General features: G+C 50.3%; 56 protein-coding genes and 1 pseudogene (1 of these 57 running past the window's edge). 43 read left to right on the top strand and 14 right to left on the bottom strand.

Annotated features, from left to right (window positions below; genetic code table 11):
- The 4 genes and pseudogenes from M3194_RS31845 to M3194_RS24985 all read right to left on the bottom strand — a co-directional run.
- Positions 1–175: pseudogene (locus M3194_RS31845) on the bottom strand (IS1182 family transposase); the annotation flags it as partial.
- A 308-nt stretch (positions 176–483) separates the two neighbouring features.
- Complete coding sequence (locus M3194_RS24975) at positions 484–942, bottom strand: hypothetical protein (protein WP_251656814.1); 459 nt, start codon at positions 940–942, stop codon at positions 484–486.
- Positions 939–1,712 carry a hypothetical protein gene (locus M3194_RS24980; protein WP_251656815.1) on the bottom strand — a complete coding sequence of 258 codons (774 nt, stop codon included), beginning with the start codon at positions 1,710–1,712 and terminating at the stop codon, positions 939–941. The genes M3194_RS24975 and M3194_RS24980 overlap by 4 nt, the downstream gene beginning before the upstream one ends.
- A 7-nt stretch (positions 1,713–1,719) precedes the next feature.
- A complete protein-coding gene (locus M3194_RS24985; protein ID WP_251656816.1) occupies positions 1,720–2,589 on the bottom strand; it encodes a hypothetical protein in 870 nt (289 codons plus the stop codon).
- Positions 2,590–2,757: 168 nt separating this feature from the next.
- Here M3194_RS24985 and M3194_RS24990 point away from each other — a divergent pair, with 168 nt between their 5' ends.
- The 3 genes from M3194_RS24990 to M3194_RS25000 all read left to right on the top strand — a co-directional run bounded on the left by M3194_RS24990 (position 2,758) and on the right by M3194_RS25000 (position 5,545).
- On the top strand, positions 2,758–4,410 hold the full coding sequence (locus M3194_RS24990) for a fibronectin type III domain-containing protein (protein WP_251656817.1): 1,653 nt from the start codon (positions 2,758–2,760) through the stop codon (positions 4,408–4,410).
- Positions 4,411–4,536: 126 nt separating this feature from the next.
- Positions 4,537–5,010, top strand: coding sequence for a Cys-tRNA(Pro) deacylase (gene ybaK / locus M3194_RS24995; protein ID WP_251656818.1), 474 nt, complete (start codon positions 4,537–4,539; stop codon positions 5,008–5,010).
- 70 nt (positions 5,011–5,080) lie between these two features.
- Entirely contained in the window at positions 5,081–5,545 is a 465-nt protein-coding gene (locus tag M3194_RS25000; protein ID WP_251656819.1) for a hypothetical protein, read from the top strand.
- A 3-nt stretch (positions 5,546–5,548) separates the two neighbouring features.
- On the opposite strand, the gene M3194_RS25005 is transcribed toward M3194_RS25000, so the two are convergent.
- Positions 5,549–5,968, bottom strand: coding sequence for a GNAT family N-acetyltransferase (locus tag M3194_RS25005; protein WP_251656820.1), 420 nt, complete (start codon positions 5,966–5,968; stop codon positions 5,549–5,551).
- Positions 5,969–6,140: 172 nt separating this feature from the next.
- Here M3194_RS25005 and M3194_RS25010 point away from each other — a divergent pair, with 172 nt between their 5' ends.
- From M3194_RS25010 to M3194_RS25100, 19 genes are all read left to right on the top strand, one after another.
- The gene (locus M3194_RS25010; protein ID WP_251656821.1) at positions 6,141–6,947 is read left to right on the top strand and encodes an alpha/beta fold hydrolase; all 807 of its coding nucleotides are present in this window, start codon (positions 6,141–6,143) and stop codon (positions 6,945–6,947) included.
- 69 nt (positions 6,948–7,016) lie between these two features.
- Positions 7,017–7,451, top strand: a complete 435-nt coding sequence (locus tag M3194_RS25015) for a YciI family protein (RefSeq protein ID WP_251656822.1) — start codon at positions 7,017–7,019, stop codon at positions 7,449–7,451.
- On the top strand, positions 7,448–8,716 hold the full coding sequence (locus M3194_RS25020) for an RNA polymerase sigma factor (protein WP_251656823.1): 1,269 nt from the start codon (positions 7,448–7,450) through the stop codon (positions 8,714–8,716). The genes M3194_RS25015 and M3194_RS25020 overlap by 4 nt, the downstream gene beginning before the upstream one ends.
- Positions 8,716–9,138, top strand: coding sequence for a YciI family protein (locus M3194_RS25025; RefSeq protein ID WP_251656824.1), 423 nt, complete (start codon positions 8,716–8,718; stop codon positions 9,136–9,138). Before M3194_RS25020 ends, M3194_RS25025 begins: the two co-directional genes overlap by 1 nt.
- Positions 9,139–9,225: 87 nt before the next feature.
- A complete protein-coding gene (locus tag M3194_RS25030) occupies positions 9,226–9,600 on the top strand; it encodes a VOC family protein (RefSeq protein ID WP_251656825.1) in 375 nt (124 codons plus the stop codon).
- A 306-nt stretch (positions 9,601–9,906) separates the two neighbouring features.
- Entirely contained in the window at positions 9,907–11,445 is a 1,539-nt protein-coding gene (locus tag M3194_RS25035) for a spore germination protein (RefSeq protein WP_251656826.1), read from the top strand.
- Between the two features lie 12 nt (positions 11,446–11,457).
- Positions 11,458–12,639 (top strand): Ger(x)C family spore germination protein, encoded by a 1,182-nt coding sequence (locus M3194_RS25040; protein ID WP_251656827.1) that lies wholly within the window; start codon positions 11,458–11,460, stop codon positions 12,637–12,639.
- 20 nt (positions 12,640–12,659) lie between these two features.
- Positions 12,660–12,884: a hypothetical protein gene (locus M3194_RS25045; protein WP_251656828.1), complete on the top strand. Its 225-nt coding sequence runs from the start codon at positions 12,660–12,662 to the stop codon at positions 12,882–12,884.
- A 21-nt stretch (positions 12,885–12,905) separates the two neighbouring features.
- Positions 12,906–14,054, top strand: coding sequence for a GerAB/ArcD/ProY family transporter (locus tag M3194_RS25050; protein WP_251656829.1), 1,149 nt, complete (start codon positions 12,906–12,908; stop codon positions 14,052–14,054).
- Between the two features lie 103 nt (positions 14,055–14,157).
- The gene (locus M3194_RS25055; protein ID WP_251656830.1) at positions 14,158–14,949 is read left to right on the top strand and encodes an NUDIX hydrolase; all 792 of its coding nucleotides are present in this window, start codon (positions 14,158–14,160) and stop codon (positions 14,947–14,949) included.
- Between the two features lie 80 nt (positions 14,950–15,029).
- The gene (locus tag M3194_RS25060) at positions 15,030–15,959 is read left to right on the top strand and encodes a cysteine hydrolase family protein (protein WP_251656831.1); all 930 of its coding nucleotides are present in this window, start codon (positions 15,030–15,032) and stop codon (positions 15,957–15,959) included.
- Between the two features lie 38 nt (positions 15,960–15,997).
- The gene (locus M3194_RS25065) at positions 15,998–17,485 is read left to right on the top strand and encodes a nicotinate phosphoribosyltransferase (protein WP_251656994.1); all 1,488 of its coding nucleotides are present in this window, start codon (positions 15,998–16,000) and stop codon (positions 17,483–17,485) included.
- Complete coding sequence (gene nadD, locus M3194_RS25070; protein ID WP_251656832.1) at positions 17,482–18,108, top strand: nicotinate-nucleotide adenylyltransferase; 627 nt, start codon at positions 17,482–17,484, stop codon at positions 18,106–18,108. Before M3194_RS25065 ends, nadD begins: the two co-directional genes overlap by 4 nt.
- A gap of 28 nt (positions 18,109–18,136) precedes the next feature.
- Complete coding sequence (nadE, locus tag M3194_RS25075; protein WP_251656833.1) at positions 18,137–18,976, top strand: ammonia-dependent NAD(+) synthetase; 840 nt, start codon at positions 18,137–18,139, stop codon at positions 18,974–18,976.
- A 222-nt stretch (positions 18,977–19,198) separates the two neighbouring features.
- The gene (locus M3194_RS25080) at positions 19,199–20,269 is read left to right on the top strand and encodes a LacI family DNA-binding transcriptional regulator (protein WP_251656834.1); all 1,071 of its coding nucleotides are present in this window, start codon (positions 19,199–19,201) and stop codon (positions 20,267–20,269) included.
- Between the two features lie 273 nt (positions 20,270–20,542).
- On the top strand, positions 20,543–23,320 hold the full coding sequence (locus M3194_RS25085; RefSeq protein WP_251656835.1) for a beta-galactosidase: 2,778 nt from the start codon (positions 20,543–20,545) through the stop codon (positions 23,318–23,320).
- A 181-nt stretch (positions 23,321–23,501) separates the two neighbouring features.
- Complete coding sequence (locus tag M3194_RS25090) at positions 23,502–24,467, top strand: ABC transporter permease (RefSeq protein WP_251656836.1); 966 nt, start codon at positions 23,502–23,504, stop codon at positions 24,465–24,467.
- A gap of 11 nt (positions 24,468–24,478) precedes the next feature.
- Positions 24,479–25,393, top strand: a complete 915-nt coding sequence (locus M3194_RS25095) for a carbohydrate ABC transporter permease (protein WP_251656837.1) — start codon at positions 24,479–24,481, stop codon at positions 25,391–25,393.
- Between the two features lie 73 nt (positions 25,394–25,466).
- Positions 25,467–27,077, top strand: a complete 1,611-nt coding sequence (locus M3194_RS25100) for a DUF3502 domain-containing protein (RefSeq protein WP_251656838.1) — start codon at positions 25,467–25,469, stop codon at positions 27,075–27,077.
- A 50-nt stretch (positions 27,078–27,127) separates the two neighbouring features.
- On the opposite strand, the gene M3194_RS25105 is transcribed toward M3194_RS25100, so the two are convergent.
- The gene (locus M3194_RS25105; RefSeq protein WP_251656839.1) at positions 27,128–27,595 is read right to left on the bottom strand and encodes a GyrI-like domain-containing protein; all 468 of its coding nucleotides are present in this window, start codon (positions 27,593–27,595) and stop codon (positions 27,128–27,130) included.
- Positions 27,596–27,798: 203 nt separating this feature from the next.
- Between M3194_RS25105 and M3194_RS25110 the strand changes: the two genes are divergently transcribed.
- Positions 27,799–28,221, top strand: a complete 423-nt coding sequence (locus M3194_RS25110) for a universal stress protein (protein ID WP_251656840.1) — start codon at positions 27,799–27,801, stop codon at positions 28,219–28,221.
- Between the two features lie 56 nt (positions 28,222–28,277).
- On the opposite strand, the gene M3194_RS25115 is transcribed toward M3194_RS25110, so the two are convergent.
- Both M3194_RS25115 and M3194_RS25120 read right to left on the bottom strand, forming a co-directional pair.
- Positions 28,278–29,072: a Nif3-like dinuclear metal center hexameric protein gene (locus M3194_RS25115; protein ID WP_251656841.1), complete on the bottom strand. Its 795-nt coding sequence runs from the start codon at positions 29,070–29,072 to the stop codon at positions 28,278–28,280.
- 26 nt (positions 29,073–29,098) lie between these two features.
- Entirely contained in the window at positions 29,099–29,686 is a 588-nt protein-coding gene (locus tag M3194_RS25120) for a YdeI/OmpD-associated family protein (protein WP_251656842.1), read from the bottom strand.
- 148 nt (positions 29,687–29,834) lie between these two features.
- On the opposite strand from M3194_RS25120, the gene M3194_RS25125 reads away from it, so the two are divergent.
- Both M3194_RS25125 and M3194_RS25130 read left to right on the top strand, forming a co-directional pair.
- Positions 29,835–30,281: a GNAT family N-acetyltransferase gene (locus M3194_RS25125; RefSeq protein WP_251656843.1), complete on the top strand. Its 447-nt coding sequence runs from the start codon at positions 29,835–29,837 to the stop codon at positions 30,279–30,281.
- 16 nt (positions 30,282–30,297) lie between these two features.
- The gene (locus M3194_RS25130) at positions 30,298–30,816 is read left to right on the top strand and encodes a hypothetical protein (protein ID WP_251656844.1); all 519 of its coding nucleotides are present in this window, start codon (positions 30,298–30,300) and stop codon (positions 30,814–30,816) included.
- A 60-nt stretch (positions 30,817–30,876) separates the two neighbouring features.
- Here M3194_RS25130 and M3194_RS25135 read toward each other — a convergent pair whose 3' ends face one another.
- The 3 genes from M3194_RS25135 to M3194_RS25145 all read right to left on the bottom strand — a co-directional run bounded on the left by M3194_RS25135 (position 30,877) and on the right by M3194_RS25145 (position 37,422).
- The gene (locus M3194_RS25135) at positions 30,877–32,682 is read right to left on the bottom strand and encodes a vWA domain-containing protein (RefSeq protein WP_251656845.1); all 1,806 of its coding nucleotides are present in this window, start codon (positions 32,680–32,682) and stop codon (positions 30,877–30,879) included.
- 6 nt (positions 32,683–32,688) lie between these two features.
- Complete coding sequence (locus tag M3194_RS25140; RefSeq protein ID WP_251656846.1) at positions 32,689–33,747, bottom strand: AAA family ATPase; 1,059 nt, start codon at positions 33,745–33,747, stop codon at positions 32,689–32,691.
- A 189-nt stretch (positions 33,748–33,936) separates the two neighbouring features.
- Positions 33,937–37,422, bottom strand: coding sequence for a hypothetical protein (locus tag M3194_RS25145; RefSeq protein ID WP_251656847.1), 3,486 nt, complete (start codon positions 37,420–37,422; stop codon positions 33,937–33,939).
- Positions 37,423–37,848: 426 nt separating this feature from the next.
- Between M3194_RS25145 and hmpA the strand changes: the two genes are divergently transcribed.
- Positions 37,849–39,090 (top strand): NO-inducible flavohemoprotein, encoded by a 1,242-nt coding sequence (hmpA, locus tag M3194_RS25150; protein ID WP_251656848.1) that lies wholly within the window; start codon positions 37,849–37,851, stop codon positions 39,088–39,090.
- Positions 39,091–39,105: 15 nt separating this feature from the next.
- On the opposite strand, the gene M3194_RS25155 is transcribed toward hmpA, so the two are convergent.
- Entirely contained in the window at positions 39,106–39,609 is a 504-nt protein-coding gene (locus tag M3194_RS25155; protein ID WP_251656849.1) for a Crp/Fnr family transcriptional regulator, read from the bottom strand.
- A gap of 203 nt (positions 39,610–39,812) precedes the next feature.
- Here M3194_RS25155 and M3194_RS25160 point away from each other — a divergent pair, with 203 nt between their 5' ends.
- From M3194_RS25160 to M3194_RS25170, 3 genes are read left to right on the top strand one after another with little or no spacing between them, the layout of a single operon-like run.
- The gene (locus M3194_RS25160; protein WP_251656995.1) at positions 39,813–40,349 is read left to right on the top strand and encodes a nucleotidyltransferase family protein; all 537 of its coding nucleotides are present in this window, start codon (positions 39,813–39,815) and stop codon (positions 40,347–40,349) included.
- Positions 40,350–40,368: 19 nt separating this feature from the next.
- The gene (locus M3194_RS25165) at positions 40,369–40,929 is read left to right on the top strand and encodes a histidine phosphatase family protein (RefSeq protein ID WP_251656850.1); all 561 of its coding nucleotides are present in this window, start codon (positions 40,369–40,371) and stop codon (positions 40,927–40,929) included.
- Between the two features lie 15 nt (positions 40,930–40,944).
- Positions 40,945–41,088, top strand: a complete 144-nt coding sequence (locus M3194_RS25170; protein ID WP_251656851.1) for a hypothetical protein — start codon at positions 40,945–40,947, stop codon at positions 41,086–41,088.
- A 91-nt stretch (positions 41,089–41,179) separates the two neighbouring features.
- Here M3194_RS25170 and M3194_RS25175 read toward each other — a convergent pair whose 3' ends face one another.
- Positions 41,180–41,629 carry a MarR family winged helix-turn-helix transcriptional regulator gene (locus M3194_RS25175; protein ID WP_251656852.1) on the bottom strand — a complete coding sequence of 150 codons (450 nt, stop codon included), beginning with the start codon at positions 41,627–41,629 and terminating at the stop codon, positions 41,180–41,182.
- A gap of 122 nt (positions 41,630–41,751) precedes the next feature.
- On the opposite strand from M3194_RS25175, the gene M3194_RS25180 reads away from it, so the two are divergent.
- The 8 genes from M3194_RS25180 to M3194_RS25215 all read left to right on the top strand — a co-directional run bounded on the left by M3194_RS25180 (position 41,752) and on the right by M3194_RS25215 (position 50,007).
- Positions 41,752–41,952: a hypothetical protein gene (locus M3194_RS25180; protein WP_251656853.1), complete on the top strand. Its 201-nt coding sequence runs from the start codon at positions 41,752–41,754 to the stop codon at positions 41,950–41,952.
- The gene (locus M3194_RS25185) at positions 41,949–42,986 is read left to right on the top strand and encodes a GDP-mannose 4,6-dehydratase (protein WP_251656854.1); all 1,038 of its coding nucleotides are present in this window, start codon (positions 41,949–41,951) and stop codon (positions 42,984–42,986) included. Before M3194_RS25180 ends, M3194_RS25185 begins: the two co-directional genes overlap by 4 nt.
- Positions 42,979–43,686, top strand: a complete 708-nt coding sequence (locus M3194_RS25190; protein WP_251656855.1) for a glycosyltransferase family 2 protein — start codon at positions 42,979–42,981, stop codon at positions 43,684–43,686. The genes M3194_RS25185 and M3194_RS25190 overlap by 8 nt, the downstream gene beginning before the upstream one ends.
- 2 nt (positions 43,687–43,688) lie before the next feature.
- Positions 43,689–44,012, top strand: a complete 324-nt coding sequence (locus tag M3194_RS25195; protein ID WP_251656856.1) for a lipid-A-disaccharide synthase N-terminal domain-containing protein — start codon at positions 43,689–43,691, stop codon at positions 44,010–44,012.
- Between the two features lie 362 nt (positions 44,013–44,374).
- The gene (locus M3194_RS25200; protein ID WP_251656857.1) at positions 44,375–48,454 is read left to right on the top strand and encodes a discoidin domain-containing protein; all 4,080 of its coding nucleotides are present in this window, start codon (positions 44,375–44,377) and stop codon (positions 48,452–48,454) included.
- A 184-nt stretch (positions 48,455–48,638) separates the two neighbouring features.
- On the top strand, positions 48,639–48,884 hold the full coding sequence (locus M3194_RS25205; protein ID WP_251656858.1) for a hypothetical protein: 246 nt from the start codon (positions 48,639–48,641) through the stop codon (positions 48,882–48,884).
- 168 nt (positions 48,885–49,052) lie between these two features.
- Positions 49,053–49,319 (top strand): autorepressor SdpR family transcription factor, encoded by a 267-nt coding sequence (locus M3194_RS25210; protein ID WP_251656859.1) that lies wholly within the window; start codon positions 49,053–49,055, stop codon positions 49,317–49,319.
- Between the two features lie 7 nt (positions 49,320–49,326).
- Positions 49,327–50,007: an SdpI family protein gene (locus tag M3194_RS25215; protein ID WP_251656860.1), complete on the top strand. Its 681-nt coding sequence runs from the start codon at positions 49,327–49,329 to the stop codon at positions 50,005–50,007.
- Positions 50,008–50,573: 566 nt separating this feature from the next.
- Here the strand turns inward: M3194_RS25215 and M3194_RS25220 are convergent.
- A complete protein-coding gene (locus M3194_RS25220; protein ID WP_251656861.1) occupies positions 50,574–51,260 on the bottom strand; it encodes a TetR/AcrR family transcriptional regulator in 687 nt (228 codons plus the stop codon).
- Positions 51,261–51,432: 172 nt separating this feature from the next.
- On the opposite strand from M3194_RS25220, the gene M3194_RS25225 reads away from it, so the two are divergent.
- The 6 genes from M3194_RS25225 to M3194_RS25250 form a co-directional block, all read left to right on the top strand.
- Positions 51,433–52,884, top strand: coding sequence for an MDR family MFS transporter (locus tag M3194_RS25225; RefSeq protein ID WP_251656862.1), 1,452 nt, complete (start codon positions 51,433–51,435; stop codon positions 52,882–52,884).
- Positions 52,885–53,140: 256 nt separating this feature from the next.
- Complete coding sequence (locus tag M3194_RS25230; RefSeq protein WP_251656996.1) at positions 53,141–53,938, top strand: ABC transporter permease; 798 nt, start codon at positions 53,141–53,143, stop codon at positions 53,936–53,938.
- Between the two features lie 17 nt (positions 53,939–53,955).
- The gene (locus tag M3194_RS25235; RefSeq protein WP_251656863.1) at positions 53,956–54,822 is read left to right on the top strand and encodes an ABC transporter permease; all 867 of its coding nucleotides are present in this window, start codon (positions 53,956–53,958) and stop codon (positions 54,820–54,822) included.
- Positions 54,823–54,909: 87 nt separating this feature from the next.
- The gene (locus M3194_RS25240; RefSeq protein WP_251656864.1) at positions 54,910–56,526 is read left to right on the top strand and encodes an FAD-dependent oxidoreductase; all 1,617 of its coding nucleotides are present in this window, start codon (positions 54,910–54,912) and stop codon (positions 56,524–56,526) included.
- Positions 56,523–56,849, top strand: a complete 327-nt coding sequence (locus M3194_RS25245; protein ID WP_251656865.1) for a 4Fe-4S dicluster domain-containing protein — start codon at positions 56,523–56,525, stop codon at positions 56,847–56,849. The genes M3194_RS25240 and M3194_RS25245 overlap by 4 nt, the downstream gene beginning before the upstream one ends.
- 52 nt (positions 56,850–56,901) lie before the next feature.
- On the top strand, positions 56,902–57,671 hold the 5' portion of the coding sequence (locus tag M3194_RS25250; protein WP_251656866.1) for an ABC transporter substrate-binding protein. The gene runs 280 nt beyond the window's last position; 770 of the gene's 1,050 nt are visible here — the first part of the coding sequence; it begins with the start codon at positions 56,902–56,904; the stop codon falls past the right edge of the window.

The following is a 57,671-nucleotide window of genomic DNA, read 5'->3' on the forward strand; positions in this document are numbered from 1 at the left end:
TGAGCATTTTCGGATGGTAGCTGTCCCGGCCACCTCCGGGATAAGCTTTGGTGAAGAGCTTCATATCTAAGCGATTGACCGCATCGTTGATGACGCGTACGAGATGATTTTCGGGGATATCTTCTTGCAAGTCCATTGGCAAGGACAGTTGATCCATGGTATATTCTTTGTACATAAAGAAGCCTCTCTTTACTTAGAATGGTTGGTGGTACTTCTATTCTAACAAGGGTCGGCTTCTTTTTGTTTGAGCATTTCATGAACAGGTTAAGGGCAGACGGAGCATGAAATGATTCTGGAGAAGCGCCAGCGTTCGCTTTTGTAAAGGGATTCCCTACCTCTGAATATTAATTCAAGGAATCCCTGAGCAATGGCGATCGGAAGAACATTTCATGCGCAGGCTGCTGTTTAGCCCAAATACAAAAAAAGGGGGTGTCCCATCGTCATTTACATGACTTATGGGACACCCCCTTGTGATGCGGGCAGCTATTCATCGGATACGCGGGCGAGGCCAACCGTGAATGCGCTGTTCGCCCACATGACCCGTTGAACCTCGCCCGCTTGACCGGCATGGCATTGCACGATGACGCTGACATCCGCTTTAGGCTTCGGAAGCTGTCTGGTTTTTTTTGAAAAAGCAGCATGAATCCCGAATCCCAGACAGAAGCCGATAAAGGCTGCAATTATGCCGCAGATAATTGGACCCCAGGTCCATATAAACCCCAGGCTCGTGCCAATGACGGACAATGCTGTCGCGCAGGCCATGCCAATCTCGACTCCCTTGGAATGGGAGCTTTCTCTTTTTTGATGATCGGTTTGAAATTCCCGGGGTACATGTTCCATGCAAACGACCAACAGCCGCTCTCTGGAGATTCCTATACTCTCCAGCTTGGTCAACGCATACTCAAGCTCAATGGAATGCGGAAAGGTTCCAATGATAATCATGCCTTATCACCTGACCTGCCAAAGAGTTGAACGGAAGAGGAACGATACCGGTTATTTAGATATTGGCGCTGCTCCAGGTTGAACAGAAGATTATGCTCCTTGGCTTTGATATAAGCGTGATAGACTGCTCCTCCGATGACCGAAGGCATAAATAACAGCCAATGCGGATTCAATACCGTGACCGATTCGGCGATATGGCCCGTTAGAATATGGATTAGCGCTTCGTGAGCATGAGATAGCGATATATACAGCCACCACCAGAACATCGCATAGAAGGCCAGACCAATCCGGTGGTTGTACAGCTGACCTAAACCGGGGAAGAACAACGAGAACACAGCTGCGACTAACGGACTTTTGGGCTGGATGTATTGTACCTCGGATGCAAAAAGCTTCATGCTCGGTAGCGGCTCCCGTTCAAGCCGGGCAATATGATAAAGCTTATTCTGATAGACAGCGGAACGATAGCTGTCCCACATGACAATGAAATAGATAATGATATACCCAAGAACCCAACGCGGATCAAGGACCGCCTTGGCCTGCTCGAATTTACCGCATAGAGAATAAACGATGGCAATGTTGATATGGCCTAGCGTATTGAATATCACCTCGGACAAGGTAAGAATGGTCCCTCTCAAATATTGGTTCAGCAAAAAATGCCCAAAGCCGGGGAAGGCTGCCGACCACCAGAGAACCATGTAAGGGCTGCGGATATTTAGCGAGGTCACACCAAATACGCTCAATTTGGCCAAAGGCCGGCGTGAAGGATTCATGCAGGGTCTAACGCTCCCTTCGTACAATGCGGTAGATGCCGTTTAACAGCTGAAGGACTATAACCTGAAGCAAGATTAACAGGAGTATCAGTCCAATACCCGATGTATATAAAATATCCCGCCTCATAAGCCACCAATAGCCGCAGGCAAGCGAACCGATCACTATCGTTTTCCAGATCCAATTCCCCCGCATCGAAATTAACCATGCAAACAAAACGGAATCTATATGAACGATTAATGTGGCGAATGCAAGGTTGTCTCTTGCGGGATCCTCAAACCAGCCGGGCCGAAATCCGATCCGGTGAAACAGCAGCAGATACGAAGACATGATGGTCCCCTGCAGAGACACATTAATGATATAAAGCACTATCAAACGGAACAGATAAGGCTGATCCGACTGGCATAGCTTTCTCCAGAACCATTTTCCTGTGGCAAATAAGAAGGTTAGACCTATCCCCGTATAGATGATTTTCCACCAATGATGCTCGAAAATTCCCAAAGAGATAAAGGTTTGTTCAATCCCCATAAAGCCCGCCGCAATAAGCAGAATCCGCCGGAAGCGAACGCCGTATACCGCAATCAGCGTGCACGCAGACGGAACGATAAAGCCATTGGATACAATAGCCCCCATGGCGCTGTCATAGAAGGGATCCTTGAGTATGCCGGGCATGTAATCGTAGCTGTGCAAAATAATGAAAATGATCAATTCCAGCATATAAACAGCCCCGGCAACAGCTATGTAGAAGGGGATAAGCTTCAAGCTTCTCGCTTTAACGGAGGAGAGTGCGATAAACGCAAAGCTAACGATAGTAAGGACCAGATAAGGGACAAAAGCAGGAATAAGATCAACCCCGATAAGCCATATTGGACGCAGCATGTTTATTTTTCCAATAATCCCCTGATTTATTCCATTGATATCCTCTTGAGGAATTAAGATGGCATGATAGCTTTCACATCAAACCTTCAACTGCGCCGAACATTCGCTTAATCATTTGTCAATAAAATAGGGTATGTACCACATTTTACCTATTGGGAGAGTGAATTCATGTACGCGTCACCAATGAAACGCATGGTGAAAACAGCTTGGGTCGGGACAATGGCAGCAGCACTGTTGGCCACTCCGTTCCTCCATTCGCAGCCGGCCTTTGCGGCAGTAGGCACGCCTAACTATGAGGTTAAGCTGAACCTGGATCCGGCCTTGGTACTGGACTCGAGCCACAATCTGGTTAGTGCCGTCAGAAGCGAATTTGACACAGGCAGCTCCTACAAATCTTACAAAGTCCAGTACATGGATACGGCATCGCAAAGCATGCAGGGCCGAGGCTGGAGCGAGCGGATCCGCAAGCGCGACGATGAGAGCAAGCATGAGATTCAGTATAAGAAGCGCTATGACGTTGCAAACGGCGATATTAACGCGGCGTTGAATCAGGCGGCAGGCGAAGGATTGGATTCGTCCTCTGGCTTCGATTTCCAAGTCGATTGGGGCTATTCCAAGCAAACGCTCAGCATCGATTACGAGAAGGAAGTATCGATCTCCGGATCAAGCGGCAGCGGCCTCAAAATGCCAAATGAAGCGACATCCCGTACGGTGTCCGTTGCCAATGAGCCAAGCAAGTTTGCGAACTGGACAAGCTCCGGCTGGGGCACAGCTCAGCTGAACAACGCGGTTGTGTACGGTCCGGTTGATTTCAAGCGTTATGAAGGAACCTTCGATGATCTCGACCTGGACATTGAAGTATGGACGGTCATTAATGAAGCGAAGACGGGTTACGAGTATTGGGTGGAAGCCTCCTTCAAGACGGACAGCTACAGCGAAGCAAGCTCGACGCGGACGGCGCTTATTAACGAGCTTAACGGCAAAGGCTGGCTGATCCCGCAGGATCTGCTCCGGACAAGCCAAATTATCCAACGTTATGCCCCGGCCCCGGCCGTACCGGACACAACGGCTCCGTCGGTGCCAACCAATGCGGCGGCAACGGCCGTATCCAGCAGCCAGGTGAATGTAAGCTGGACGGCTTCCACGGATAATGCAGGTGTCACCGGCTATAATGTTTACCGTAACGGCGTATTGGCAGGCTCGCCGACGGGTACCTCTTACAGCGACACGGGACTTACGGCTTCAACAAGCTATTCTTACACGGTGAAGGCGAAGGACGCGGCGGGTAATGTTTCGGCAGCGAGCAGCGCGGTCAGCGTAACGACGTTAGCTGCGGGCAGCGGCGGAACCGTTGGCGGTACGTATAACGTAAACGGCAGCACGGGCGCTTATATGGAAGCGGAGAGTTATACGACGAAAAATGGTGCCTTCGTAAACGCAGCCTGCTCGGCATGCTCGAACGGTTATGAGATGGAGACGGCAAACGGCTCCGGCAACAGCGATACGAACTACGTCGCTTACACGATTAACGTAACCAACGGCGGCTCCTTCTACGTTCATTTGCTGAGCAGCGGTGTTGACAGCAGCTCGGACAGCTTTACAGTAGCAATTGACGGCGCATCCGGCTCACAGGTTACAACGACATCGAACAACACTTGGGCTTGGAAAAAAACAAGCGGCTCCATCTCGATCGCAAACGGTACGCATACGCTGTACATTAAAGTAAGAGAAGACGGCGCAAAGGTGGATAAAATCTACCTGTCGAAATCCAGCACGTCCCCAACGGGATTAGGCGGTACGGCGGCAACGCCGGTAAGCTAGCAAGACAGAGTAGAGCGGACACATCTTTTGAGGTGTCCGCTTTCTATTTGTGCCCGAGAAATGGTCTCCGCCTCAATTCCTTGGTATAGTCAATTTAGGACTACATTCAGGAATGAGGTTTTTTATATGTCTGGCAAAACAAACGCCTGCCGCAAGCTGGATTCTCTTCATATCCAATACACGCTTCACGAATACGAGTGGGACGAGGATCAGCTTGACGCGGATACCGTTGCTGCCAAGGTCGGATTACCGGCGGACCAGCTCTATAAGACGCTTGTGCTCAGGGGGGATAAGTCCGGGGTTATTGCAGCTTGCATCCCGGGGGATAAAGAGCTTAATCTGAAAAGCCTGGCGCAAGCAAGCGGCAATAAGAAAGTCGAGATGGTAGCGGTCAAGGAGATTCAAGGCCTGACCGGATATATTAGGGGAGGGGTCTCGCCGCTTGGGATGAAGAAGAATTACCCTTTTTATCTGCACGAAACCGTGATGTCAACGGAACTGGTCAGCATCAGTGCCGGCCGCCGCGGCTTGCAGATTTTCCTGAGCGGTCCCGACCTGGCTGCCGCTTCCCAAGGCAAGCTTGCGGATATCGCGCATTAAGCCAAGGTTGAACGATCTCTAATCCGGCAAGTCTAGGACTATATACTAGTCGGTAAAGGATCGGTGACTTATGGCGAAGATCATGGGCAGAATAGGCGCATGCATGGGACTGTTCATTGTGCTGGCCTGGGCAGCGCTTCTGCTCGGCTACTATGGGAAGGTTCAATGGCAGAAGCTCCAGGCGGAGAGGAATACCGCGCATTTTCTTAAAGCCGTTCAGCTAGAGCGGTATGATGACGCGGTTAGTCTGTTCGGGGAGCCGCTTAGGCGGGAAAGCCTGCAAGCTCTTCAGCCTTTGCGGTTAGTCGAGTACAGCCGGATAAAAGCCGTGTTTGACGATGGCTGCGTGTGCGGCGGCCATGCGAAGCTTACGTTTCAGGCGGATGGTCCGGCCGTTACGGTGGATGCCGTTTTCTCGCTTGGAGAAGGCCTTAAATCCGGTCAAATCTGCGCGGGGATCACCAATGAGCAGCGTTTAGCGATCCCGCAATTAGGCGATTGGAACAAGGCGATCTGCGGGAGCGATTCTTTCTAGGAGCTAACGCTCCAGTCTCATACAGATGCTTCTCTCCCGAAAACCAAGCGATTTCCAGAACGCATTAGCGGACTCATTCCAATGCATCACTTCGATATCAAGCTGGTCTGTACGCAGCAGGCTGGCCAGCCGTTCAAATGCCAATCTCCCATAGCCCTTTCTCCTCTGATCCCGGCAAATAAAGAACTGCCTTACATAAAGGGGCTGCCGGTTATGGTCAACCAGAGCATAACCGATTATCTCACCCCCCTGCTCAAACAAATAGGCTTTATAATCTGTCCGAATAAAATGCCACATTCTCTCCTTCAGCTCTATCGCGGTCATGGCATTATCGTGACGCTCATCCTCAATCAGCTGCTTGTTCAGCTTCGCGAGCAGCTCCACGTCTGCTTCGCCGCCTATTCGTATGGTCAGTCCATTCATCTAAGTTCACCTCGCTAAATTTAAATTCCTGGTAATAAGATTCATTCGTTTAATTGCTTTATTTACCCTGCCAAAAAAACTTTTCATTTTTTTTATTACGGATGTCGATTTCGATGCCGGGCGTTCGTCGTTATAGTAAGAAGCTCAAAAACCACGGTTAGGAGAGATGGCAATGAACATAGTTATTTCTAAGGACGGCACCAAGATTGCTTATGACAAAACAGGGCATGGTCCGGCGCTCGTATTGGTAGCGGGAGCATTCAGCTACCGGAAGTTCCCGGGTCAGTTGGAGCTTGCGGATATGCTGTCCACCAGGTACACCGTCTACAATTATGACCGCCGAGGCCGGGGAGAGAGCGGTGACGCCGCATCTTATGCAATCGAACGGGAGATCGAGGACTTGAACGCAATGATTGAAGCAGCCGGCGGTTCCGCTTATGTCTGGGGGTTGTCCTCCGGCGCGGTGCTGGCTCTGGAGGCTGCGGCGAGCGGCTCCAATATTACAAGATTGGCGCTGCATGAGCCGCCGTTTATCGTGAAGGCGGAGGATCCGAAGCCGCCAAGCGATTTTACCGAATATGTCGGCAAGCTGATTGCCGATGACCGGCGCGCGGATGCCATTAAATATTTTATGACCAAAGGCATGGGAGCGCCTTCCTTCATTATCCCGATGATGCGAATCATGCCCGGCGTATGGAGCAGGCTGATGGCCGTTGCGCACACGCTTCCTTATGATGCGGCTTTGCTCAAAGGTTATGTCGGCGGTCAAGCGTTGCCCCGGAACAAGTGGAACCATGTCACCGTTCCAACGCTGGTGCTCGAGGGGACGGAAAGCCCTGCATCTCTGCGCCATGCCGCTCAGCAGACAGCCGAGGTCCTGCCGAACGCGCAGCTGATCAGCAAGAAGGGACTTGGGCATACGAAAAAGCTTCATGCCACCATGGTCGCGCGGGAGCTTTCTTCTTTCTTCGCAAGTTAGTTTTTTGGCAGGTGACGGAAGATTGCTGGAGAAGAGTTAAAGACAAACACCTATTAGGAGGTTATTTCGATGAGATTCATGATGGTCGTGAAAGCAACAACGGATTCGGAGGCAGGAGTCCTGCCTAGTCAAGAGCTGATTGACGCCATGCAGAAATACAACGAGGAGCTTGCTAAAGCCGGGGTTCTGCTCGCGGCGGACGGTCTGCATTCCAGCGCGAACGCGGTTCGGATTTCGTATCCGGAGCCGGGCGGCAAGCCAAAGGTGGTTGACGGTCCTTTTACGGAAGCGAAGGAAATGATAGCGGGTTATACGCTGATCGAAGTGAAGTCGAGGGAAGAAGCTCTAGAATGGGCGCTTCGGATGCCGGATCCGCATGGCTTTGGGCAAGGCGAGATTGAGCTTCGCCAGGTGTTCGAGTTGGAAGAGCTGATGGAGAACCCGGAGTCGCGAGCCAAGGAGGAAGCGCTTCGCAAGCAGGCCCAGGAGTCCAAAAAGGCGTGAGCGTCTCCCAAACGCATCGTACCATCGATACGATATGGCGAATGGAGTCTCCGAAGCTGATTGCAGGGTTAATCCGGATCGTCCGGGATGTCGGGCTGGCTGAGGATATCGCGCAGGATGCGCTCGTCATCGCGCTTGACCGTTGGCCAAACGCGGGCATTCCGGACAAACCGGGTGCCTGGCTGATGACCACGGCGAAGCGCCGGGCTATCGATCTGCTAAGACGCAACAAGCTGCGGGATCAGAAATACGTCGAGATAGCCCGGGAAATAGATTTATATACCGAGGACGATGTTGATCGTGCATTAGACGGGGAGATTGAGGATGATCTGCTGCGCCTGATCTTTATGACGTGTCATCCGGTGTTGTCGCAGGATGCAAGAGTTGCGCTTACGCTGCGTTTGTTATGCGGCCTGACCACCGATGAGATAGCGCGTTCTTTTCTCCTTGCGGAGTCGACGATCGCCCAGCGGATTGTCCGGGCTAAGCGTACGTTAAATACGGAGAAGGTTCCCTTTGAAGTTCCGGCGGGAAAAGAGCTTGAGGAGCGGTTATCCGCTGTTCTGGAGGTCATTTATCTCATGTTTAACGAGGGGTATTCGGCCACCTCCGGACAGGATTGGACCCGGCCGCTGCTCTGCCAGGAGGCGCTCAGGCTGGGTCGCGTCCTTGCTGCCATTGCCCCTGGCGAGTCGGAGGTTCATGGTCTGACAGCTCTGATGGAGATTCAATCCTCAAGGCTTAAAACCCGCGTTAACGCACAAGGGGAGCCCGTTCTTCTGATGGAGCAAAACCGGGCGAAATGGGATCAGCTCCTGATTCGCCGCGGGCTTGCTGCCCTGGAGCAGGCGCAAAGGAAGGGAAGGACGCTTGGTCCGTATGCGCTGCAGGCTTCTATTGCCGCCTGTCATGCGGTGGCGCGTACTCCGGCAGATACGGACTGGATCCGCATTGCGGCCCTATATGAAGCGCTGTTGAGGAAAACCCCTTCTCCTATTGTGGAGCTGAACCGCGCGGTTGCCATCGGTATGGCTTTTGGCCCGGCATACGGGCTGCAATTGGTTGACGCCCTGCAAGCCGAGCCCTTGCTGCAGGGGTACCATCTGCTGCCTAGCGTTCGAGGCGATCTGCTGGAGAAGCTGGGGCGGCTCGAAGAAGCCTGCACGGAGTTTGAACGCGCGGCTGCCATGACCCGCAATGAGAAGGAGCAGCAGCTGCTGCTCAAGCGGGCCGCAGCATGCAAGGGGGAAGGAGGGCGGACATAATGCGTTATTTGTTAATGGTGAAGGCTACCGGCTTTACGGAGGCTGGCGTACAGACCGGCGAGGATTATAAGGAAGCTGTAACCGCCTACCGGAAGTCGCTGGCTAAGGCAGGCGCGCTGCTTGCCGCGGAGGAGCTGAGCCCAAGCTCGTCGGGAATGAGAGTAGCTTATTTATCCGGCGGCGCTGCACCGGAGGTTTGGCCGGGTCCTTTTCCAATTGAGCAGGGACTGATAGCGGGATTTACCTTAATTGACGTCAATACGGAAGAAGAGGCATTGCAATGGGCGCTTCGCATGCCGATTCCAACAGGCCAAGGTTCGTACGGCATAGAGCTGCGCCGGTTGGAGGATCCGGCGATTCATCCCCGTGATCCAAGGCAGTCAGCCATGGAGGCTGAACTGAAGAATGGTCTGCAATTGTAGGCAGCCAACATGTCAGCTTACGGTTGAATAGGTAGTTATGGTAATATATAGCTGGCAATTACTCTAATACAAGGAGTGTTGGAATTTATGATTAATCAACTTGGACAAGTTATGCTGTACGTGAATGATCAGGAGAAAGCCAAAGAGTTTTGGACCGAGAAAGCGGGATTTAAAGTGGTGGCTGAGGAAGAAGCCATGGGCGAGAAATGGATTGAGCTTGCTCCTGTTGGTGCTCAAACCTCGATTATTCTCCATAATAAAGAAGTAGTTGCCAAGATGTCTCCAATGGTCAATCTCGGAACTCCATCGCTCATGTTCTTCTCGGATAAGCTGGATGAGCTCTACAGCGAATTCAAGAATAAAGGCGTTACCGTGGGAGAGCTTGTTGAGCTGCCGTTCGGCCGGGTGTTTAACTTCGCCGATTATGAAGACAATTATTTCGCGATAATGGAGAGAAAATAATTTGCGACCAATAAGCCTTGATGATCTTCTGATCATCAGGGCTTTTTATTTTTCCTTAATATGACTAGCATGGCGACCTGGCCTTCGCCCGGTCGGCAGGGATGCAAAGATATACCCTGTTAAAGGCGCTCGAGCGTCAGCGGAAGAAAGAGATCCGCGCGAGTTATTTTTAAGCAGGCAGCCATTAGGCTGTCTTTTTTGTTAGCTCCGCACCTTCTAACGGATATCTAAGCCCGAAGTTTAACGACCCTCACCGGATGGTCATAATGGGAAGGATAGACATTTATCCGGGAGGAAGGCTCGCTTATGCATCGGCAAAAACGTTCTGGCACCAATGACAATCAAATGCTGCCCGAGTACGCCAACGTTCCTATAGATCCTTTGGTTGAAAATAATTTATTGCGCCTGAAGCGCGATATGGGCGGCAGCGATGACCTGATCATGAGGCAAATCCATAACACCGGGATTCGCGAGGCGGCAGCGGCGGTTGTCTATATCGATGGATTATGTAACGCGACGGCTATTAATCAATACATATTTGATGTGCTGGACTATTCCTTGCCTCAATTTAGGGAGGATACGTCTACGCTTGATGCAGGGGCGCTAGCCAAAAAGCTGTTAAACGGAATGGGGCCCGTCCGAACCGTGTCCGAGCTGGGCTCCCTCTATAAAAATCTGCTCTCGGGCGAAGCGATTATATTGATTCGCGGGCAAAAGCATGCTTACAGCGCGGATATCCGGGAATGGAAGGGCCGGGACGTTACGGAATCGACGAACCAGACATCCGTAAGGGGGCCGCGGGAAAGCTTTACCGAAACGCTTCGCACCAATACGTCGCTGATCCGGCGGAAAATCAAAGACCCCCGGCTCTGGCTTGAAACGGTCACCCTAGGCGATCTCACCAAAACGGACGTGACCATTATGTACATTAAGGGGCTGGCAAAGCCAGCTGTCCTGCAAATGGTACGAGACCGCCTGAGTAAAATCCAGATCGACGGTATCCTCGACAGCGGATATATTGAGGAATTGATTGAGGATGGCAAATGGTCGCTTTTCCCTACGGTATTTAATACCGAGCTGCCGGATAATGTGGCCGGACAGCTGCTGGAAGGGAGGGTGGCCATTCTGGTCGAAGGTACGCCTAACGTCCTTATTGCTCCAACCCAGCTCGTTACCTTTTTCCAGTCGCCGGAGGACTATTACCAGCGTTACTTCTATGCGAGTTTATTGCGCGCTCTGAGATTCGTAAGCGTCTTTATCTCGCTGTTTTTCCCGTCTCTTTATATTGCGATTACGACCTTTCACCGGGATATGCTGCCGGCATCCCTGCTGATCTCTTTGGCCGCGCAGCGGGAGGGAGTACCGTTTCCGGCTTTTTTCGAGGCGATGATTATGGAGATTACCTTCGAGATTTTGCGGGAAGCCGGCTTGCGCATGCCGCGAGCGATCGGTCAGGCGGTGTCCGTAGTAGGTACCCTTGTAATTGGTCAGGCAGCGGTAGAAGCGGGAATTGTCTCCGCGGCGATGGTTATTGTGGTATCCATTACCGCGATTTCGACGTTTACGCTTCCAGCCTACAGCATGTCGATCCCGGTGCGTATTCTTCGCTTTGGCTTCATGGGGGTTGCGGCAAGCTTTGGCCTGTTTGGGATCATTATGGGCTTCTTTGTGCTTATGCTCCATCTGTGTGCTCTGCGTTCCTTTGGCGAACCGTTTATGTCTCCGCTCTCGCCATTTGTCAAAACAAACATGCAGGACGCCTTATTCCGTCTGCCAAGATGGCTTGCGTTCAAACGGCCGGATACCTCGCTTGAAGCCGACTCAAGCAGAATCCGCAAAAATTAAGGAGGCATTAACATGCTCTACAAATTTGCTGTTTCAATGTTGTGCCTTCTCTTGCTGACGGGCTGCTGGAGCAGACGGGAATTAAACGAGCTTCTGATTGTTCTCGGGATGGGGATTGATTGGGAGGATGGACATTACCTTGTCTCTTACCAGGTTGTAAACCCAAGCGAGATCTCCAATCAGCAGAAAAGAGGAGACCGTCCGCCGAGCACTCTTTTTCAGGGAAGAGGAAGAACGTTGTTTGAGGCGGCCAGATCGGTTACCACCGAGGCACCGCGCAAGGTGTATCTTGGACATTTGCAAATTTACGTTATCGGCGAGGAAGCGGCAAGAAGAGGCATCAACGAGTTAATAGACGTTTCCGCCCGCGATAACGAAACGCGAATGGACTTTAATATTATCATCGCAAAAGGAACCAAAGCGGAGAACGTTCTAAAGCTGTATACACCGGTGGAGAAGCTGCCGAGCTACAGCATGCAGCAGTCGCTGCAGACCTCCGAGAAGAACTGGGCGCCAACCATTGCCGTGACGCTGGATGAGGCCTTAACCAACCTCTCTTCGCAAGGAAGCGAGCTGGCTTTGACCGGTATACGGGTCATTGGCAGCCCGGAAATAGGAGAAACCAAGCAAAATGTAGAGAAATTTTTGCCGCCGAGCCGATTCCGCTATTCGGGTATTGCGGCATTCAAGGGCGATAAGCTCATTGGCTGGCTGAATGAAAGGGAGAGCAGGGGCTATACCGATATTACGAATAATCTGGATAGTACTACGATCGCTATACCATGCGGGGAACAGCGATATTTAGGAGTAGAAGTGACCTCATCCAATTCCAAAATCAAAACAAAGGTTGTTAACGGTAAGCCGGAGGTCGAGGTAGCCATCCGAACGGAAGCAAACATTGTCGAGAGGTCGTGTACGGACGTTGACTTATCCAAACCGGAGACGATCAAGGAATTAGAGGCTAAGACGAAGCAAAGCGTTCAAACCAATGTTGAAGATGCCGTTTCACGGGCCAAGGAGATGAAGTCGGATATATTTGGCTTTGGTACTCAGATGGAGAAGGATCATCCAGCCTTTTGGAACCAGGTCAAGGATAAATGGCGCGATGAATACTTTCCGAAGATCAAGGTGAATTACAAGATCCAAATCTTTATCCGGGATACCGGTACAACCATGAATAGCACGATTAAATAAGGAGAGGAGAGCGGCAAAAGATGGCATCCGTATTTGCTGTTCTGGCTTTGGCGGCAGCTACTTTTTGGCTGGAAGCGCCTGCGCTAATCCGACAGAAGCAATTCCGCGAGCTAGTTATTTTCCTTGTCCTTCTCTTGGCAGGAAGTGCATTGTATAGTGCTTTGATGCTTCAAGTCAAGCTCCCTAATCCTTTTATGTTCATCAAATGGATGTATGCATGGACAGGGGGGACAAGCACCATGTAGAGGGAAAGGGGGAGGTCAGGTATGTCTATATATAAGAATAGTAAAATATCGGTCAGACAGTTTTGCATCCTCATTATGATTGGAACGGTTGGAGACTCCATTCTCGTTATGCCGACGATTACAGCGGTTTCCTCCAAACAGGATGCCTGGCTCTCCATGCTGCTTGCCTTTATTGGGGGACTTATAACGGGCGGATTATTCGCAGCCATTGCCAATAAGCTTCAGCGAGTAAGCTTATATGAAGCCATCCGCCAAAGGCTGGGAGTATGGTTTGGCGGCTTCTTTTTTCTTCTTTTTCTGTTTGCTTCGTTTATGTGTTGTTTGACCTTGCTCAGCGAGATGATCCAATTTATGACGACGCAGTTGATGCCCGAGACTCCGGTTACGGCGATCATTATATTTTTTGCAGCGGTCATTATTATTGCTTACCGGTATGGCATTGAATCTTATGCGAGAATGGGAGAGCTGCTGTTCCCCGTCTTTATGGGACTGTTTGTCATGCTTGTTGTCTTTCTTCTGCCGCAGGTGGATTGGCCCAATGTTCAGCCGATAATGGCCAAAGGGTTTTTCTCGATTATCTCGGGGGCATATCCTGCCTACTGTACAGGCTTCGTTGAGATGGCCGTGCTGCTCATGCTAGTACCGTACGTTACGGGTAAAGGCAAGCTGACGAAGCCGATTCTGACGGGCTTTACAGTAGGAGGCATGGTCTTGTTCCTGGTGGTTCTACTCAGTGTTCTTGTGCTTGGGCCAAGCTTGATGGAGACGAAATATTACCCGACCTTTGTGCTTGCCCAGAAAATTATGATTGGCCATTTTTTCGAGCGGATTGAAGCCGTAATGGCCTTCCTGTGGGTTATTACCGTGTTCTATAAAACCCTGCTTCATTTCTTCACCATTACGACAGGGCTGGCGCAGGTGTTTCAATTGAAAGAGAGCAAGATGCTGACCATTCCCCTTGGCATGATTTTGCTGGTTGGCACGGTTGTTGGCACGCCAAACATCGTGGTTTACAATGTAATTCTAATTGAATATTATCCGTGGTTTGACATCACCTTTTTCCTTGCGCTGCCGATCGTTTTTCTGATTCTCCTGCTTGCGATCAAGAAAAAACAGCAGAAGACGCAACAGCCGCCGCAACAACAACCGCAGCAGCCACAGCAGAATTAGGCGGATTTTTTACAAAAAACGCTTGTTACCGATGCGGGAGCATGTTAATATGGGTCTATAAGTAATAAAACATGAAATATGAAATATTATTGAGGTGACTCGAATGGCCCGCTACAATTCCGAAGAAGAAGTTCTCGCCCATTACGATCCGAAGAAATACCGGACGCCGGATGGCTATACAAGCGATATTGCCGTATTTACGATCATCAGCGAGCCAATCGCGCCAAACAAACCGCCGAAGCGGACGTTAAAGCTGATGCTGATCCGCCGGTCGCGGCTGGATGGGCAAGGGAATCCGAATATCGAAGGCGGCAAATGGGCGCTGCCGGGCGGCTTTATTGATCCCGAGGAGATAGCCTACGAAGCGGCGAAGCGAGAGCTTTCCGAGGAGACCGGGGTAGAGGGCATTCATATCCAGCATTACGGCGTCTATGATAAGCTGGGCCGGGATAAGCGGGGATGGATTATATCGAATGCCCACTACGCCATTGTGCCGGAGGATTATCTCGGCAAGCGCAAAGCCGCGGATGATGCCGAGGATGTGGAGCTCTTTACCATTGATGAAATCAAGGAGCTGGAGCTTGCCTTTGATCATCGCCAAGTAATCGCCGATGCGTATGAGATTATCCGCAGACATATGCTGCTTTCGACCGTCGCACGGAACTTCCTGCCGCAGGAATTTACATTAAGCGAGCTGCAAAGCGTGCTGCTGACCGTAACGGACAGCCCGAAGGTGGCCAAATATTCCACGTTCCGCAACCGTGCCGAGAGGCTTCCTTTCATCGAAGTGGTGAAGACGGACGGGGAAACCAAAACGACATCAAGAAACTCCAAGCGGCCATCGATTTTGTACCGTTTCAAAGAGGGAGAGCCTCTGGAGTCCATCTACTTCTAAGGTATTGTCACAATACCTGTTCTTTTTATAAAAAATATTTCATAAAACATGAAATAAGGAATATAAGGAGAGATTTATCTATGACAGCGAAAAATGAACGGCTAAATACTCCGTTTGATTATCTGTTCCACATGCTGGAGATTGGCGGTAAAAGCAGCGTTACCATGAACGAAGTGCTGGCCGAAGCAGCGAAGGAGAAGCTTCCGCCCGCGGAAGCAGACGAAGAGCGTATTCTGCTTCTTGTCATCGATCAGCAGAACAGCTTCATCGAAGGAGGGGATTTGGGGGTTCCCGGTTCGGTGCAGGATACAGCCCGGCTTGGAAAATTTATGTACGAAAATTTGCATAAAATCACACAAGTCGCGCTCACCAAAGACGTCCATACCCCGCTGCAAATTTTCCATCCTTGCTGGTGGGTCGACCGGAACGGTCGGCATCCCGTGCCCGTGGAGACGGTCATTACAGTAGAGTCCGTGATGAATGGCGAATGGACGCCGGTCTTCTCGCCGGCGAGGAGCCTTGCCTATCTTCATGAGCTGAAGTCGGGAGGAAAAAGGGAGCTCAGAATCTGGCCGTATCACTGCCTGGAAGGGACAAACGGCGTAGAATTCGAAAGCCAGTTTATGAATCTGGTTTACTTCCATACCGTATCGAGAAGAAGCACGCCGGTTATTTTGGAGAAAGGGCAGGATCCGCTTAGCGAAATGTATGGCGCGTTCTACCGGGAGGATGGCGTGGCCAGCGACGCAAACCGCGCTTTCCTGGACAGCCTGCTGGATTACAGCAAAATTTATATCGCGGGTCAGGCACTCTCGCATTGCGTGCTCGATACGCTGAAGCATATTTTGGAGCATCATGCGGATAATCGAGCGTTTACGGAAAGCATTCTTCTGCTTAAGGATTGTTCGAGCCCAATTCCGGGAACGGAAGCATTAACGGATGCGGCCATGGAGGAGATCGTTCAACGATACGGCATTCAGCTTGTGACGGCGGAGGGCCTTGCAATATAAGCATACGGAGGTTAGGGGAGATGGACAGCATGGAGCAAATGACGAAGATTTATGCGGATGACAGCCTTGCGCTGCATACGGACTTATATCAGGTGAATATGGTGGAGACTTATTGGGCCGAAGGGATAAGCGAGCGGAGAGCGGTATTCGAACTCTTTTTCCGCAAGCTGCCTTTCGGGAACGGCTATGCGATATTCGCGGGCTTGGAGCGGGTAATTGAGTATGTGCAAGGCTTCGGGTTTACCGCATCGGATCTGGCGTATTTGAAGGATGAGCTGGGTTATGAAGAGGATTACCTGGACTACCTTGGGAAGCTTCGCTTCAACGGGACAATTACCGCCATGCGCGAAGGTGAGCTTGTCTTCGGCAATGAAGCGATTCTCCGGGTAGAAGGCACGCTGGCGGAAGCCCAGTTAATCGAAACGGCGCTGCTGAACATCGTGAACTACCAGACGCTTATCGCGACAAAGGCTTCGAGAATCCGCAATGTTGTTGGGGAGGACGCGCCGCTGCTCGAGTTCGGCACGCGTCGTGCCCAGGAGATGGACGCTGCGCTGTGGGGCTCGCGGGCTGCGATTATCGGGGGCTGCGACGCGACCTCGAACGTGCGCTGCGGCAAACGGTTTGGCGCGAAGGTATCGGGTACGCATGCCCATGCGATGGTTCAGGCGATGCTGGATGAATACGAAGCATTCCTGCGTTATGCCAAACGACAAAAGCAGATGAACCGCAAATGCGTCTTCCTCATCGATACGTACGACACGCTCAAATCGGGCATTCATAACGCTATTCGAGTGGTGAAGGAGCTTGGCATTAAAGACTTGTTCGAAGGGGTTCGGCTGGACTCGGGCGATCTTGCTTATCTGTCGAAGGAGGTCCGGAAGCTGCTGGATAAAGCGGGCTTTAAGCAGACAAGGATTTACGCTTCGAATGATCTTGATGAATACACGATTCTGAACCTGAAGGCGCAGGGAGCGGTCATCGATGCATGGGGAATCGGCACAAAGCTGATTACGGCGTATGATCAGCCGGCTTTAGGCGCAGTCTATAAAATTGTGGCGATAGAAGACGAAACAGGAAATATGGTCGATACCATTAAGATTTCGGGCAATCCCGAGAAGGTCACGACGCCGGGGATGAAGAAGCTGTACCGGATCATTAATCTGGCGAATCATCGCTCGGAGGGCGATTATATTGCGCTGGAAGAGGAGAAGCCGCAGGAGGAAGGGCGTCTCAAGATGTTCCATCCGGTGTACACCTACATCAGCAAATTCGTAACGAATTACGAGGCGCGGGAGCTTCATGCGGATATTTTCGCAAACGGAAAATTGGTGTACGAGTTGCCCCGCCTGTATGAGGTGCAGGCCTTTGCGAAGGCGAATCTGGAGCTGCTCTGGGACGAATACAAGCGGAATCAGAACCCGGAGGCTTATCCGGTAGACTTAAGCCAGCGCTGCTGGGATAACAAGATGAATCTCATCCATGCGATGAAGGAGAAAGCGGAAGGAGTGGCCAAACAGACATGACAACGAAATCGCGGAAAATCGGCATTTACGGCTCTTCGTTTGACCCGGTTACGAATGTGCATTTGTGGACGGCATCCACGGTAGCGCATCGCAAAAATCTGGATTTAGTCATCTTTCTGCCTTCCTCCAGCATGAGACATGACAAGAAAACGAACACAAGCGACGAGCATCGGATAAACATGATAAAGCTTGCGATTCAGGACAATCCGAAATTCATTATGGATCCGTATGAGCTTCAGGTGCTGGCCGGCATGCAGTATACGTTTCATACGATGAGGCATTTCCGCGAGCAATACCCGGAGGATGAGCTGTATTTCATTATGGGAGCGGATCTGCTGGTCGATATTTCGGAAGGAAAATGGTCGCATGAGAAGGAATTGATTGAGGAAAATAAGTTCATCATAATGGCACGTAATGGAATTGATATGACGGAAGCGATCTCCCGCTCGCCGCTGCTGCGCAATCATGACGACGGCAGATTCCAGCTGATGAGCAAAGGGCTTGCGATGGAGATCAGCTCCACTTATATCCGGGATGAATTCAGCCGTGGCGGGGAACCGAGGTATTTATTGCCGGATGCCTGCTATGACTATATCAAGAAATACGGGCTGTACCGACAATAAGACAATCGATTAAAGGAGGCGCATGGTGATGACCTTGCAGCAGCAGATTATTGAGAAATTGGGAGTAAAGCCGCAGATTGACGCGCAGGAGGAAATTCGGAGAACGATTGATTTTATTAAGGATTATATGACCTTCGCGCGAAAAAGCGCTCTTGTGCTCGGTATTTCGGGAGGCCAGGATTCGACGCTTGCCGGCAAGCTCTGCCAGATGGCCGTTAACGAATTAAACGATGAAGAGCGGGAAAAGACCTATCGCTTCATCCCTGTCCGGCTGCCTTACGGCAATCAGAAGGATGAGCAGGATGCGCAGGACGCGATAGCTTTTATCGGAGCGGAAGGCTTCATCACGATTAATATTAAAGCGGCTGTTGATGCCGGAGCTGCAGAATATGAAGCGCGGACAGGAAAGAAATTAAGCGACTTTACGAAGGGCAACCGGAAGGCACGAGAGCGCATGGTTGCGCAGTTCGAGATCGCTGCCGAAGAGAACGGGCTGGTGATTGGCACGGATCATGCGGCCGAGGCGATCACGGGCTTTTATACCAAGTTTGGCGATGGCGCGGCGGATCTGACACCTTTATACCGGCTGAACAAACGGCAAGGCAGACAGATTCTGAAGGAGCTTGACTGCCCGGAGCATCTGTACCTGAAAACTCCTACGGCGGACCTCGAAGAGAATAAGCCGCAGCTCGCTGACGAAGTCGCGCTGGGCGTGACTTACGACGATATTGACAACTATCTGGAGGGCAAGGAAATCGGAGAGGAAAGCCGCCAAAAGATCGAAAATTGGTATATCCGGACGATTCACAAACGCGAACAGCCGGTGACGGTTTTTGACCGTTGGTGGAAGAAAACCGAAGGGAAATAGATTGAAAAAAAACGGAAGCCTATCCTTATTCTCGAGGATAGCGGGTCACTTTTCATCGTGACTCGGCTATCCCGAGCGGGATAGGTTTTTTGTCATGATCAACAAGGCTAAATATATAGGCCGTTAATACTAAATGCGAATAATTGTAAATCATTGTTTTTATTTTCGAAAAAATCTGCTATTCTACTGGTGATCAGCTAATGGATTGGGGAGTGAGCACTTTTGAAACCGGTTACAGTGTATGATATTGCGAAAGAAGCGAATGTATCGGTTGCAACGGTATCGCGTGTTTTGAACAATACCGCCCCTGTAAAAAAGTCAACGAGAGATCGCATCGTGGAATTGATGAACAAGTACCAGTTTCAGCCTAATGCATTAGCTAGAAGCCTGTCCAAGAAGGAAACGGGGATGATCGGCATCATTTTGCCGGATATTACGAATCCCTTCTTCCCAGCGGTTCTGGCCGGCTTTGAGCAAGAGGCGAGGAATAAGGGCTATACGTTCTTTCTATGCGATACCGTGTCGACAAACGGGGATTCCAAGGAGCAATATGAACGTGAATCGCAGTATCTTGGCCTGCTGATGGAGAAGCAGGTCGACGGCATCGTGATGATTGGCGGCCGGATTAATCTGGCGAGGCCAAGCGAAGCCATGGTCAGCGAAGTGGTTGATATCAGCAAACGCGTGCCTACCCTGCTCATTAACGGGAATCTGCCCGGGCAAAATATCCATTCGGTTTGCGTGGACGAACGGGAGGGAGCCGAGCTTGCGACGCAGCATTTGATCGACCTGGGACATCGGGATATCGCGTTTGCCGGCGGTTACCAGAGCATGGCCAATACGCTGCAGCGCGTGCAGGGATTTGTGAAGACCATGGAGAAAAACGGGCTGAAGGTCCGCAAGGACTGGGTATTGGACGGCGGCTTTACGGTTGAGAAGGGCAAGCTGTTCATGAATTATTTGCTTAGTCTGCCCGAGAGGCCGACGGCACTATTTTGCGCGAACGATCTTGTGGCGATTGGCGCTCTTAAGGCGGCTTACAATGCCGGTCTTCGGGTGCCGCAGGATCTGTCGCTGGTTGGCTTTGATGATGTTCCTTATGCGTCCAACAGCATCCCGGAATTAACGACGGTTTCTCTCAAATGCTACGAAATCGGGAAATACGCGGCCGAGCAGCTGCATAAGATGATTACCAAAAGCAAAGTCAGCAAAAAGACCAAGCTCAGACCCGAATTAGTCATCCGGGAGTCGACAGCTCCTCCTAATGTTTCAAGGCCAAAGGGACCAAATTGAATTTTTAGATAAATATTTCAAAAAAACTAATTGACAACGCTTTCAACTCTGATTTAGAATCAAGGTGTCAAAGCAATCCACTGTTCGAATAAAAATGAAACCCGTTTCAATGCTATCGGCTATCATCATACTTAACCCATGAAATGCACGTAAGAATACCGTAATTAGACAGTTAATGTTGTTTCGGATCGAATGTGTATTTTATTTTTACCAAAAAATGAAACGGGTTTCATGAAACGGGATACATGTCTGATAGATCGGGGGGTTTATCTCATGAGTTTAGATACACAAGCGATATCGGCTGTTCAATTCGATGCTGATGCTGTTCGTATCCATGGAGAGCCAAAGCTTCTCTTAAGCGCTTCGCTCTTTTATTTCCGGATTCCGAGGCTCCTATGGAAAGAACGGATGGAGCAGCTGAAGGCTTACGGCTATAACAGCATTGATGTCTACTTCCCTTGGAACTATCACGAATTAAGGGAAGGCGAGTGGGACTTCACCGGTGAGCGTGATGTCAAAGCCTTCCTATCTGCAGCCAGAGAAGCGGGATTATGGGTGATTGCAAGACCGGGACCTTACATCTGCTCCGAATGGGACGGCGGTGCGCTTCCTGCATATCTGTTCGCTCAGGGCATTGAGATTCGCCAGAATGATCCGGTGTTTCTCTCAAGAGTAGCCGGCTGGTTCGACCGCATTATACCACTGCTGAAAGCCTATCAGGCTGGAGAGGGCGGGACGGTTATCGCGGTTCAGCTGGACAATGAGCTGGATTTCTACGACTGCAAGGATCCGGAAGGATATATCGGCGCATTAAGAGATCTGACGCTTGCCCATGGCATTTCGGTTCCGCTGTTCGCATGTGCCGGTCAAGGAGGATTGCTGCAGGCGGCAGGAATTGCCGAGGGTGTAGCTCCTACCTGCAACTTCTACCCGGATAACCGTGATCCTGAGTTTGAGCAAAAAGTGCTTCATTACGGCGGACTCATGGAAGAGCTTGGTTATCCGCTTCTAGTGACCGAGACGAATCGTGCGCATTACCTGCTTCGCCGCTTGCTTGGCTGCGGTGCCAAACTTCTTGGACCATACCTCCAGGTATCGGGCACGGACTTTGGCTTCACGAATGCAACGAATAACTGGGGCAAGCCGCTTGCTTTCATGACATCGGATTATGACTTCGGAGGAATGATTTCGCCTGAAGGCCACATTCGGCCGGAAGCGTATGAGGGGCGGATGCTCGGCAGGCTGACCGAAGCATACGGCAGTAGACTTGCCGAAGCGAAAGCAGTCGGAGCAGCAGACAATAGTCTTAGCCGTACCGGCCAATGGAATAACGTTGCCGGTCCTTATGTACTGGAATTGAAGGATGGCGGACAACTGCTATTCCTGACAAATCTGGACGATGAGGATAAGGAGATAGCAATAGCCGGCTCGCCATCCTTCATTTTGCGGGGAGGTTGCTCGCTTGCTCTGCCTCACCGGATTCCATTAACGGGTTGGGGATTGGAAGGAACCTTGGAGCAATCCACAGCAGAGCTGTACTTCGCGAAGCAAGCCGGAAGCAAAACCGCTCTTGCGTTCCATACGGAAAGTGCCGGTCAAATTCAACTTAACAGCGAAGCCATTGCTGCTGTTGAGACGGAGAACGGCGAGGCAGAGCTTCGGGATGGCATGTTGAGGATTAAATTTGATGGGACATCGGATGCAGTATGCCGAGTAAATTACCATAACGGGACGCTTTTGACGATTGTAATCCACAATAAAATAAAAGCGCTTTATATGGATGAAATGGATGAAGTAGGAACAGGTAGCTTTGGTTCAGCGGAAGCTCGCGCTTCTCATGAAGAGCTGCTGGAAGTAGAGATTTGGCAGAAAAGCTCCTTGGATGGAGCGGTGCCGATGAGCTCACCGGGTGCGCGGCAGTCAAGAGAGCAGGCAGCATACCTGGAGCAATGCGATATTTATCGCGGATATGCCTGGTATGAAGCGACGGTTCCTCCTCATGATTCAGCTCAAGCGGAAGGGGTACTTATCAAGAATGGCAGCGATGTAATATCGCTTTATGTGGACGGCCATTATGCAGGAACTACCGTACCGGGCGGAAGCAGCAGTTATCTTCCGTTGAAGGAAGGGCTGCAATCAGGTAAGCTGGTTGCCCGCACGGAAATCTGGGGACATTCCAACTTCGATGATTCCAGATTGCCAGGACTGAAGCTTCATTCTTTGAAAGGGCTTACAGGAATGACGCTTGTGACCAAGCAGCATGAACTGAGCCGTAACTGGAGCGTGTACCGGGCGGCGGATCGTACGATTCGTCAGGAGCTTACATCTGAGGTTGACCGGAAGTTATGGCCGGTTGTGAATCTGGGCGGCTGGTTATCGCCGGATCATCCGGCCTTCGAATATTACCGGAAGAGCTTTACTCCGGGGGATCAGGCAGACAGCTGGACGATTTACTTCGAAGGCATGCAGTCCATGGCGAAGGTTTTTGTAGACGGCAATCCTGCAGGCGATGTTTATCCGTTTGATCCTTATCTGGATTTATCCTCCTGCCTTAGAGCTGGACAGCAGGCTGAGCTTGCCATCTTCCTGGAGAGAGTAATTGGACTTCCTGCCGGAAGAAGAGCTGTGATGTACGAGGGAGTGAAGGCGGCAGATTGGATCATCAGCGGAGCAGAGGAGCCTGAGCTGTTAGCCCATGCGGATGCGGCACGCTCTCAGTCACAGATTGCGGAATTGCCGGTGCAGCTGGAGCCGGGTCAGACGGCATGGCTGTACAGCACGATTCAGAATTCGGATAACGGCAAGGGTTGGCGCGCATTCGTCTCGGGATCAGGCCTTAAGCTGACGGTGTTTCTCGAAGGTCGGCTTGTTGGACGGATCTGGACGCCTAGTGAAGAGGGCAGGCCGGTCATTACCGGCGGAAGCCAAGAGTCCGTTTACTTGCCTGGCGCATGGTTCGAGAAGAAGGAAGGCGAGGTTGCCATCCTTTTGGAGGCAGTTGATCAAGCTGGAGCCTGCAGGCTGGAGGCTATAAGGCTTCAACCGGTTTAAAAATCTTAGGTTTACGCTTACGAAGTATGAATGGTCACAAAAAGGCATGTGACCATTCATAGGTTTATGCTTACGAAGTATGAATGGTCACAAAAAGGCATGTGACCATTCATAGGTTTATGCTTACGAAGTAAGAATCGCCACAAAAGGCGTGTGCCGATTCTTTTAAGGAGGTAATCAAATGGAAAAAGTTATACAACCAGCGATCCAGAGCAAGACTCGCAGGGAAAGCTCCGGAAGACTGAGACGTTTTTGGAACAACAAGACATTGCTTCTAATGTGTTTGCCAGCAATTGCCTTCTTCATTATCTTTGCTTATCTGCCAATGCCGGGCGTGTATCTGGCGTTCATTCAGTACAATTACGCGGACGGAATATTCAAGAGCCCGTTTGTAGCCTTCGATAACTTCCGATTCCTCGTTATGAACGGAGATCTGTGGCGGCTGACCTTCAATACGGTAGCTTATAACCTGGCGTTTATCGTACTGGGTAACTTATTGCAAATATTCGTCGCGATCCTGCTTAACGAGCTGCGCCGCAAATGGTTCAAGAAGGTCGCGCAAACGCTGATGTTTCTGCCGCACTTCATCTCGGCCGTACTGATCGGTCTGATCGCGTACAACATTCTCAGCTATGATTACGGCTTGCTGAACCATGTGCTAGCATCTATCGGCATGGATCCAGTTAAGGTTTACTCCAATACTCACGTATGGCCTTTCATTATCGTAATAACCTACCTATGGCAGACAACGGGTTATGGCTCTATCGTATACTTCGCTGCCATTATGGGTCTTGATAGCGAGATCATTGAAGCTTCCGAAATCGATGGTGCAAACGCTTTCCAACGGATTATACACATCGTTATTCCATGGCTTAAACCAACGTTCATTATCTTGCTGCTCTTCTCGCTTGGCGGGATCATGAAAGGGAACTTCGGTTTGTTCTACAACTTGGTTGGAGCAAACAATACTGCCCTATATGCGTCGACGGATATTATCGAAACCTATGTATTCCGTTCGCTTATGACGAACTTCAACTTCTCTATCGGTAGTGCAGTAAGCTTATATCAATCGGTATTCGGCTTCGTAATCGTCATAACGGCCAACTGGCTCGTTAAGAAGGCGTCGCCAGAAAACTCGTTATTCTAGGGGGTGCTGTCATGGAAGAAAATATTGCAGAATCCAGAAGCATTCGGACTGATGCGAGCGAGGTCATAGTCAGATGGTTTGGCTATATTGTGATTTCCATCTTTGCGCTTAGCTGTTTGCTGCCGTTCCTTCTTATCTTGGGCACATCGCTCACGACGGAGTCGGCAATCAAGAAGTTCGGCTTTAACTTCTGGCCGAAGGAATTCACAACGTTTGCTTACAAGATCGTATTCGAGAATCCGGATATGATGGTTGGTTCTTATATCGTCACGATTGGCATCACGGTAGTTGGCACAGCGCTTGGCTTATTCCTTGTAGCGATGACCGGTTATGCGCTGCAGCGCCCGGACTTCGGCTACCGGAACAGCATCTCGTTCTTCATCTACTTCACAACGTTGTTCTCTGGCGGTCTTGTTCCTTTCTACCTGCTTGTTACTCAATATTTAAGCTTGAAGGATAGTTATATGGCAGTCCTGCTGCCAGGTCTTCTCAGCCCGTTCCTGATCATCATGATGAAGAGCTTCGTCCGCTCGATCCCGCATGCGATCACCGAATCCGCGAAGATTGACGGTGCTGGAGACTTCACGATATTCATTCGCCTGATTCTTCCGATGACAACGCCGGCACTCGCAACGATTGGTTTGTTCATCGCGCTGGGTTACTGGAATGAATGGTATAACTCGATGCTGTTCCTCTCGCCTAATATGGAATATCGTCCATTGCAGCTGTTCTTATATAACGTTATTACAAGCGCAGACTTCATTCGGAACTCTGCCGCGGCATCTAACGTTGAACTGAGGGATGTGCCGCTTGAATCCATGAAGATGGCTACAGCGGTTGTCGCAACAGGTCCGGTCATTCTGTTCTATCCATTCGTACAACGTTACTTCATTAAAGGTATTACTGTTGGCGCAGTTAAGGGTTAATGTGCCGAAGGCCAAAGAGGCCTCTTCACATAACGGGCAAAGCCCGATATTGAAAAACAAAGGGGAGACGTGCATGTTTAAGAAAAGTTCTGCAATCTTGCTGTCTATTTTGATGGCTTCCAGCTTGGCAGCCTGCTCCGGTAATAACAACAAAGATAATAAACCAGCAGAATCCGCTAAACCAAGCAATGCAGGCACGAACGCAGAAGCATCGACAAACACTGGCGGCGATGCGGCTGTTGATACTTCCAAGTTCGTTAAAATCAGCTATCTCGTACTTGGCAATAAGCCGACAAACGGTCAATTCGAGAAGGTCCTTGCTGAAGTTAACAAAATCATGAAAGAAAAAATCAATGCGGAGCTGGAATGGAAATGGGTTGAATGGGCGGATTGGCAAACCAAATACAACCTTACACTTGCATCCGGCGAATCAACGGACCTGATTACAATCGGTACGGACTGGCTCGATACTTGGGGTAACGCGCAACGCGGCGCCTTTATGAACCTGGATGACCTGCTTCCTAAATATGCGCCTCAAACCTTTAACTCAATCCCTGAAGAAGATTGGGCGGAAAGCAAATACAACGGCAAAATCGTCCTTATCCCTGAAAATGATTATACGCAATGGGTTAACCATGGCTTCTTCTACCGCGGCGACTGGGCCAAAGAAGCAGGTATCACAGAGCCAATCAAGGACTGGGAAGGCATTGGCAAATACCTTCAGTACATTAAAGACAACAAACCTGATGTCATTCCTTGGGACGCTGTTTCCGGGGTAAGCACATTCGGCGGCTTTGATACTTCCTACACGGATAACCTGGAACTGCCGATTTCGACAGGTTACCTGCCGGTATTCACGGCGAAATCGTTTGACGAGAAATATACGATCAACAGCCCTGTCTTCGAAGATACGATGGTGAAATACGCAACCATGATGAAAGAATGGGCGGACAAAGGCTTCTGGCGCGAAGATGTATTGAATAACAAAAACGATACTCGTGCTTCCCTGCGCGCCGGTCTGACGGGCATGGACCAGCATCATACGCAAACGTTTGGCGGTCTCCGCGTTCAAATGGACAAAGACCAACCCGGTTCCGAGCTGCAAATGTTCCCGTTTGCCCGCCAAGGCGGCAACAACCTGCTTGAGCTGTCCATCACTCACGGCGGTACTTCCGTAGGCGCACACAGCAAAAACCCTGAGCGCGCTCTGATGGCTTACGACCTGATCCGCAACGACGAGCAAATTTACCACCTGCTCAACTACGGTATTGAAGGCGTGCAATATGAAGTTAAAGACGGCAAGCGTCAACAGCCGGCAGGCTATGACGAGGCTAAAGACGGCTTCTATGCAGACTTCTGGGGCGGCCGTGTTGACAAGTTCGAAATTCCAAGCGTAACAACATGGGATCAACTCGAAGAAACTCTTTATGCCGAGTATGACAAAATCAAAAAACCTTACCCTTACGGCCAATTCGTATTCGACAAAACGCCAGTTGAAGCTGAGCTGACGGCGATTACGCAAGTAACCGGTGAAATGGGCCCGGCTATTGCATACGGTAAAGCAGGCGACCCTGCCAAAGCGGTTGAAGAATTCCGCAGCAAGCTGAAAACAGCCGGCTATGACAAAGTTCTTGCCGAGCTGCAAAAACAAATGGATGCTTACAAAGCATTGATCGAAGGTTAATCAGCGAAAGCCGGGATTGGACGTAATCGTCTAATCCCGGTTTTTTTATTTCACTTAGCCGGTATAAGAATGTCGATCTGAGAGTCGGTCTGCTCAAGAGAGTAAATATCATTCCAGTATTCAATATCTATGGGCCTCTCGCCATAGGTGTTGTTTATATAGTCATACGTATGGCCAATCTCCGACTCGGCGCCGTGATGGACGATTCTGACAAACCGGCCTGGAGGCAGAATGAACGTCGTCATGTCCGTTGGAATTTCGTCTAATGCGCTTACCTCGAAGCCCACTACATGCTGAAAGGGGGTGTCATGCGTCCATTGGCCTTCCTGGTTATAGATCTGAATGAGGTAGATACCGGCTTCTTTCCGATGCTTGATATCAGCTTTCCGTTCCGCCAGGGTCTCGCGCAGCTTGCCTACTATTCGTGATTCCAGAACATGATTAAGGCTTTCCGTTATCGAGAAGCCAACCAGCTTGATTTCATCTTTTTCAATAAATTCGGCTTGATGAGCAGGCATTATATCACTCCCTAAAATATGGAAATATAACCATGAATAGAATAGCGAATAAATGTTCGCTTGTAAAGGGGGGAATTACAATTCCAACAATTACGTTTACGTTAATGTTATAGGGGAGTATGCTAAATATAGATCCAACGTTTGAAACAGCATGGAAGTGGGTAACAAAAGGTTAGGGAATACATTTGAAGGAGGCACCAATTATGTACAAACACATTCTTATTCCCGTTGACGGTTCGCAGCAGGCAAGCAAAGCTCTTGACCATGCCATCGGCTTGGTGAAGGCTATTGGCCAGGACATACCGCTGTCCGTCATTCATATTACCGGTCGCGTCGCGATGAATGAGGCTTTTGTTTATGTGGATGTGGGAGAGATGCTGGAAAAGGAAGAGAATGAAGTGCTTTCCGCAGCCGCTGGACAACTGAAGACCTCGGGGGTTGCTTACACTCTGCTGAAGGCGGACGGTGACCCTGCCACCTTGATTTGCCGGACGGCCAAGGAGCGAGATTGCGACCTGATTATTATGGGCAGCCGCGGCATTGGGCTGGTCTCGGAAATCTTGCTCGGAAGTGTCAGCCATGGTGTATCCCAGCATTCGCATTGCCCGGTGCTGTTATTGAAATAAAATAATCAATATTTAAAGGCTGCCTGCGGGCAGCCTTTTTGCTGCTGTGTATTCGATTATACGATCCGGAAGATCGGAGCGATCGGAATAAACTCCACCGCCACTTCCGGATATTGCCGTCTCAGCTCTTCGCTCAAAGCCCGCATGCCTGGCTCTTCGCTTTCGGCGTGGCCAAGGGTGAGCAGGGCTTTCGGACGCCCTTGGTACGAAGCGTCCCGAATGTATTCCGGCGTCTCCCATTCCGGTCCTTCGCCAACAATCAGGAGGTCGAGCTCATGCTCGCGCATGAACGGAATGGCCGTGGAGGCGCCTCCCCGATAGCCAACCAATATGCCGGCACGGCGGCATGGAGTGGAGAGATCTCCCGTAATACGGAGGAAAGGCATCCCCAGCTTTTGCTTCGCATGCGCGGCAACCTCGGTAACCGTCAAGGACGGAAGCTCCACAATTGCGGCAATAGGCAGCATTTCTGTTAAATGGGATTCCCATTCCAAAGCAGCGAGCAGGCCCGTCATAATGATATCCGGCTGCTTCCGGTGGCAGTAGTCATGGTAACGGAAGATTGCGATACCGCTCTCCGCGATCAACTTTTGCTTTTGCGCATAAATCGGATCGTTCTCAATCAGTTTTTCTTCATGGCGATGGCTGTAAGAGAGAGGCTCATGAGTAATGAGAAGATTGGCTCCCAACGCAATGGCTTTCTCGATGACTTGCTGAGTTGGCATAAAAGAAACGGCAATTCCTCGTACTTCCGTATCCGGCTGGCCGGCCATCAGAATATCCACGGTATTGCTGATTGGGGGAACCGAAGAGCATAATTTATCTATAACGGTCTGAACGGATAGTGGCATAGGATAGATTCCTTTCTTAGGGGTGCTTATTTGCTGCTTGGATATATTTTCTCGCCTTTTTCCAGCATGTCTATAAATTGCGCAATACGCTTTATCCGCGTTTCCTGTTTCTTCGCATTATGAATGCGGAACAGAATGGCATATCGGTTCTGCTTGTCCAAGGCCTCGAAGAACTGCTGCGCTTTCTCGCTCCGTGCCAGTTCATGGGCAAAATCCTCGGGAACAGTGGCGTTCGACTGCGACTCGTAAGCTTTTTCCCATAATCCGTTTTGCTTGGCCGTTTCAATCGCCTTGAAGCCGCTTGGCTGCATTTTACCGGAAGCAATGAGGACCTCGGCTTTATCTTTATTGATTTGCGACCAGATGCTTTTGGGACCTCTAGGCGAAAATCGCTGCAGCCAGCTTTCTTCGTCATGCGCTTTTTTATGGCTGTCGATCCAGCCGTAGCATAATGCGATATCCAGTGCTTCATGGTACGTAATCGATGGGCGGGAGGCATTCTTTTTGGCAAGCTGCATCCAGATGCCGGTCGACAGATCATATTGCTTGGCAAGCCATTCCTCGAAAGCCGGCGGGTTCGCGAAGAAGAGAATAGGCTGTTCTAATTTACTCATCGTCAAGATCTCCTTTATCCCGTTTCCTTCCACCATTATAGCACCGGCCCATCATCGGTATAAGTCTTGAGTTTACATACATTTCCTTTAGAATGAGATTATCGCCTCTGCGCATAAAGCGGGGAATACGAAAGTAGGGATATTGAGAATGGGCCATGTCAGAGCTATCCGGGAAGAAGAGCTTCAAGAGCTACTGGACTTATATCATTATTTGAATCCGGATGATCCGGAGCTTGAGGCAGCGGACGTACAGGAGCTGTGGAAGCAGATTCAGCAGGACGCGAACATGCATTATCTGGTCGTTGAAGATAACGGCCGCTTGGCTGCGGCCTGCGTTCTCCTGCTTATTCCCAATTTAACAAGAGGAGCAAGGCCGTACGGTTTAATCGAAAATGTGGTTACCCATCCCGACTTCCGCAGGAAAGGTTACGGAACCCGCGTGTTACGGGAAGCTTTGACAATCGCATGGGAGCATCATTGCTATAAAGTTATGCTTCTGACGAGCTCGAGGAAGGAAGGGACGATGGAATTTTACGAGAAGGCGGGATTTGTGCGAGGGATAAAGACGGGATTTATCGCTAAGCCTTCGTCCTGAGGTTAGGAGGGTTAAATTGAAACGCGCTAAACGATTAATGCGAGTGATTGTATATGCCGTACTAATCACCATCGTCGGGGTAGCTGCAGCAGCGGGAATATGGTACCGGCATACGGCTCCGTTAGTGAATGACGGGGTATCGACCATTTCGACTCCTGAGGGAGAGCTCTTGGAATATGTTGTAGATCTGCAAAATCAGGGGTTTCGGAAAATTGATCTCGTCAGCGTAACGATAGGCGGCCCTCCCGATCCGGGTCCCGTTCAGCTTGGCATCACTTATGATTCAGGGCAGATTGTACAGGTGCTGCCTGAGCCAGTTCCGGCTATTGAGTATATGGGAATTCATGATTCTTCCATCTATCCGGCGCTTTCCGATGCGGAGTTCAGGAAGGCCGTTGCGATGAAGACCCATACCCCAATCCATTATGGTATACGTTTCGCCGCGAATCGCGGCCCGATTCATAGCGTTACGGTCAAATACAAATATTTGGGCTTTACCAAAAAGCTGACGATTACAAATTGGTTCGACCATTAGAGAGGATCAGCTGGTAATAAAACAAGAGGGTTGAACCGCCGCGGTTCAACCCTCTTGTTATTACTCAATCCGGAACACCGGGCCCTTCGGATAAAACGGCAAATGTTTGCCTTTTGGCAGCAGGTAGGCATGATCACGCTTTACGCGAAGCCGGTCACAATCGCCGTCGGTGATGATTAAGAGAGGTCCTTTTTTCGGAAAGTCCTCAGCATGCTCCAGCAGATCAATCGCGGGCTGCAGAACGGTGCCTCCGCGCCCCTTTACTTGGACTCTGTCGCTGATGAGATCGGGGGACATGTAACCGGCATCGTAAGGAGCCGCATCGCAATAAATGATGCGAGCCATCGGCACGTCACGCGCCTCGGCGTAGCTTGCAATGGCACCAAGACATTTGGCAAGCAGCTTTTTGTCCATAGAGCCTGAAGTATCGAGTATGACGCCAAAAGTCCGCCCGTCTTCGCTGCTTCCCGCGTCCACCCATTGCGGCCTCGGAATGTCCGGGGTAGAGGACTGCCGCCTGGAAATGCGGGAATAAGTACGCTTCTTCTCGAGTGGAGCGAAATAATGATCAAACCAGCGGGCAAGCTCCACATCCCATTTGATGGGAGGCTGGCCCAAAGCTCTGATCTCCTCCACAAGTCCCGTCGGAAGATAGCCGCGCCCTTGCTCTTCGTGGTAGACGAGTCCTTGCTGCATCGCATTGCGGCAGAAATCATCCAAGCGTTGCCCCTCGCGGGTATCGCGAAAGCCGGGTGACCCATCATCCAAAATATCCCCAAGTCCATTCCCGCGTAGAGTTGCTAACTTGCGATAGACGCGAATATCCGCAACCATTCTGTCATAGATCGATTCCGCGCTAAGTCCCTTTAGCTCCGGATCAAGCATTAATCCCATGCGAGGGTATTCGCCGATCTTCATCTCCACCAGCCACAGATTGATGACATAATCGCAAGCTATATTCCACAGATAATGGTCGCGCCCTTGGCAGCGTTCATGATGCTGAAGGCCGGCATGCAGGAGCTCATGCGCCATCACAAACAACGTTTCATCATCGGTTAACCCGGCAGCCGGATTCATGTAGATGACACGGTCAATGACATTAATGGCAGCAATCGAGATCTCGAGACGCTGACAGATCTGCACATCTTCAATCATTTTAAAGCCGGACGCGAGCGCTCCAAGCAGCGGATAATGGTCGATGAACCAACGCTTCGCTCTTACCGCATCGGTAAGCGAAGCCGAATTCGATGTAAGCGAGTCCAGATGGCCGCCGGCGACACTAACCGCTTTGGTTACAGCGTTCGCAAGACCCTTTGCCAGGTAGCTTTCCCAATCCGGCTCCCGGTCGTAGTAATAGGAAGTAACCTTATGGTCGTAATTCATATCGCAGGCAGAAGGTCCTGCCGTGCCAACGTAATTTAATGCGTGAGGTAGTCCCCGCTCAAGAAAATAGGAGTAAAGCTGCTCCTCATCCCTGAACGGAATTTCAACTCGTGTTTCCATATCGGCGGGTACGGTCCCAATCCTTAGATCTTGGAGAAAGCGGGCAATATAGACATCGCAAGCGGCGTTCCAAAGAATAGGCCTTTCCTTTTTTACCTTGAAATGACCTAGGCCAAGATGAAGAAGGCAATGAGCGAGCACATAGATCCACTCGGCTGTTTCGCCGCGTCTCTTGGGATGAAGATACAGGATTCCGCCAATCGTTACCGTTGCCCAGCCCGTCTCCGGATAAGGGGCGCTTTCCTGGCGCATCATTCGGACCCGTGAGACCAGCGGCGAAAATATGGGATGATCGGAGATAAATTGAATCGCATCATTTGCATTTTTAGTTGCGGGATCTATCGTTTTAGGTTTGCGCGCCATAGCGGATCACCGGTCTTTCATGGCAAGTCTAGGCAGATCCCGCACGATCTCCACCATCAGCCAATCCGGAATGTTAGCTTGCTGATCATGCCTCGCGACAACCATTTGGGCGATCTCGAAAGAAATCTGACTCAGATCTTTAATGAGCTTTTTAGCCGTATGGGCAAACTGACGATGGGACTCGCGGATGTGCTCTTTATTAGAGGGCAGCTCTTTCACAATCTGAGAACGGAAAGCCTGCGCAAGGAAATAGAGGACGTCACGATCCTCCGGGGCATCCGGGAAACCAACTTTGCCTTCCATGATCTGATTAAGCTGATATTTGCTGCTCAAGTTCTTATAGAAGGCTTTGAACTGGACCGCATGCGCGGGAGTGAGAGCACCGTTAGCCAGAATGCCGACGATATCCGTCGTGACCGCCTCCCCGAACTCATGAAGCGCATCCGAGAGCATATGCCAGGAACGAGGTGTCGAGAAGGTCTCTTCGCTTTTTGGAGGAGCGCTCCATAGATGATCGGGTCTGGTCTCCAAGTATTCAATGACGGTCGGATGAATAGAAGCTTCGTAAGCCCAGTTGATCCAGTCTTTGAAGGACACGTTTAACTGAACATGAAACATGCGGTTAATGAGGGCGGAGCTCATCGGCTTGACGATTGCGCTGTCCTGCGCGCGGTTGCCGGCACCTATTACAATGGAGCCCTCAGGCAGATAGTAGTCTCCAATGCGCCGCTCGTGGATCAAACTGTAAAAGGCTTTTTGCACTTCCTGCGAGCAGGCGTTAAGCTCATCGAGAAACAGGCAGTAGGGCTCATCACGGGCAATCATGGCCGGCGGGCAGAACTGGCTTTTGCCGTCTTTAATTTGAGGAACGCCGATAATATCTTCAGGGGCAAGCTGGGAACCGAGGAGGGATACGCATGGAAGACCAACTTGCCTTGCGAATTTCTCGACAAGGGAGGATTTTCCGATACCGGGTGCGCCCCATATGAAGACGGGACGGATAACGGAGACGTTAAGCAAAACATCCATTAACTGCGAGGCAGTTACGGGTGCGGCAATATTCATAGATTATGGTTTACTCCTTGCATCGTAATATTCTATACCGATTATAGCAAAGAGGGTTTGACTGCTTAAGAGAAGAAACGGTTATATTTATATGTTATTTCATCCTCAGGGTCAAAGCAAAAAGAGCACAGCAGGCATACGAATACGTATGCCTGCCGTGCTCCGCAAGATATTCTGAGTTCATTGCGTTTAAGCGGCTTCATGTGAAACACGAGCTGCATCCGTGCCAGAAGCAACGGCGCCATCGATCGAAAACGGTAAGACGATCGTTTTAGTTCCATCGGCTGAAATCACTTTAAGACGATGATCTGTTGTAATAACTTCGGTTGAAGCAACAGCGTTACCACTAGCATCTACAACGGAAATCGTTTGGACACCATTTAGGGATATTAACTCGTCTAGAACATTTCCAACCGTAGTTTCGGCTTTAATGTCAATTGCACTTCCTGAAATGGAGTTAATATGCGTGCTTGTATAGGCCATATCTACAGCTGTGTCAGAGACAATGTTCGGGAAAACGTAGGACTGCGATAAATTTGCCTGTACGGAGCTATCGAACTTGGTACTGCCATTTGCGTCAGGATACACCGTCGCCGTTTGAGTTCTATACTTTTTATTGAACGTTTTAATACCTATATGGCTAAAGTGATAACTTGAAGTACCTCTAACTTGTACGGCACTGCCGATTAACCCGCCTTGTAAAATATTTAGGTTGCTTAAATTAACGTCAGTTCCATTATCAACAACAATCGCAAACCGGTCATTTCTTAATGTGTCTTCATATTTTATTGAACTGTCTTGAATCGTGACATGATCTACATATTTCATGAGTATTCCATAGGCAGGGAATGAACTTGCATTTGAATAGGACGAGGTTCGATAGTTACCTCCGTTTTTCGCTTCAGCTATAACTTCCGTCGTGTTTGATAAAACGGGCTTGGAAGCAGGCTTGGCAGGATTAAAGGACGCCGTAAGATCAAGGTTCTTAATCGTTATATTGCGAACGGGATACGTTTCTCCATCCACAATCGTTCCTACCGAACCAACGTCAACTTGGCCTGCGGATCCGGTGCTTGGAAATCGTTTATATCCTTGGATCACAATGGGGAACGCTCCGTCTCCTCCCGCGTTCTTGGATAAAACAGCCCCATCAACCGTTACGTTTGAAATCGAACCGGGTCTTCTTACTCCAAGAGGCAGCCTTGCGGTTTGAAGACTTCCGTCTTCGTCTAACCCGGCGCCTTCAAAGCGGGGAGACACGCCGAAAGCGATCCCGCCGGATGTGTTTTCCAAATGTATATCGGAAAAGGTTACGTTACTTACGTTTGAACCGTCGTTAACCCAGATGGCTACGCCGGTTTTATTCGCATTTGTTGTTAAAGTTAAATTTCTCGCGGTTATATTCTCCATATCTCCAACCGTTTCCGAACCCAATTGGAACACGTTTCCGCCCGCGATGTCGCCGGCAACGATTTTTTCAATATCGATGTTGGAAACATGTCTAATAAATCCTAAAGAAAAGTCGCTTCCCAATTTTGCTACGTCATTACTGGATTTCAACGTTGTGATGTTATAAGCGGATGCGTCGTTATTTTGCATAAAGTTAAAGGTGTCTCTTTGACGACCGGAGGTAGAGTCAGGCAATAAGATATTCTGAACCCGAATGTTATCGCATCCGGTTGTCAGTACAGAAAACCAGCCGCCTTGTTCGATGGTCAATACATGATCCTCATCCGTTCCGCCGATCACGATATTTTTAGATAGTTTGAACGAAATGGTCTTCGTCCCGCCGCCGGGAACATAAGGATCGCTATAACCCGTATATAAATTCATATTTCCGTAAATTTTGGCGGAGTTGCCGATAATTTTTATATTCTCTACGCGAACGCCCCACATCAGAGCGTCTTCCCAATAGCCATGACCGTCATCCTGCCCCAATGCAAAAGGATAATTTAAAGTGGCTTCTCTTGCATCGATATTGTCTAAAGCTATAAGTTGAGCGTTTTTGTCAAAGTACAAATACACGTTGCTTCTCAAATGGATGCTGTTTGAAGCGAAATTGGAGTCTCCTTTGAAGTAAACCGTTCCGCCGCCATTTTTGCTTGCTGCAACAATGGCCGCATTGATAGCGGCAGCATTATCCGATCCGGTATATTTAATAATGTCGCCAGCGCTGTCCGATACTTTTGCGTCAGCAACGGCACCAAAATCCGTTACGTCATATTTACCTGTATAATAGCTTACCATGTTTGAATTTCCGTCGGATGTTACCAGCTTAAAGTAATAGTTTGTTTCCGGTAATAGGTTCGAGAGTATCGCTTGTTGCGATTTGAAAGCTATTCCTGTTTTCACCCATGTTAAACCTTTGTCTAAACTTGCATAAACACTTGCTTGTTTATTCACTGAATCAGCTTCAAGCACAACGGTTGTTGGGGTAGTATAGGAGACATCAGCAGCTTTTCTGACTAAATCTGTTACATTAGCAGTTACATGGAAGTTTACCGTTCCTGTTTCCGTGTAATCCGTTTCGCGAGGTGTTCCCGAATAAGCCTTGCCGCTGAAAGTTGCACGGAAGGTTCCGCCATGACGCGGCATTTTTTTGTTTTTCAAAACAAGCGTAACATCAACGCCATTGTATGCGCTAAAATCCGTATTCTTTATGGAAACCGTTTTTCCACCGTCCGTTATGGACACTTTTGTCCGTAAGTCCTCATTTGAATTGATATCTCTAACCCAGTTTCTTCCCGAATGGTTATAGTCTTTAGCGGCAGCGATCGCAGCATTGTTTAATGGTACGAAGCCGCGGCCAATTAAATCGAACGTATCAGTAGGGGAAGCGGTTATTCCATCCGGCAAATGAAAGGTTAACGTTCCGTATAAATATTTTCTTTCCGGAGTGGTTCTATTGATGGAGTATTCTAATATTACATCTTGAGTTTGATCTGCTGTATATTGCTGCAGGTTTGTTTTTAGAGTTGATAGCTGGATTGTAAACGTTTTGGATGTTCCATTCTCAGCAACTACGGTTAATCTATCATCGTTCACGATTTCATCAGACAATCTTTTTTCGTTTCCCGAACGGTCTGTAACCGAATAATGTTGAATCGAATGGTCCGTGGAATCAATTTCAGCAAGCAATTGTTCAACATGATATTGAGGCAGCATATAAATAGAGCTGTTTGCGTTGTCGATGCTTGATAGGTGAATGGCGTTATTTAGCATTATAAGATTAGTATTAGAAGAATTTGCCGGTTTAAAAGCAGCTTTCTTTAAAGAGATTTTAGAATGATTGATTTGCAGCCTGTAAGATTTAGCGTTATTAACGGCAGGCAAATGAGTTATCGCGTAGGCTATTCCATCTGTGCCTTTTATTGCACTGATTTTTGCATTAGACAAATCCAGTTTATCCGTTCCGTCAAGGATAGAAATATAAGGCGGAACACTTCCGCTTGTAATATTCAATGGATCTACTGTTGAAGATGTCCTAAATGAAAAGGTGTCCGACACTCTTGCGTTAGACGAAAATCCCAATGGGGTGATTTTCTTAGATTGCCCATGATTATCCTGCTCCAAGCTGTCGCTAAGCTGCGGATCAGATGCAGCCCATGCACCGTAAGCCAGACTAAACAACATGATTAGAGCAACAATAGCGGATATAAGCCATTTTCTTCTCAACTTTACTCACTCTTCTTTCTATGTTATTTGAAATAATCGATTTGAAGCCAGTAATAGAATAGTTTAGTTTTGTTCGACGATTGTTAATTAATGCCCTTCTCATCAATAATTGAGCACAAACGCCTAGTTCATATTTTTCAAGAGAGTAATTTGTAGTGCTCCTATGGTATCTCATGATCACGTAGCGAGCTTAGTAATCGAAGGTGGGATAAGCGAAGGTTCATTATAATGAGATTGTTGACGAGGTAGTCGTGCGGGATGGACTTCACGGGAATTGTGAAAAAGGATTCAAGCTGCTTCCTATCCCGGATTGAAGTCACATATCGTTCTGATTTGGTGTGATTGGAATCACACCGGCGTAGTGCCATTCTTCCGTATACTTGGGTCATAACAAGTTAACAAGTTGAAGAAAGCGGGGAGAGCTTCATGCTAAGTGAAAAAACGATAGGCATCATTAAATCGACTGTACCGGTGCTTGAGGTTCACGGGACGGCCATTACGAAACGGTTCTATCAATTATTGTTTACCAGTCATCCCGAGCTTATGAATGTATTTAATCATGCGAATCAAAGACAAGGCAAACAACAGACCGCGCTTGCAAATGCCGTCTTGGCGGCAGCGAAATATATCGACAAACTTGAAACGATTCTGCCTGCGGTAAAACAAATCGCGCATAAACACCGCAGTCTTGGCATTACTGCAGATCAATATCCGATTGTCGGGCAAAATTTGCTGCAAGCCATCAAAGAGGTGCTTGGTGACGCTGTAACCGACGATATTTTGAATGCATGGGCGGATGCGTATGGCGTAATCGCAAGTGTGTTCATCGGTGTTGAAGCGGAGATGTACAAGGAGGCAGAAGAGCAGCATGGAGGCTGGGCCGGTTACCGGGAATTCCGCGTGGAGCGCAAGGTAGAAGAGAGCAGCGTTATTACCTCCTTCTATCTGGTGCCGCAGGATGGAGGAGCCATTGCTTCGTTTGTACCAGGGCAATATGTGAGCGTGAGGATGGATATTCCCGGCGAGAAAAACACGCACATCCGCCAGTACAGCTTATCGGATGCACCGGGCAAGCCTTATTATCGGATCTCGGTCAAACGGGAGGACTTGCCGGCAGAGAAGCCTGCCGGTGTTGTCTCGGTATACCTGCATCAACAAGTGAAGGAAGGCGACGTGCTCTGGTTATCCGCCCCGGCTGGCGACTTCACGCTTGATTTGAAGGATAGCCGTCCAGTTGTTCTGATCAGTGGCGGCGTAGGCTTGACGCCTATGGTCAGCATGCTGAATACGCTTGCGGATACGAAATCGGACCGCCAGGTTACCTTTATTCATGCGGCTCAGAATGGAGAGTACCATGCTCTGAAGCAGCAAGTAGAGAAAACAGTGGAGCAAGCCCCTAAAGCAACGGCCCATTGGTGTTATGCGCAGCCAACCGCGCAGGATGCGGGAGCTTTCCATAAGGAAGGCTACATCGATCTGCCTTGGCTGCAAGAGATTATTCCGTCCAAGGATGCCGTGTTCTACTTCTGCGGACCAACGCCGTTTATGGCTCATATCAACCGCTTGCTATTAGAATGGGGAGTTCCTGCCGCAGATATTCATTTTGAATTCTTTGGACCGTCCGGCAGTCTGAACGAGGCATCGGAAAAGGCGGCAGTTACCAAGTAGACGTCCGCTAGATAATCAGCTCTCCTTTTTGGCACGCAGCAGCCGGTTAATCGTCTCGCGTCGGAGGCCGATAAACTGACCGATCTCATCTTGCGTCAGAACATCGGTCAACGCTGTTGGGGAGATATAATGATCAAACCAGACTTCAAGCTTCCGCAGCTTGTCCGCCGGCGCGATTGCGGTCAGTTGGTCGATCCGCTGCTGCATCATACGGAGCTTGTCCTGCAGCTGCAGGGCAATAGAGCGGTAGCGATCGGGATGCTGCTCCAGCTCCCCATACCAGGATGCCGCGGGAAGAACATCCACCTCGCAGGTGACAAGCGCGATAGCCGTGCCGAAATAAGGGTTGGGACTGATAAGCGAATGATGCGGTATGATTTCATCCGGTACGATGATGTTCACCAGAATTTGCGAGCCGTCAGGGTGGACGCGCACGATCTTGAGCAATCCGCTGCGCAAGTGGTAGAGCGGTCCCGACTCGCCCTGCAGAAATAACGTCTCGCCTTTATGTACAATCATATAAGGTATGAAGCCTCCATAAATACAAGCGAAGCCTGAAGTTCGGGTTTCGCTTTTTTGCTTTCATTATACGATAGTTTGCATTTTGATGTTGCATTCCCTTCCAGATCTTGTATCCTAATGAAAGAGAACTTACGTTCGTTCATAAAGGAGGAGCTGGCTTGCGAAAGCTTGAAAATGAACAGGACATCATTCGACTAGTGATGGAGGACGAGTGGATGATGGAGGTTTTACATACGGCAAAATCATTGAATCTGCCCGATTGGTGGGTATGTGCCGGCTTTGTAAGGTCAAAGGTGTGGGATTATCTGCATGGTTATGCGGAGCGGTTCTCGCTGCCGGATGTGGATGTCATCTATCATGACCCTGCGGCGCCGGACGAAGCCCTGGAGAAGGAGCTGGAGCAGAAGCTGAGCGGCCTCATGCCGGGAATTCCTTGGTCCGTCAAGAACCAGGCGAGGATGCATCTTGTTAATCATGACGATATCTTGCCGTATGCGTCATCCACCGATGCGATGTCCAAGTTCCCGGAGACGGTTACCGCGTTAGGGCTGACCTTGGATGAAGAGAACGGGGTTCTTCTGTCTGCGCCTTGCGGGGTCGGGGATCTGCTAAGCTTTGTTGTCCGTCCGACACCGCATTTTAAACAATCCCCCGCGCTTATGCAGATCTACGAGAAACGTCTTGCCAAGAAAAACTGGAGGAGCAGGTGGCATAAGGTTCATCTTTCACATCATTAACCGTGCAGGAGGCGAGGTATTGGAAACACAGATCTATATGGTGCGGCATGCGCATTCCGGTTATACGCCGGATGAATTAAACCGTCCTTTATCCCCGCAAGGCGAGGAAGCGGCCAGGAGAGTCGCTGATCTTCTTGTAGAAGAACAGATTACCGCAATTATCTCCAGTCCATACAGACGGGCGGTTCAAACGGTTGAACCGTTAGCTGCACGAGCTAGCCTGACCATGCAAGTGGAAGATGACTTTCGGGAACGGTTGTTGGCAGACGGGCATCTGGAGGATTTTGACCACGCTATCCGGAAAGTATGGGAGGAGGATTCCTTTTCGTGGCCGGGAGGCGAATCCAATCTTGCCGCGCAGCATAGAGGCGTACGGGCCCTTGAGAACGTGCTTCATCGCTATCTGGGCGAAAAAGTGGCGATCGGCACGCATGGCAACATCATGGCATTAATGATGAACGCTTTTAACCCGGCCTACGACTTCGATTTCTGGAAGCGGCTCTCCATGCCTGATATTTATAAGCTTAGCTTTAATCAGCTGACTCTGACTCGTGTAGAACGAATATGGCAAGCAACCTAACAGGAAAGGCGTGATATGAATGAGCAATCTGCTGCAGGTCAGGTTCCGGTCTCGCAGCTCTCGGAATACGGGTTTTCCGCGATCTTTCAGAAGCTTGTGCAGAACGGATTTCCGGATGCCGGGAGCTATAAGGGACTGAAGAATAATATCGGATTGTAAATCGAAGTCATAGTCTATGAAAAATCTTAATAATATGTAAGTAAGAGAGGGATAACCCTCTCTTTTTTAAATACCCATCCTGTATGCTTGTCTAATCTTTTTCGTTATAGTAGTTGTACGCTTTCGACAACAAGTCAGCTAGCATCAGGCTTTGCTCTTCGCCCAAATGCTCAATCAGACCGCCAAGATGAAGGTTGAACTGATCATCGGCTTCCTTGGCAATCTGTTCTCCTTTGGCGGTCAGCTCGATTCCCACAGAACGTCTGTCATCCGGATCTACCGTACGTTCCACAAGTCCGTCTGCCATCAGTTTCTTGATGAGCTGCGTAACGGTAGGGGTGGTGACCAGCAGTTTCTTGCTGATATCGGACACTTTGATTTTGGGTTTTCCCTCATCCGTATTCGCCATAATACAAAACAAAATGCGAAGCTCGCTCCGGTTAAGTCCGTTAAATGACTTCTGCCTCCATTCTGCTTTCGTAAAGCGGGTAAATGATTCCCTCAAACGTTGAATAATCTCCTGCTGGTTGTCTTTGTCCATACCTGCTCCAATCCGTTAGTTGTTAATTGTTCTACTTGAAATATATCATATTTCTCTTTATTATGATTATAGTTAAGTTGGTAAACTAATTATTTTGACGCCAAAATAATGGGGTGGTACAAATGGTTAACGTAGGAGTAGTCTATGAGCCAGGCCACGAAGAGCTGCTGCGAGAAGGCCTTCGAAAAGGAAAGTTAACCTTTACCACCAGTACGCAACAAGGCATTCAAACAAGCGATGTCCTGTTTAATGGGGTGGGCGCAAGAAATGCCGGGAGGAAGAACGGCGAGGAGCAAGGGCATTCCTTGCGGGAGGCTCAATGAAGACGTATTGCGTAACCGGGGGAGCGGGTTTTATCGGCTCTCATCTATGCGGACAGCTGCTGGAACAAGGACATCGGGTCATCAATATCGATAATTTCAATGACGTGTACGACTATAAAACCAAAATCAGGAATATCCTGAGTAGTACGGGGTCGGAATTTCCCTATCTCTATTCGGAGGATAAGTCGGACAATTTGGCCAGGCTTCAAGCCGCCGTGGAATCGGATCATTACCGGCTTGCCGTTGCGGATATCCGAAGCATGGACGAGTTGAATGCCATCTTCGCAAGCGAAAAGATCGACGCCGTCATCCATCTCGCGGCGATGGCGGGAGTCCGGCCTTCGATTGAGGATCCGCTTCTGTACGAGGAGGTAAATGTGAAGGGAACCCTTCATATTCTGGAGGCGATGCGTAAGCATGGCGTCAGAAAATGGCTTTGCGCTTCTTCCTCGTCCGTGTACGGGAACAATAAGAAGGTTCCTTTTTCCGAGGAGGATGTCGTAGATTTCAGTATTTCGCCATACGCGGCGACGAAGAAATCCTGCGAGGTGCTGGGGCATACTTACTTCCATCTGCATCGTATCGGTACGATTATGCTGCGGTTTTTCACCGTCTATGGAGAGCGGCAGCGCCCGGATCTGGCAATTCACAAATTCGCGAGGATGCTGGACAAGGGAGAAGAACTAACGATGTACGGCGATGGCTCGACAAGACGCGACTACACGTATATCGGCGATATTATTGCGGGCATTCTTGGCGCATTATCGCATGTGGAACAGACGGATCATCTCTATGAAATCGTGAATTTGGGCACGAACCGAACCATTACGCTCCGAGAGTTGATTGCAAGCTTGGAACAGGAGTTTGGCGCAAAAGCTCTTATTCGTGCATTGCCTAATCAGCCGGGAGATGTGGAGCAGACCTATGCAGACGTATCCAAGGCGAACCGGTTGTTCGGCTACCAACCGCAGACCGATTTTGCCGAAGGCATACACAAGTTTGTTACATGGTACAGGGGGAATAGACATGGTTAAATTATCGGTCGTTGCGCCAATTTATAACGAAGAAGAGAATATTAAGCTGCTGCATGAGTCGATCACAAACGCGGTTAAAGATAAAGTAGAGAGTTATGAGATCGTGCTTGTGAACGATGGCAGCAAGGACCGAAGCGCCTTTCTGCTGGATGAGCTGGTAGAGCAGGATGCTCATGTGAAGGTCATCCATTTCGAGAAGAACTGCGGCCAGACGGCGGCGATCTACGCGGGACTGAAGGGCTCAAACGGTGAGCTTGTAGCGCTGATTGACGCGGATCTGCAGACCGATCCGCGGGATATTTTCAAGCTGATGCCCTATATTCCGAACATGGATTTCGTGAACGGCAAACGCGTGCGGCGCAGAGATACGGTCGTCAAGAAGGTGTCCTCCCGCGTCGGCAACGGCGTGCGCAACTGGCTGACCGGCGATCATATCTACGATACCGGCTGTCCGATGAAGCTGATGAAGCGCGAGGTGGCGGACAGCTATTACTTATACGAGGGGCAGCACCGTTTTCTGCCGACCTTGGCGAAAATCAATGGGTTTAAGGTCGTTGAGGTAGCCGTATCCCATCAAGAAAGACAGCATGGCGTATCCAAATATGGCGTGTTTAACCGGGCCTTCGTAGGGCTCATGGATGCAATCGTCATCGGCTGGCTCCGCAGACGTGTCATTCGCTATCAGATCAAAGGCCATTAATTATGTGGTGGCATTCGATTATAGGCAATGTGTCGGCTGGCAACATGGGATGGATTATCTTTGGTTTTATCGGGCAGATCATGTTTACGATGCGGTTCATTACCCAATGGCTGGCTAGCGAAAAAGCGAAAAAAACCGTCGTTCCGCAGTCCTTCTGGATCTACAGCATTCTGGGCAGCGCCGTTCTTTCCATCTATGCGATCTACCGCAAGGATCCGGTCTTTCTGCTGGGACAGCTGCCTAGCGTCTTTATCTACTTCCGCAATATTATGCTGAACCGCAAATCGGAGGTTCAGGCAGCAAACAGCAACTCACTTGATGTATAGTGGAGCACTTAAGGTCCATAGGTGACCTTAAGTGCTTTGTTTTTGCCCGCGTAGAGGGAGTTAAGGTCCCTGAGGGATCTTAACAACGTGCGAAAGCTGCGTAATGCCCGATATCCGGGCGTGCTGAGGGCGCTTAAGTTCCATTCGGGAACGGACAAGCACAAGATATCTTGGCATAAAACGCTAAATATTGGCATGTTCTTCCTATATCTTGCGGCAGTATACTAATCCGTGCATGGCGATGAAAGCGTTGCCAGCAGTCGTTGATTGAGGAAGGAGGGTTGTAGGGAGGCAAATCATGCGATTGGCTTCAACCAAGAATAGCCATGGACAATGAGGCAGATTAGGGAGGAAATAGACGAATGTATATGATGGTTCGGGAGCGGGCGACGAGAAAGCTCCTTGTATTGACGCTATGTACGGTTATGCTGGTCTCGCTCGTATCGTCCTTGTTTATCCGTGAGGCGAATGCCGCGGGCTCTTATCTCTTATCGCAAAATAAAACGGCATACGCTTCTTCCGTAGAAGGCGGAAATGCGGCGAATCTTGCGGTGGACGGTTCAACCGGCACGCGCTGGGGAAGCCAATGGGGCGCAGACCCGCAATGGCTGTATGTCGATCTAGGCGCCAATGCCGCGATTGACCGCGTGAAGATCAACTGGGAAGGCGCCTATGCAAAGGCATATAAAATCCAGGTATCAAGCGATGAATCTACCTGGAACGATGTCTATTCCACAACAACCGCGGACGGCGGCGTGGATGATCTGACTCTCGCGGGCAGCGGCCGCTATGTCAGAGTGTACGGCACGCAGCGTGCCCTTTCCGCTTACGGTTATTCCATTCTGGAATTCGAAGTATACGGCACGGGCGGCTCAACGGCACCTCCGGTTGATTACGGTCCAAACGTTGCGCTGAACAAACCGGTGACCGTATCGTCGACTGAAAATTCTGCTTATTTGCCTCCGGGCTCGACGGCTGCTACTAACGCGGTAGACGGAAGCGCGGCAACACGCTGGTCGTCGAATGCCACCGACAATGAATGGATTTATGTGGATCTTGGGGCAGCCCATCAGATCGGCCGCGTCGTCCTGAATTGGGAGGCAGCAGCGGGGCGGGCTTACGATGTTCAAGTATCGAATAACGGCACGCAATGGACAACCGTCTATCGCGAGCTTCACTGGGCGGGAGGAAAGCACGAAATCCCGCTTTATACAAACGGCCGCTACGTTCGGATGAACGGCATTGGACGAGCAACAAGCTTTGGTTATTCGCTCCTTGAGCTTGAGGTTTATGATTATACCGCGGGCCAGCCGCAGCCGGTTTATACGATTCCTGCACTGCCAACTCCTGCAGCGGTGCAATCGGGCTCCGGCAGCTATCTGACGAACGATATTCATATGCCTCAGCCGAAATATCCGGCCAACAAGTCTTCGAACATCTCGGCTCCGATTCCTTCGAATGACTGGTGGCAGTCGATTCTGATCAAGCCGTACGGCGACTATCTGGTGACTTTGCCGCTGAAAGCGAAGTACTTCCAGCAAGGCCTTGGCATTCTGAATCCGGGAGCGGGCTGGCTGTCATCGGACGGCAGGGCGGTGAATGCCGACGGCAATCCGGATCTGTACGTGATGTCAAGCAGCATCAATACATCCAAGCTGCAAACCCGCGTAACCGGGTATGGCGACTGGTCGGTAGATGCGGTAGTAAGCGACGATGCAACGGACAAAATGAAATCCACCTTCGTCAAAGGCTCGCCTTACGTCTACAATACCTTTGCTGATCCCAATTCGGTTGAGATCTATTCCTCGCTGATTACGCAGCTGTTTGATGACAACGGCAACTCCGTCCTGACGACGGAAGGCGCAACGCTGACAACCGACCACATCGGCGTGAAGCTGGTGAACACGGATGGCAGCGGCACATCGCATACGCGTTACTACGGGATTTTCGCTCCTGCGGGAACGGTCTTCAAGAAGGTTGGGGCCAAGGTGAAAATCCAGCTCGGCAGCGGCGGCAATTACCTGTCGGTTGGCGCTCTGCCGGCTGCTTCGAACCTGAACTACTATTACCAGCATGCCTATGCCTTCGTAACGGATACAAAGGTGAATTACGGCTATAGCGAATCCACTTCGCAAGTGACAACCGATTACGCGTTGACGACGGCGCTGAAGCGCACGGGCTTCTCGAACCAGGCGCTGACCACGCTGCTTCCTCATCAATGGAAGGTGTCGTCGACGCCGCTTACGGCGCTTACTTATCCATCGGTCCGCGGTACATTGAAGGTGCGCGAAGGCAACGCCTTTACAACCGTTGACCGGTTCTACGGCATCGTGCCGCAATTCACCGAGCCGACGGATTCCGCTTATGACAGATCGCTGATGGTATCTTACCTGAAAGCGCTGGATGAAGAAACGACCAGCAACTTGATGGCCGCCGATGCTTACTGGCAAGGCAAGAAGCTTCATCCGCTTGCGATGGGCGCTCTTGCGGCCAATGAGCTTGGCGAGACGGCTTACCGGGATAAGTTCCTGTCGCGGATCAAATCCATTCTGACGGACTGGTATACGTACACAAACGGCGAGCCGGATTACTTCTTGTACTACAACTCCGATTGGGGTACGACTTATTACAAATCAAGCGAGTTCGGCGCGAACAACGGCATTACGGACCATCACTTCACGTATGGGTACTACGTGTTTGCTTCCGCAGTTCTCGCAACGTTCGATAATGATTTCAAGACGCAATACGGTCCGATGATCGATCATCTTGTCCGCGATTATGCGAACCCTTCGCGCACGGATTCGATGTTCCCGTTCTTCCGCAGCTTTGACCCTTATGAAGGCCATTCATGGGCGGGCGGCTATGCGGATAATGATAACGGCAACAACCAGGAAGCAGCGGGCGAATCGCTCTTTGGCTGGGTTGGACAATTCATATGGGCGCTGACGAATGGCGACACGGCCTTCCGCAATGCGGCGATCTATGGATTTACGACCGAGCTTAACGCGGTGATGCAATACTGGTTCAACTATGACGGCGACAACTGGATTCCGCAATATGCGCACAAAACGGTTGGACAAGTCTATGGGGCATCCAATTTCTTCGGCACCTTCTTTAACGGAGATCCGGTATATGTATACGGTATTCACTGGCTTCCGACGGCCGAATATTTAACCAGCTACAGCCTAGCGCCGGGCAAAGCGGCAGGTCTGTACAGCGGCTTTGTAGCCGATAACGGCGGTCAGGAGACAGACTGGTATCATATCGTGTGGCCTATCCAGGCGTTAAGCGATCCGCAGGCGGTCATTAACAAATGGAGCGCGGCAAGCATGCAGAAGAACGAGATCTTCAATACGTATTGGTTCATTCATAACATGCAGACTCTTGGCACGCGCACAAAGGATGTCTGGGCAACTGGCTGGACAAGCGCCACGGTATATAAGAAAGGCAGCGCCTACTCCGCTCAAGTCTGGAATCCGACATCAAATCCCGTAACGGTAACCTTCAAGAACGCTGCCGGAACCACAGGTACGGCGGTAGTAGCCGCGAGGTCGCTCGTTACGGTTAATCCGATGGCGAACTCCAATGCCGGCGATAACTGGGCGCCCATCGGCAGCGGCGGAGACAATGGCAATAGCGGGAACAATGGAAACGATACAAACGTAGCGCTTAATAAAACCGTAACGGTATCGTCGACCGAGGCGCCTTTTGCCGGTGCCAATGCGGTGGACGGCAACTCGCAGACCCGGTGGGCTTCGGCTGCCAATGCCGATCCGCAAACCCTTACGATTAATCTTGGCTCCTCGCAGCAGCTTAGCCGCATCAAGCTGAACTGGGAGACGGCGTACGGCAAATCGTATAAAATCCAAGTCTCGGCCGACGGAAACAGCTGGTCCGACATCTATACAACAACAACCGGTGACGGCGGCACGGATGACTTTACCGTGACGGGAACGGGACGTTATGTCCGGATTAACATGACCGAACGCGGCACGATCTACGGCTATTCGCTTTATGAAGCAGAAGTATACGGCCATGCCGCAACCGCTTCAAACGCAACGTTGTTGTCCATAGGCAAGACAGCAACGGCTTCCACTTACCAAGATCCGTTCGTTCCGGCATCCGCTGTGGATGGTGATCCGGGTACGCGCTGGGGTTCGGTGGCAGGCGCCGATCCGCAGTGGATCACGGTGGATCTTGGGCAAAACCGTACCGTGACCAACATCAAGCTGAAATGGGAAACCGCTTATGCCAAATCGTTCAAGCTGCAAGTCTCGGCGGACGGCAACAGCTGGACGGACCTGTACAGCACAACAGCCGGCACTGGCGCGGAGCTAGACCAGAATGTGAGCGGCAACGGCCGTTATGTACGCATGCTGGGCACGGAACGCGGCACGCAGTGGGGTTACTCGCTTTGGAGCTTTGACGTGTACGGGTACTAATGGGAACGAAAAGATTGTCCCGCATGGGGCAGTCTTTTCGTTTTTGTAGTCCTGCTGACTTGTGGCAAAAATCAGGAGGCGAGAAGCTCGAAGAGTTCTATCTGAAATGGTACGATGATAACAAAGATACGGCTTTCCTCGCGAAAGACATGTGGAAATTCATTCAGAATTAAGAGGGATACGATTGAGATTCGCAGATACGACTGCCGGCGTTCCTTATGCGAAAGACCCTGCCGTTGTCCGGTATAAAGGGAAGTATTGGATGTATTATTCCAGAGGGCCGTTCACGGACGGCCGCTGGGGGATCGGCATTGCGGAAAGCAGCGATCTGGAGCATTGGACCAAGGTTGGGAAGGAAACAATGATCACGGCAAGACCTGGTATTTGTCCAAGGCGGAGATTGGGTGGCAGGATAGCGTTCCTTATGTAATAGCAGGCGAATAGGCAGTCCCGCTTATCTCGACAACATGCCGCATGAATGCGGCATGTTGTTTTTTGTGATGCGAACAAAAAAGGGTGAATGATTGCTTGCTTTTATTCGATATTTAGAATATTATCTAAATATCGAAATAGTTCTTGGAGAGAGGAGTGAACCAACTTGAACGACGCTTTCAAGGCGTTGTCCGATCCGACAAGACGACAGATCCTTCAATTGTTGAAGGAACAGGATCTGTCCGCCGGACAAATCGCCGACCATTTTAATATATCAAAGCCGAGCATTTCCCATCACTTGAATCTGCTTAAGCAAGCTAAGCTGGTTACGGAGGAACGGCAGGGTCAGAACCGGGTATACTCGCTGAACATGACCGTCGTACAGGAAGCAATGGGCTGGTTCCTCGGGATACTCGGGACGAAAGGGGATTGAAATGAAGATGGACCAAACAACTAATCAGACGGTACGGTGGACCAAGCAGGACTGGATCTTGCTCGTTGTTAACGCTGTTATCTTTGGAGTTATATTTCTCCTGTTCAATCATCAGCTTCCGGATGTCGTTGGCAGCCACTACAATATTCGCGGGGAGCAGGACGGAACGATGGCCAAATCCAGCATGTGGCTCGTATATGCGGGGATCGGCATCGCGCTGCCCGTTTTTCTCTCGGTGATTCGAAATGTCGATCCGCGCCGCGAGAACTATGCCCGGTTCAGCGGTTATTACATGCTGATACGGTGGACGGTCAGCCTGTTTATTCATGGTGCTTTTGTGCTGATGATCCTGCAAAACCTCGATTATGATCTGCCTTTTGTAAATATCGTCATTGGCGGGCTAGGCGTGATGTGGATGATCATCGGCAACCGGATGGGACAGGTGCGCAGCAACTTTTTCGTCGGGATCAAGACGCCCTGGGCGATCTCCGATGAGAACAATTGGCGCAGGACGCACCGGATAGGGGCAAGATTATGGTTTATTGCGGGGGTTCTGATGCTTCTGGGAGCATGCTTGCTGCCTGCTAAATGGCTTGTTGCGGTGCTGGGTGTAGGGATTGTGGTGAGCGTGGTTATTCCGTATCTGTATTCGTATTTGTTGTATGCCGGGGCGAAGAGGAAGAGTTGAGATGGGACGAGGCGAAGAGTTGAGATGAAAAACAGCTTGGCAGGGGTTATCCTGCCAAGCTGTTCTTTGTTTAGGGCTGGAATTCATGCAGCAAAATGCGCCTTTTACGCTGCGTAACTTGAACTACATTGGATTGCATGCAGGATAATCCACGCATTTTCATTGGATGAAGCTGGTTAGGTGATTTGTACTGTAGGAAATCCAATGTAGCGATTTTCCCGAAGAAAGGGCGTCTTCGGGAAAACGCTTAAGACCGCGATTTTCCCGAAGAAAAGGCGTCTTCGGGAAAACGCTTAGACCGCGATTTTCCCGAAGAAAAGGCGTCTTCGGGAAAACGCTTAGGACCGCGATTTTCCCGAAGCAAAAGCGTCTTCGGGAAAACGCTTAGACCGCGATTTTCCCAAAGAAAAGCACTTCGGGAAAACGCTTAGACCGCGATTTTCCCGAAGCAAAAGCGTCTTCGGGAAAACGCTTGGACCGCGATTTTCCCAAAGAAAAGCACTTCGGGAAAACGCTTGGGAAACCGCGATTTTTCTAAAGTCCAAGAAACGACTTTAGAAAAACGCTTAAGAAACTCCAAAAGTAATTTTCCGAACCAAATAATCGACCTTCTCCGACATAGCCTCGTCATTAATCTGGGAAAGAACATCGGCCTTGAACAACTGCTGCTTCTTAATCTGATAATAGTCCCAAATCGCATTGCGTAAAGTAAGATTATTTCTCATTAAATAATGAGGATCTAGAAGCTTCTGGAATATCAGCTCGTCTTGCAAAATATAAAGCATCGCATTCAAATCATTCATATACCCTTCCGCAATTCCCCGCTCATAAAACGCCCGCAGCCGGCCGTTCCGATCGCTAATCGCCACTTCAATGGAAGCCAGGAACTGAGGATATACCTCGCGCAAATCCTGGAAAAAGGGCTCCGTACCGTAGTTAGCAATAAGCAGCGTCTGGGAGAAGGTGGACTGGAAGCCCTTGATATAAGCTTCGGGACTTCCTTCGAGCAGCTGGGCTTCGTCGCAAACTAAATATTTAATATAAAGGGCTGTCAGCCGTTCAATGATCTCGTCACGAGAAGGAAAGTACTTGTATAAAGTCGCTTTGGATAAGTCCATCGCCTTGGCGATGTCATCCATGCGAAGTCCCTGAAAACCGTTTGTCTTAACGGGATGCAGAAGCTTGACGACATATTTGTTTTTCGTCGCTTCATCGGTGTATCGGCAGTTCTGCGTTTCGTTGGTTGTCTCCATAAAGCGTTCAACCTCTCTTCCTACTATGTAAGAGTATACACGAATTTGTCGGATAAATAAATTGGTCAATCTAAACTAATTTTATGTAAATGAGTTTACTTTGACTAAATTTTGCAGTATGATCATTTCTACAAACGGCCCACGCGGCTATTAGATAGGAGCAGAAGAACTTATGAGTGCATCATCTAACCAGGACATCCGATTCTGGCCGATTATGATTGCTATATTTTTTGGCGCGTTCCTGAGTATTCTCGGGATCAGCACGATTAATGTCGCGTTGACGATTTTTATGCAGGACTTCCATTCGGACCTGAGCACCGTGCAGTGGACGTTAACAGGCTTTATGCTTTCCCTTGGAACGGTAGCGCCGTTGTCGGGTTATTTGGGGGAAAAATTCGGTTATAAGAACGTATACCTGTATGCGATGGTAGGGTTCGTTATTTTCTCCTTATTGTGCGGCTTTTCCTGGAATGCCGGGTCGCTGATCGCGTTCCGTATCATTCAAGGCATTTTCACTGGGCTTGTTATGCCTGCGACCATGACGATTATTTTTCAAATCATTCCAAAAGAGAAACAGCCGTTTGCCGTTAGTATCTGGGGCTTGTCCGGCATGCTTGCGCCGGCATTTGGACCAACGCTAAGCGGCTGGCTGATTGAACAGTTCGACTGGCGCTGGATTTTCTTCATGAACGTGCCAATCGGCATCGTGGCGATCTTGTTTATTATCGCAATGATCCCGGATGTCAGAATCGGAACGGCCAAGGTTCTGGATAAACTTGGTCTCACAACGGTGGTGCTTAGCAGTGTAGCCTTGCTGCTTGCTTTGAGCGAAGGACGGCAATGGGGCTGGGACTCGGGAAAAGTATTAGGCTTGTTCGGATTGGGAGTCCTGATGCTGATTGTATTCATCTGGCATGAGCTCCGGACGGAGAATCCGCTTCTTAACCTGAGAGTCTTCGGGAATTACCGCTTCTCCATCACGTTAGTGGCAAATACCATCATTACGATCAGTCTATATTCCGGTACTTTGCTTGTTCCATTATTCCTGCAAAATGTGCAGCAAATTTCAGCAATGGATACCGGGCTGATTCTGCTGCCATCGTCTCTGGTCATGGCGCTTGCCATGCCAATCGCGGGGAAATTGTATCCGAGGGTTGGAGCCAAATGGATGACCATCGGGGGACTTGTCCTTATTATCCTGGGCAGCTATGAGATGACGCATCTGCATACGGACAGCTCGCATTTCTACGTGATCTTCTGGATGGCTGTTCGTAACCTCGGCGTGTCGTTTGCAGCCGCTGCAACAAGCACGGCCGGCATGGAGGAAATTCCGCCGCAGATGGTGGGGCATGCTTCCTCGGTAACGAACTGGGTCCGCAATGTCGGCGGCTCGTTCGCGATCGCTTTGTTTACATCGCTGCTGGCTTCCCATACGATTACGCATGTGGCCGACTTGACGCAATCCGGCGCGGAAAATGCAAAGGTGATCCCGCTGTTTGCCTTTACGCTTAGCGTAAATGATGTCTTTACGATCGCGACTTATATCGCGGTAGTCGCGATTCCGTTTACGCTGATCATTCGCAAAAAGGCGAATCAGGCCAAGAACGTAACGGCCGCAGCATAATACGGAAGATCCGGTAAGAAGGAAGCGCCATGGCTAAAGAGCCGTGGTGCTTTTTTTTGTTAACCCTAATTTTCGCCAACGTATTGACAGTCAAAATCCCCCATGCTACTCTTATACCACAGTTAATCAATAGGAATTAACGAAATTAATAATACGGTCCACCGTTCTAACGGAGGCATTCTCAACGCATTTGAGGATGCCTCCGTTTGTTTGTTACTTGCCTTGCGTTATGAACCTGGGAAAGTGGTGATCAATGATGAGCAGTCAAGCTGCAACAGCAGGCAGAACGCCGGGTAAGCTGGCGCTTACGGGGCTGGCGCTTGTTTTTCCGGTAACCTTACTGGTCTTATGGCAGCTTCTCGGGCATTACGGCTATATCTCGGAGCTGCTGTTCCCGACGCCTTATACGATTGTGGAATCGGGTATATCCTTGGCTAAGTCCGGTGATCTATGGTCGAACATCCGGATCAGCGTGACGAGGGCCTTGCTCGGCTTTGCGCTTGGCGGATCCCTTGGACTTGCGTTTGGCGTAGCGGTTGGATTGTTCCGCAGAACGGAGAAGCTGCTCGATCCTACCATTCAGATGATCAGGATGATTCCAAGCCTTGCGGTTGTGCCGCTGTTTATCCTATGGTTTGGTATCGGAGAAGAATCCAAAGTGCTGCTCATTGCCAAAAGCGCCTTTTTCCCGCTGTATATCAATACGTATCTCGGGATCCGCAATGTGGACAATAAGCTGTTCGAAGTGGCGAGAGTGCTTGGCTTCAGCCGTTTCAAGCAGATCACCAGACTCATATTGCCGGCTGCTCTTCCCAATATTGTCTTGGGCGCACGCTTGTCGATCGGCCTGTCCTGGCTTGGTCTGGTTGTAGCGGAGCTGATTGCTTCGACCTCGGGGATCGGTTATATGATGTCGGATGCCCGGCAGTTTGCGGATACGCCGGTTGTATTTGTGGGCATCTTTATTTTCGCCATACTGGGGCTGTTCACCGACACGCTGCTTGCCTATATGGAGCGTCGGCTGCTCAGATGGAAGGATCGTTATAACGGATAGACAGGAGGTAAGGAATCATGAGCAATTCACTCGAAGCAATCGTTCCGCCGCAAGCGGTACCGGAAGCCAGTCATGGAACGGGATCGGCAAGACGCAAACGTCAGCTATCCAGGCTTGCGGGAACGGTACTTAAAGATATTGCGATAGGAGCTGCCATCCCTGCCGTTCTCCTTATCCTGTGGCAGATTGCCGCATCGGCCGGTTACATTTCCCCCATGTTCATGCCGTCGCCGGGTTCTATCCTGCATGCATTCTGGGTGCTTGCGACTTCGGAAAATCTTCTTCACCATTTGCTGGTCAGCATGGGCCGGGCTGGACTGGGCTTCCTCATTGGGGGAGCGGCGGGGCTGTTAATCGGGCTGCTGACAGGATTATTCCTGAAAGCCCAGTATCTGTTTGATCCAAGCATTCAGGTATTGCGGCTTGTCCCGCATCTTGCTATTGCACCGCTTATTATCCTGTGGTTCGGTTTCGGAGAAACTTCCAAAATCGCCATTATCATAACAGGCTCATTCTTCCCGCTCTATATCAATACGTTTCTTGGCATTCGCAATGTGGACAATAAGCTGTTTGAGGTTTCAAGAATACTGGGCTTCAGTCCGCTTAGGAGGTTGACCAGACTGATTCTTCCGGCTTCGCTGCCCGATATTCTGATCGGCGTGCGTATCTCGCTGGCCGTATCCTGGATTGGTCTGGTTGTAGCGGAGTTAATCGGCTCACGGTCCGGAATTGGCTTCCTTATTAATGAAGCCAAGCAGAATTCGGAGACTTCCGTTATTTTTGTAGGCATTATTATTTTTGCGGTTATCGGCAAGCTGATTGATTCGCTAATGAAAGGTCTTGAGCAACGCTGGCTTAGCTGGCGCGACAGCTACAAAGGGTAATCCTTACCGGCTGGCACGGCGGCTAGGCTGTTCAACTCGACAATAGTCGAAATATTCAAATAATTATTCGATGAGGGGGAAAAGGAAATGTCGATTTTATTGCAAAACGGTGCCATTCATCTGCAGGCTGATGTACTTGTTATCGGAGGTGGACCTGCAGGAACATGGGCGGCTATTACGGCGGCTTCGCAAGGCGCGAAGGTTATTCTGGCGGACAAAGGCTATTGCGGTTCAAGCGGGGCGACCGCGCCTTCGGGCACGGGTGTCTGGTATGTGAAGCCGGATCAGAAGCTGCGGGAGGAGGCGAAGGCCAGCCGTTATGAAATGGGCGGCCGGCTTGCCGAGCACCGCTGGATGGACCGGGTGCTTGACCGGACGTACGAGAATATGAACCGGCTGGGCCATGCGGGATATCCTTTCCCGAAGGATGATGACGGCGAGCTTCACAAGCGGGGACTTCAAGGTCCCGAATACATGCGATTGATGAGAAAGCTGGTGAAGAAGGCTGGCGTGAAAATTCTGGATCACAGTCCGGCTCTTGAGCTGTTAGTGGATGAGCATGGCGTTGGCGGCGCATCCGGCGTGCAGACGCAGACCGGTGATGCGTGGACGGTGCATGCGGGTGCCGTTGTGATCGCAACCGGCGGTTGTGCCTTCCTCAGCAAGGCGCTTGGCTGCAATGTCTTAACCGGCGACGGCTATTTGCTTGCGGCTGAATCGGGCGCTCAGCTGTCGGGCATGGAGTTCTCGAACGCTTATGCCATTTGCCCAACGTTCTCCTCGGTTACGAAGACGGCTTACTACTCTTATGCTTCCTTCTATTATGAGGACGGAACGCCGGTAGAAGGCGCGGGATCGAAACGCGGCCGCTCCATTATTGCCCGCAAGCTGCTGGAAGGCCGTCAGGTGTATGCGAAGCTGGATCTTGCTCCCGAAGAGATTCAGCCGCTGCTGCGGGTGAATCAGACGAACTTTTTCCTCCCGTTCGACCGCCGGGGCATTGATCCGTTTACCGATTTGTTCCCGGTAACGCTGCGGCTGGAAGGGACTGTCCGCGGAACGGGCGGTATTCGCATCACCGACGAGACCTGCGCGACGTCGGTTCCCGGCTTGTATGCAGCGGGAGATGCGGCTACGCGCGAGCTGATCTGCGGCGGATTTACCGGCGGCGGCAGCCATAATGCGGCATGGGCGATGTCCTCCGGATCATTTGCCGGCGAAGGCGCAGCCGCTTATGTGAAGAAGCTTGGCGGGCATGCGGCTGACCGTAAGCTGCACAGTGCTTCTACTTCAATTATTACAAGCACGGCTGCTGCATCTCCATCCAGAACGGAGGAGATTGTCCATGCGGTACAGGAGGAAGTGGCGCCTTATGACCGCAATCTGTTCAGGACCGAGCAAGGACTGAAGAGCTCCCTGCAACGGCTTGACGGACTGTGGAAGGACCAGCGGAATCAGGTAGTGGAGCGTTCGGCCAACGGCGTAAAAGCCAGGGAAGCCGCGGCCATGACGGCGACGGCAAGATGGATGTACAATTCCGCGCTTGCCCGGACGGAGACGCGAGGCATGCATAAACGCGAGGATTTTCCGACGCAGGATGCCGGCCAGCATTACCGCCTGGTCAGCGGCGGCCTTGACGAGGTATGGGTGAAGCCCGAAGCGGTTCATGACGCACCGGAGAAGAAGGAGGTTATCGTACCATGATTGAGGTTCTAAGCGAGTCCCGGTGCGTATCCTGCAATCAGTGCGTATCGGTATGTCCGACGAATGTATTCGACCGGGGCGATGACGGGATTCCCGTCATCGCGAGGCAGGATGAGTGCCAAACCTGCTTCATGTGCGAGCTTTATTGCCCGGTTGATGCGTTATACGTCGCACCGGATTCGGAGCAGGTCATTGGCATTACCGAATCGGAGGCTGAGCATCTGCTTGGCGGCTACCGGGAGAAGGTCGGCTGGGGCAAAGGCAGAACGCCTATCGCTTCGCATGACTATATGTACCGGCTTTCCCAGTACGCCAGATTTTAAAGGTTACGACAATCATACAATACTTACTTAATTACGGAGAGGGGTCTGTTTGATGAGGAGAGAAAAACAAAAAGGATTGCGAGGGCCGGTCAGGCTTATCCTGATCGCGGCGCTGGTCATGGCTACGGCATGGCTGCAGGCTTGCGGAGCGAACGGCAATTCGAATTCAAATGCGAAAGCCTCAACGGGCACGGAGAGTACAGCCGCAGCGGAAACGAACAGCAAGGTGCCGTCTGTCCTGAACTATGGCTATATCGGAAGCAATGATAAGAATCTTCCCGGCGGAGCGGAAGGCTGGGGCTTGTATAAAGGCATTATTCAAGAGGAACTGAAGAAATACGGCATTGAAGAAGTGAAGCTGACGGGCTTCCCGAACGGTCCGGACCAAACGGAATCGTTGATTAGCGGACGGCTTGATTTTGGCGGCTTGGGCGATACGCCGGCGATTGTTGCGGCCGCTTCGGGCGCGAAGACGAGGCTCATTAACCAGACGAACATCACGAACGTGGGTTACCTGATCTCGGGTCCTGACGGTCCGAAGACCGTTGAGGAGCTGAAGGGCAAAACGATTGCGATTCAAAAAGGCTCCTATATGCACCGTTACGTTGTGGGTTTGCTGAAGCAGGCTGGCGTTAAGGATTACAAGCTGGTTCATATGCTCGCTCCGGACGGTCAAGCGGCGCTTGCCAGAGGTGATGTCGACGCGATGACCAACTCCGGCTTTAATGCGGAGAAGCAGTTAGCTCAAGGCTACACGTTAATAGACGACTCCTCTAAGCATCCGGAGCTTCATGGAACAAGCGTAACCGTCGTATCGGACAG

The sequence above is a fragment of the Paenibacillus glycanilyticus genome (assembly GCF_023715145.1).
In the GTDB taxonomy this organism is placed as follows: Bacteria; Bacillota; Bacilli; order Paenibacillales; family Paenibacillaceae; genus Pristimantibacillus; species Pristimantibacillus glycanilyticus_A.

What these genes read in the sequence shown, in the direction of transcription:
- M3194_RS25065 (WP_251656994.1), top strand. Translation starts at nt 15,998, where the DNA reads ATGACGAAGATTTATGCGGATGACAGCCTTGCGCTGCATACGGACTTA.
- M3194_RS25175 (WP_251656852.1), bottom strand. Translation starts at nt 41,629, where the DNA reads ATGGACAAAGACAACCAGCAGGAGATTATTCAACGTTTGAGGGAATCA.
- M3194_RS25110 (WP_251656840.1), top strand. Translation starts at nt 27,799, where the DNA reads ATGTACAAACACATTCTTATTCCCGTTGACGGTTCGCAGCAGGCAAGC.
- M3194_RS24990 (WP_251656817.1), top strand. Translation starts at nt 2,758, where the DNA reads ATGTACGCGTCACCAATGAAACGCATGGTGAAAACAGCTTGGGTCGGG.
- M3194_RS25230 (WP_251656996.1), top strand. Translation starts at nt 53,141, where the DNA reads ATGAGCAGTCAAGCTGCAACAGCAGGCAGAACGCCGGGTAAGCTGGCG.
- M3194_RS25120 (WP_251656842.1), bottom strand. Translation starts at nt 29,686, where the DNA reads ATGAGTAAATTAGAACAGCCTATTCTCTTCTTCGCGAACCCGCCGGCT.
- M3194_RS25155 (WP_251656849.1), bottom strand. Translation starts at nt 39,609, where the DNA reads ATGATTGTACATAAAGGCGAGACGTTATTTCTGCAGGGCGAGTCGGGA.
- M3194_RS25225 (WP_251656862.1), top strand. Translation starts at nt 51,433, where the DNA reads ATGAGTGCATCATCTAACCAGGACATCCGATTCTGGCCGATTATGATT.
- M3194_RS25135 (WP_251656845.1), bottom strand. Translation starts at nt 32,682, where the DNA reads ATGGCGCGCAAACCTAAAACGATAGATCCCGCAACTAAAAATGCAAAT.
- M3194_RS25200 (WP_251656857.1), top strand. Translation starts at nt 44,375, where the DNA reads ATGTATATGATGGTTCGGGAGCGGGCGACGAGAAAGCTCCTTGTATTG.
- nadE (WP_251656833.1), top strand. Translation starts at nt 18,137, where the DNA reads ATGACCTTGCAGCAGCAGATTATTGAGAAATTGGGAGTAAAGCCGCAG.
- M3194_RS25085 (WP_251656835.1), top strand. Translation starts at nt 20,543, where the DNA reads ATGAGTTTAGATACACAAGCGATATCGGCTGTTCAATTCGATGCTGAT.
- M3194_RS25090 (WP_251656836.1), top strand. Translation starts at nt 23,502, where the DNA reads ATGGAAAAAGTTATACAACCAGCGATCCAGAGCAAGACTCGCAGGGAA.
- M3194_RS25115 (WP_251656841.1), bottom strand. Translation starts at nt 29,072, where the DNA reads ATGCCACTATCCGTTCAGACCGTTATAGATAAATTATGCTCTTCGGTT.
- M3194_RS25215 (WP_251656860.1), top strand. Translation starts at nt 49,327, where the DNA reads ATGGACCAAACAACTAATCAGACGGTACGGTGGACCAAGCAGGACTGG.
- M3194_RS25180 (WP_251656853.1), top strand. Translation starts at nt 41,752, where the DNA reads ATGGTTAACGTAGGAGTAGTCTATGAGCCAGGCCACGAAGAGCTGCTG.
- M3194_RS25035 (WP_251656826.1), top strand. Translation starts at nt 9,907, where the DNA reads ATGCATCGGCAAAAACGTTCTGGCACCAATGACAATCAAATGCTGCCC.
- M3194_RS24980 (WP_251656815.1), bottom strand. Translation starts at nt 1,712, where the DNA reads ATGAATCCTTCACGCCGGCCTTTGGCCAAATTGAGCGTATTTGGTGTG.
- nadD (WP_251656832.1), top strand. Translation starts at nt 17,482, where the DNA reads ATGACAACGAAATCGCGGAAAATCGGCATTTACGGCTCTTCGTTTGAC.
- M3194_RS25170 (WP_251656851.1), top strand. Translation starts at nt 40,945, where the DNA reads ATGAATGAGCAATCTGCTGCAGGTCAGGTTCCGGTCTCGCAGCTCTCG.
- M3194_RS25030 (WP_251656825.1), top strand. Translation starts at nt 9,226, where the DNA reads ATGATTAATCAACTTGGACAAGTTATGCTGTACGTGAATGATCAGGAG.
- M3194_RS25015 (WP_251656822.1), top strand. Translation starts at nt 7,017, where the DNA reads ATGAGATTCATGATGGTCGTGAAAGCAACAACGGATTCGGAGGCAGGA.
- M3194_RS25125 (WP_251656843.1), top strand. Translation starts at nt 29,835, where the DNA reads ATGGGCCATGTCAGAGCTATCCGGGAAGAAGAGCTTCAAGAGCTACTG.
- M3194_RS25000 (WP_251656819.1), top strand. Translation starts at nt 5,081, where the DNA reads ATGGCGAAGATCATGGGCAGAATAGGCGCATGCATGGGACTGTTCATT.
- M3194_RS24975 (WP_251656814.1), bottom strand. Translation starts at nt 942, where the DNA reads ATGATTATCATTGGAACCTTTCCGCATTCCATTGAGCTTGAGTATGCG.
- M3194_RS25045 (WP_251656828.1), top strand. Translation starts at nt 12,660, where the DNA reads ATGGCATCCGTATTTGCTGTTCTGGCTTTGGCGGCAGCTACTTTTTGG.
- M3194_RS25050 (WP_251656829.1), top strand. Translation starts at nt 12,906, where the DNA reads ATGTCTATATATAAGAATAGTAAAATATCGGTCAGACAGTTTTGCATC.
- M3194_RS25190 (WP_251656855.1), top strand. Translation starts at nt 42,979, where the DNA reads ATGGTTAAATTATCGGTCGTTGCGCCAATTTATAACGAAGAAGAGAAT.
- M3194_RS25235 (WP_251656863.1), top strand. Translation starts at nt 53,956, where the DNA reads ATGAGCAATTCACTCGAAGCAATCGTTCCGCCGCAAGCGGTACCGGAA.
- M3194_RS25245 (WP_251656865.1), top strand. Translation starts at nt 56,523, where the DNA reads ATGATTGAGGTTCTAAGCGAGTCCCGGTGCGTATCCTGCAATCAGTGC.
- M3194_RS25160 (WP_251656995.1), top strand. Translation starts at nt 39,813, where the DNA reads ATGGAGGACGAGTGGATGATGGAGGTTTTACATACGGCAAAATCATTG.
- M3194_RS25060 (WP_251656831.1), top strand. Translation starts at nt 15,030, where the DNA reads ATGACAGCGAAAAATGAACGGCTAAATACTCCGTTTGATTATCTGTTC.
- ybaK (WP_251656818.1), top strand. Translation starts at nt 4,537, where the DNA reads ATGTCTGGCAAAACAAACGCCTGCCGCAAGCTGGATTCTCTTCATATC.
- M3194_RS24985 (WP_251656816.1), bottom strand. Translation starts at nt 2,589, where the DNA reads ATGCTGCGTCCAATATGGCTTATCGGGGTTGATCTTATTCCTGCTTTT.
- M3194_RS25055 (WP_251656830.1), top strand. Translation starts at nt 14,158, where the DNA reads ATGGCCCGCTACAATTCCGAAGAAGAAGTTCTCGCCCATTACGATCCG.
- M3194_RS25025 (WP_251656824.1), top strand. Translation starts at nt 8,716, where the DNA reads ATGCGTTATTTGTTAATGGTGAAGGCTACCGGCTTTACGGAGGCTGGC.
- M3194_RS25140 (WP_251656846.1), bottom strand. Translation starts at nt 33,747, where the DNA reads ATGAATATTGCCGCACCCGTAACTGCCTCGCAGTTAATGGATGTTTTG.
- M3194_RS25240 (WP_251656864.1), top strand. Translation starts at nt 54,910, where the DNA reads ATGTCGATTTTATTGCAAAACGGTGCCATTCATCTGCAGGCTGATGTA.
- M3194_RS25185 (WP_251656854.1), top strand. Translation starts at nt 41,949, where the DNA reads ATGAAGACGTATTGCGTAACCGGGGGAGCGGGTTTTATCGGCTCTCAT.
- M3194_RS25220 (WP_251656861.1), bottom strand. Translation starts at nt 51,260, where the DNA reads ATGGAGACAACCAACGAAACGCAGAACTGCCGATACACCGATGAAGCG.
- M3194_RS25105 (WP_251656839.1), bottom strand. Translation starts at nt 27,595, where the DNA reads ATGCCTGCTCATCAAGCCGAATTTATTGAAAAAGATGAAATCAAGCTG.
- M3194_RS25100 (WP_251656838.1), top strand. Translation starts at nt 25,467, where the DNA reads ATGTTTAAGAAAAGTTCTGCAATCTTGCTGTCTATTTTGATGGCTTCC.
- hmpA (WP_251656848.1), top strand. Translation starts at nt 37,849, where the DNA reads ATGCTAAGTGAAAAAACGATAGGCATCATTAAATCGACTGTACCGGTG.
- M3194_RS25195 (WP_251656856.1), top strand. Translation starts at nt 43,689, where the DNA reads ATGTGGTGGCATTCGATTATAGGCAATGTGTCGGCTGGCAACATGGGA.
- M3194_RS25010 (WP_251656821.1), top strand. Translation starts at nt 6,141, where the DNA reads ATGAACATAGTTATTTCTAAGGACGGCACCAAGATTGCTTATGACAAA.
- M3194_RS25005 (WP_251656820.1), bottom strand. Translation starts at nt 5,968, where the DNA reads ATGAATGGACTGACCATACGAATAGGCGGCGAAGCAGACGTGGAGCTG.
- M3194_RS25040 (WP_251656827.1), top strand. Translation starts at nt 11,458, where the DNA reads ATGCTCTACAAATTTGCTGTTTCAATGTTGTGCCTTCTCTTGCTGACG.
- M3194_RS25095 (WP_251656837.1), top strand. Translation starts at nt 24,479, where the DNA reads ATGGAAGAAAATATTGCAGAATCCAGAAGCATTCGGACTGATGCGAGC.